Source organism: Hoeflea sp. EC-HK425, from assembly GCF_902498795.1.
In the GTDB taxonomy this organism is placed as follows: Bacteria; Pseudomonadota; Alphaproteobacteria; order Rhizobiales; family Rhizobiaceae; genus Hoeflea; species Hoeflea alexandrii.
In genome coordinates this window covers 1-57671 of record NZ_LR701556.1, presented here as the reverse complement: position 1 = coordinate 57671, position 57671 = coordinate 1, and the positions used below count along the sequence as shown (strand labels likewise).

At 62.1% G+C, this 57671-nt stretch carries 54 protein-coding genes (1 of these 54 running past the window's edge); 31 read left to right on the top strand and 23 right to left on the bottom strand.

Translation table 11 applies throughout. The features are described from left to right. On the bottom strand, positions 1–524 hold the 5' end (the start) of the coding sequence (istA, locus tag SPHINGO391_RS01640) for an IS21 family transposase (protein WP_152007245.1). It extends 997 nt beyond the left edge of the window; the window shows 524 of its 1521 coding nt (coding positions 1–524); it begins with the start codon at positions 522–524; the stop codon falls past the left edge of the window. 89 nt (positions 525–613) lie between these two features. Continuing rightward, complete coding sequence (locus SPHINGO391_RS01635) at positions 614–793, bottom strand: hypothetical protein (RefSeq protein ID WP_152007244.1); 180 nt, start codon at positions 791–793, stop codon at positions 614–616. A 577-nt stretch (positions 794–1370) separates the two neighbouring features. Here SPHINGO391_RS01635 and istA (SPHINGO391_RS01630) point away from each other — a divergent pair. The 4 genes from istA (SPHINGO391_RS01630) to SPHINGO391_RS01615 all read left to right on the top strand — a co-directional run bounded on the left by istA (SPHINGO391_RS01630) (position 1371) and on the right by SPHINGO391_RS01615 (position 6465). Beyond that, positions 1371–2900, top strand: coding sequence for an IS21 family transposase (gene istA, locus SPHINGO391_RS01630; RefSeq protein ID WP_130520943.1), 1530 nt, complete (start codon positions 1371–1373; stop codon positions 2898–2900). A gap of 12 nt (positions 2901–2912) precedes the next feature. Then, positions 2913–3650, top strand: a complete 738-nt coding sequence (istB, locus tag SPHINGO391_RS01625; protein ID WP_069456397.1) for an IS21-like element helper ATPase IstB — start codon at positions 2913–2915, stop codon at positions 3648–3650. Positions 3651–3848: 198 nt separating this feature from the next. Further along, the gene (locus tag SPHINGO391_RS01620; protein WP_152007241.1) at positions 3849–5003 is read left to right on the top strand and encodes a hypothetical protein; all 1155 of its coding nucleotides are present in this window, start codon (positions 3849–3851) and stop codon (positions 5001–5003) included. A gap of 352 nt (positions 5004–5355) precedes the next feature. Continuing rightward, positions 5356–6465 (top strand): type I restriction enzyme HsdR N-terminal domain-containing protein, encoded by a 1110-nt coding sequence (locus SPHINGO391_RS01615; protein WP_152007240.1) that lies wholly within the window; start codon positions 5356–5358, stop codon positions 6463–6465. A gap of 286 nt (positions 6466–6751) precedes the next feature. On the opposite strand, the gene SPHINGO391_RS01610 is transcribed toward SPHINGO391_RS01615, so the two are convergent. Then, positions 6752–7639 carry a PfkB family carbohydrate kinase gene (locus SPHINGO391_RS01610; protein ID WP_024270368.1) on the bottom strand — a complete coding sequence of 296 codons (888 nt, stop codon included), beginning with the start codon at positions 7637–7639 and terminating at the stop codon, positions 6752–6754. 237 nt (positions 7640–7876) lie between these two features. Then, positions 7877–8965, bottom strand: coding sequence for a LacI family DNA-binding transcriptional regulator (locus tag SPHINGO391_RS01605; RefSeq protein ID WP_024270369.1), 1089 nt, complete (start codon positions 8963–8965; stop codon positions 7877–7879). Between the two features lie 260 nt (positions 8966–9225). On the opposite strand from SPHINGO391_RS01605, the gene SPHINGO391_RS01600 reads away from it, so the two are divergent. The 3 genes from SPHINGO391_RS01600 (at position 9226) to SPHINGO391_RS01590 (ending at position 11868) form a co-directional block, all read left to right on the top strand. After that, positions 9226–10071 (top strand): ABC transporter substrate-binding protein, encoded by an 846-nt coding sequence (locus SPHINGO391_RS01600; RefSeq protein ID WP_003501639.1) that lies wholly within the window; start codon positions 9226–9228, stop codon positions 10069–10071. A 91-nt stretch (positions 10072–10162) separates the two neighbouring features. Further along, entirely contained in the window at positions 10163–11083 is a 921-nt protein-coding gene (locus SPHINGO391_RS01595; protein WP_023516380.1) for an amino acid ABC transporter permease, read from the top strand. After that, complete coding sequence (locus SPHINGO391_RS01590; RefSeq protein ID WP_023516379.1) at positions 11080–11868, top strand: amino acid ABC transporter ATP-binding protein; 789 nt, start codon at positions 11080–11082, stop codon at positions 11866–11868. Before SPHINGO391_RS01595 ends, SPHINGO391_RS01590 begins: the two co-directional genes overlap by 4 nt. A gap of 19 nt (positions 11869–11887) precedes the next feature. Here the strand turns inward: SPHINGO391_RS01590 and SPHINGO391_RS01585 are convergent, their stop codons facing one another. From SPHINGO391_RS01585 to SPHINGO391_RS01575, 3 genes are read right to left on the bottom strand one after another with little or no spacing between them, the layout of a single operon-like run. Continuing rightward, positions 11888–12826 carry an ornithine cyclodeaminase/mu-crystallin gene (locus SPHINGO391_RS01585; protein ID WP_023516378.1) on the bottom strand — a complete coding sequence of 313 codons (939 nt, stop codon included), beginning with the start codon at positions 12824–12826 and terminating at the stop codon, positions 11888–11890. A 10-nt stretch (positions 12827–12836) separates the two neighbouring features. Then, positions 12837–13547, bottom strand: coding sequence for a GntR family transcriptional regulator (locus tag SPHINGO391_RS01580; protein WP_023516377.1), 711 nt, complete (start codon positions 13545–13547; stop codon positions 12837–12839). An 18-nt stretch (positions 13548–13565) separates the two neighbouring features. After that, a complete protein-coding gene (locus SPHINGO391_RS01575; protein ID WP_023516376.1) occupies positions 13566–14567 on the bottom strand; it encodes an SIS domain-containing protein in 1002 nt (333 codons plus the stop codon). A gap of 146 nt (positions 14568–14713) precedes the next feature. Between SPHINGO391_RS01575 and SPHINGO391_RS01570 the strand changes: the two genes are divergently transcribed. The 3 genes from SPHINGO391_RS01570 (at position 14714) to SPHINGO391_RS01560 (ending at position 19199) form a co-directional block, all read left to right on the top strand. Continuing rightward, entirely contained in the window at positions 14714–16198 is a 1485-nt protein-coding gene (locus SPHINGO391_RS01570) for an FAD-dependent oxidoreductase (RefSeq protein WP_023516375.1), read from the top strand. A 98-nt stretch (positions 16199–16296) separates the two neighbouring features. Then, a complete protein-coding gene (locus SPHINGO391_RS01565) occupies positions 16297–17136 on the top strand; it encodes a TIM barrel protein (RefSeq protein WP_023516374.1) in 840 nt (279 codons plus the stop codon). Between the two features lie 11 nt (positions 17137–17147). Beyond that, the gene (locus SPHINGO391_RS01560; protein WP_023516373.1) at positions 17148–19199 is read left to right on the top strand and encodes an NADH:flavin oxidoreductase; all 2052 of its coding nucleotides are present in this window, start codon (positions 17148–17150) and stop codon (positions 19197–19199) included. A gap of 13 nt (positions 19200–19212) precedes the next feature. Here SPHINGO391_RS01560 and SPHINGO391_RS01555 read toward each other — a convergent pair whose 3' ends face one another. Continuing rightward, positions 19213–20283, bottom strand: a complete 1071-nt coding sequence (locus SPHINGO391_RS01555; RefSeq protein ID WP_023516372.1) for a LacI family DNA-binding transcriptional regulator — start codon at positions 20281–20283, stop codon at positions 19213–19215. A gap of 228 nt (positions 20284–20511) precedes the next feature. Between SPHINGO391_RS01555 and SPHINGO391_RS01550 the strand changes: the two genes are divergently transcribed. From SPHINGO391_RS01550 to ugpC, 18 genes are all read left to right on the top strand, one after another. Further along, on the top strand, positions 20512–21348 hold the full coding sequence (locus tag SPHINGO391_RS01550) for an ABC transporter substrate-binding protein (protein WP_023516371.1): 837 nt from the start codon (positions 20512–20514) through the stop codon (positions 21346–21348). Between the two features lie 60 nt (positions 21349–21408). Further along, the gene (locus SPHINGO391_RS25320; RefSeq protein ID WP_024270370.1) at positions 21409–22917 is read left to right on the top strand and encodes an amino acid ABC transporter permease/ATP-binding protein; all 1509 of its coding nucleotides are present in this window, start codon (positions 21409–21411) and stop codon (positions 22915–22917) included. An 18-nt stretch (positions 22918–22935) separates the two neighbouring features. Continuing rightward, positions 22936–23943 (top strand): Gfo/Idh/MocA family oxidoreductase, encoded by a 1008-nt coding sequence (locus tag SPHINGO391_RS01540; protein ID WP_023517465.1) that lies wholly within the window; start codon positions 22936–22938, stop codon positions 23941–23943. Between the two features lie 44 nt (positions 23944–23987). Continuing rightward, the gene (locus SPHINGO391_RS01535) at positions 23988–25118 is read left to right on the top strand and encodes an FAD-binding oxidoreductase (protein ID WP_024270371.1); all 1131 of its coding nucleotides are present in this window, start codon (positions 23988–23990) and stop codon (positions 25116–25118) included. 498 nt (positions 25119–25616) lie between these two features. After that, the gene (locus SPHINGO391_RS01530) at positions 25617–26444 is read left to right on the top strand and encodes a transporter substrate-binding domain-containing protein (protein WP_023515928.1); all 828 of its coding nucleotides are present in this window, start codon (positions 25617–25619) and stop codon (positions 26442–26444) included. Between the two features lie 57 nt (positions 26445–26501). Further along, a complete protein-coding gene (locus SPHINGO391_RS01525) occupies positions 26502–27782 on the top strand; it encodes an FAD-binding oxidoreductase (protein WP_023515929.1) in 1281 nt (426 codons plus the stop codon). A 29-nt stretch (positions 27783–27811) separates the two neighbouring features. Then, the gene (locus SPHINGO391_RS01520) at positions 27812–28783 is read left to right on the top strand and encodes an amino acid ABC transporter permease (RefSeq protein ID WP_023515930.1); all 972 of its coding nucleotides are present in this window, start codon (positions 27812–27814) and stop codon (positions 28781–28783) included. 7 nt (positions 28784–28790) lie between these two features. After that, a complete protein-coding gene (locus SPHINGO391_RS01515; protein ID WP_023515931.1) occupies positions 28791–29684 on the top strand; it encodes a DMT family transporter in 894 nt (297 codons plus the stop codon). Between the two features lie 166 nt (positions 29685–29850). Next, positions 29851–30582, top strand: a complete 732-nt coding sequence (locus tag SPHINGO391_RS01510; protein ID WP_023515932.1) for a GntR family transcriptional regulator — start codon at positions 29851–29853, stop codon at positions 30580–30582. Between the two features lie 140 nt (positions 30583–30722). Beyond that, positions 30723–31715 (top strand): LacI family DNA-binding transcriptional regulator, encoded by a 993-nt coding sequence (locus SPHINGO391_RS01505; protein ID WP_244615077.1) that lies wholly within the window; start codon positions 30723–30725, stop codon positions 31713–31715. Between the two features lie 165 nt (positions 31716–31880). Beyond that, positions 31881–32894, top strand: a complete 1014-nt coding sequence (locus tag SPHINGO391_RS01500; RefSeq protein WP_023515934.1) for an SIS domain-containing protein — start codon at positions 31881–31883, stop codon at positions 32892–32894. Positions 32895–32973: 79 nt separating this feature from the next. Then, positions 32974–34299: an extracellular solute-binding protein gene (locus SPHINGO391_RS01495; protein WP_023515935.1), complete on the top strand. Its 1326-nt coding sequence runs from the start codon at positions 32974–32976 to the stop codon at positions 34297–34299. A 13-nt stretch (positions 34300–34312) separates the two neighbouring features. Then, positions 34313–35278 carry a sugar ABC transporter permease gene (locus SPHINGO391_RS01490; protein WP_023515936.1) on the top strand — a complete coding sequence of 322 codons (966 nt, stop codon included), beginning with the start codon at positions 34313–34315 and terminating at the stop codon, positions 35276–35278. Then, on the top strand, positions 35275–36135 hold the full coding sequence (locus SPHINGO391_RS01485) for a carbohydrate ABC transporter permease (protein ID WP_023515937.1): 861 nt from the start codon (positions 35275–35277) through the stop codon (positions 36133–36135). The genes SPHINGO391_RS01490 and SPHINGO391_RS01485 overlap by 4 nt, the downstream gene beginning before the upstream one ends. Positions 36136–36145: 10 nt before the next feature. Next, complete coding sequence (locus SPHINGO391_RS01480) at positions 36146–36991, top strand: sugar phosphate isomerase/epimerase family protein (protein WP_023515938.1); 846 nt, start codon at positions 36146–36148, stop codon at positions 36989–36991. Continuing rightward, positions 36988–37857, top strand: coding sequence for a PfkB family carbohydrate kinase (locus SPHINGO391_RS01475; protein WP_023515939.1), 870 nt, complete (start codon positions 36988–36990; stop codon positions 37855–37857). Before SPHINGO391_RS01480 ends, SPHINGO391_RS01475 begins: the two co-directional genes overlap by 4 nt. Further along, entirely contained in the window at positions 37854–39257 is a 1404-nt protein-coding gene (locus SPHINGO391_RS01470; RefSeq protein WP_023515940.1) for an FAD-binding oxidoreductase, read from the top strand. Before SPHINGO391_RS01475 ends, SPHINGO391_RS01470 begins: the two co-directional genes overlap by 4 nt. A 38-nt stretch (positions 39258–39295) precedes the next feature. Continuing rightward, positions 39296–40402, top strand: a complete 1107-nt coding sequence (ugpC, locus tag SPHINGO391_RS01465) for a sn-glycerol-3-phosphate ABC transporter ATP-binding protein UgpC (RefSeq protein ID WP_023515941.1) — start codon at positions 39296–39298, stop codon at positions 40400–40402. Positions 40403–40473: 71 nt separating this feature from the next. Here ugpC and SPHINGO391_RS01460 read toward each other — a convergent pair whose 3' ends face one another. Beyond that, positions 40474–40992 (bottom strand): DUF6428 family protein, encoded by a 519-nt coding sequence (locus SPHINGO391_RS01460; RefSeq protein WP_023515942.1) that lies wholly within the window; start codon positions 40990–40992, stop codon positions 40474–40476. A gap of 43 nt (positions 40993–41035) precedes the next feature. On the opposite strand from SPHINGO391_RS01460, the gene SPHINGO391_RS01455 reads away from it, so the two are divergent. From SPHINGO391_RS01455 to SPHINGO391_RS01445, 3 genes are all read left to right on the top strand, one after another. Continuing rightward, complete coding sequence (locus tag SPHINGO391_RS01455) at positions 41036–41404, top strand: metalloregulator ArsR/SmtB family transcription factor (protein WP_023515943.1); 369 nt, start codon at positions 41036–41038, stop codon at positions 41402–41404. Then, positions 41352–42614 (top strand): arsenite efflux MFS transporter ArsK, encoded by a 1263-nt coding sequence (arsK, locus tag SPHINGO391_RS01450; protein WP_081870566.1) that lies wholly within the window; start codon positions 41352–41354, stop codon positions 42612–42614. Before SPHINGO391_RS01455 ends, arsK begins: the two co-directional genes overlap by 53 nt. A 75-nt stretch (positions 42615–42689) precedes the next feature. Next, positions 42690–43496 carry a sulfite exporter TauE/SafE family protein gene (locus SPHINGO391_RS01445; RefSeq protein ID WP_023515945.1) on the top strand — a complete coding sequence of 269 codons (807 nt, stop codon included), beginning with the start codon at positions 42690–42692 and terminating at the stop codon, positions 43494–43496. A gap of 1 nt (position 43497) precedes the next feature. Here the strand turns inward: SPHINGO391_RS01445 and arsH are convergent, their stop codons facing one another. From arsH to SPHINGO391_RS01375, 14 genes are all read right to left on the bottom strand, one after another. Then, complete coding sequence (gene arsH, locus SPHINGO391_RS01440; RefSeq protein ID WP_024270372.1) at positions 43498–44226, bottom strand: arsenical resistance protein ArsH; 729 nt, start codon at positions 44224–44226, stop codon at positions 43498–43500. Then, positions 44201–44623 carry an arsenate reductase (glutaredoxin) gene (gene arsC, locus SPHINGO391_RS01435; protein WP_023515947.1) on the bottom strand — a complete coding sequence of 141 codons (423 nt, stop codon included), beginning with the start codon at positions 44621–44623 and terminating at the stop codon, positions 44201–44203. The genes arsH and arsC overlap by 26 nt, the downstream gene beginning before the upstream one ends. A 2-nt stretch (positions 44624–44625) precedes the next feature. Further along, complete coding sequence (gene arsB / locus SPHINGO391_RS01430) at positions 44626–45684, bottom strand: ACR3 family arsenite efflux transporter (RefSeq protein ID WP_152007239.1); 1059 nt, start codon at positions 45682–45684, stop codon at positions 44626–44628. After that, positions 45684–46211 carry an arsenate reductase ArsC gene (locus SPHINGO391_RS01425; protein WP_023515949.1) on the bottom strand — a complete coding sequence of 176 codons (528 nt, stop codon included), beginning with the start codon at positions 46209–46211 and terminating at the stop codon, positions 45684–45686. Before SPHINGO391_RS01425 ends, arsB begins: the two co-directional genes overlap by 1 nt. 15 nt (positions 46212–46226) lie before the next feature. Continuing rightward, complete coding sequence (gene arsN2, locus SPHINGO391_RS01420) at positions 46227–46667, bottom strand: arsenic resistance N-acetyltransferase ArsN2 (RefSeq protein WP_023515950.1); 441 nt, start codon at positions 46665–46667, stop codon at positions 46227–46229. Beyond that, positions 46664–47017 (bottom strand): metalloregulator ArsR/SmtB family transcription factor, encoded by a 354-nt coding sequence (locus SPHINGO391_RS01415; RefSeq protein ID WP_023515951.1) that lies wholly within the window; start codon positions 47015–47017, stop codon positions 46664–46666. Before SPHINGO391_RS01415 ends, arsN2 begins: the two co-directional genes overlap by 4 nt. Before the next feature lie 92 nt (positions 47018–47109). Beyond that, positions 47110–48105: a tyrosine-type recombinase/integrase gene (locus SPHINGO391_RS01410; RefSeq protein WP_023515952.1), complete on the bottom strand. Its 996-nt coding sequence runs from the start codon at positions 48103–48105 to the stop codon at positions 47110–47112. After that, complete coding sequence (locus tag SPHINGO391_RS01405) at positions 48102–49022, bottom strand: tyrosine-type recombinase/integrase (RefSeq protein WP_023515953.1); 921 nt, start codon at positions 49020–49022, stop codon at positions 48102–48104. The genes SPHINGO391_RS01410 and SPHINGO391_RS01405 overlap by 4 nt, the downstream gene beginning before the upstream one ends. Then, positions 49019–49294: a tyrosine-type recombinase/integrase gene (locus tag SPHINGO391_RS25315; RefSeq protein WP_152007238.1), complete on the bottom strand. Its 276-nt coding sequence runs from the start codon at positions 49292–49294 to the stop codon at positions 49019–49021. Before SPHINGO391_RS25315 ends, SPHINGO391_RS01405 begins: the two co-directional genes overlap by 4 nt. 52 nt (positions 49295–49346) lie before the next feature. Continuing rightward, the gene (istB, locus tag SPHINGO391_RS01395; RefSeq protein WP_024270374.1) at positions 49347–50240 is read right to left on the bottom strand and encodes an IS21-like element helper ATPase IstB; all 894 of its coding nucleotides are present in this window, start codon (positions 50238–50240) and stop codon (positions 49347–49349) included. Then, on the bottom strand, positions 50237–51700 hold the full coding sequence (gene istA, locus SPHINGO391_RS01390) for an IS21 family transposase (protein WP_081870567.1): 1464 nt from the start codon (positions 51698–51700) through the stop codon (positions 50237–50239). Before istA (SPHINGO391_RS01390) ends, istB (SPHINGO391_RS01395) begins: the two co-directional genes overlap by 4 nt. Positions 51701–51899: 199 nt before the next feature. Beyond that, on the bottom strand, positions 51900–52883 hold the full coding sequence (locus tag SPHINGO391_RS01385) for a tyrosine-type recombinase/integrase (protein ID WP_152007237.1): 984 nt from the start codon (positions 52881–52883) through the stop codon (positions 51900–51902). A 63-nt stretch (positions 52884–52946) separates the two neighbouring features. Further along, complete coding sequence (locus SPHINGO391_RS01380) at positions 52947–56240, bottom strand: error-prone DNA polymerase (protein ID WP_152007236.1); 3294 nt, start codon at positions 56238–56240, stop codon at positions 52947–52949. Then, positions 56237–57671, bottom strand: a 1435-nt coding sequence (locus SPHINGO391_RS01375) for a DNA polymerase Y family protein (protein WP_244615075.1), incomplete at its 5' end; no start/stop codon positions are given. The genes SPHINGO391_RS01380 and SPHINGO391_RS01375, both read right to left, overlap by 4 nt.

The following is a 57671-nucleotide window of genomic DNA, read 5'->3' as shown; positions in this document are numbered from 1 at the left end:
GCGTCGAAGAGCATCTCGTGCGTTTGTAGCAGGTAGGCCCTGACCAGAAACGCCCGGCTGTGTGATAGTTTGATATGGGCGACCTGCAGCTTCGTGCGCTCGCCGCCTATCACGGCATAATCTTCGCTCCAATCGAATTGGAACGCTTCGCCTGGGCGGAAGGACAGAGGAATGAATATGCCGCGGCTCGCTGTCTGCTGCTCAGTCCGCCAGTCACGAGCGAACGCGGCGACCCTACCATAGGAGCCGGTAAAGCCGAGAGCCATCAGATCGGCATGAAGCTGCTTCAATGTTCGGCGCTGCTTGCGCGACCTCCCGGCCTCGGTCTTCAGCCAGCCAGAGAGTTTGTCTGCAAAAGGATCAAGCTTGCTCGGTCGTTCCGGAACCGTGAACGTCGGCTCGATCGTGCCGGCACTCAAATACTTTGCGATAGTGTTGCGTGACAGCCCCGTGCGCCGGCTGATCTCCCGGATCGACTGCTTCTCGCGCAGCGCCATCCGACGGATGATGTTTAAAAGTCCCATGTGGATCACTCCGTTGCCCCCGTCGCTCACCGCGTTGGGGGAAGGTTCACATGGCTCAATTCTCAATGGAAATTATGCGCCTAACCGGCTCAGTTCTGCGTGGAAACCAACAGCCCACCGCTGAACGCTGCGTCGGCAATCAGGAGCATGCTCGAATAAAGCGCCCGGAACGGCAAGCCCCAGATGGATAGCGCCGCCATTGCGGAATCGGCATCCGCCTCGAACGCTTTCAGCGCTTCATAGGCGGCTTTCTGAAGATTTTGGGGCATCTCGGGAATCTCGGACTATCTGGCAAGTATGTTGAACGCCACGATCTATGCCGCCGGCCGATCGACTTGGCAATCCGTCTCAACCGGTGGGAGTCGGGGCTGGAAGTACGCGATGCTGCTAGGATCGTGGTTGCCCCGAATGGAGCGCCCCTCTGAAAGGCATTAACGAGGGTGGTAAGGGTTTTTGATCTTAACCAGCCTCCTCAACTCACAGCGAGTGCCCCAAAGCGGTACCTAGCAGTTGGGACTGGCGACAAAACAGAATGGTCGGCGATTCATATCCGTTCACAGGTCTGTTTTTGTTGGCTGTGGACTGTGGACTGTGGCATTGCAGCAAAGCGCGGGCACCGATTGCTGCGCCCTTACTACGGTCGTACAAGATGACTGCAAATTCCGAGGCAATCCGCCCCCTGATTCCGAAATGATCTCGCCCCCCAGTTCCGAGAATTAGTCGCCCCCTTGTTCCGAGATGATGCCGCCCCTTCGGACGGGGTGTGGCGTGGGTGTTCTGCCGGTGTGAAGTTCCTTCCGTCGATGGTGATGGGGAAGGAACGGGATGCCTGCGGAGAGACTGGAGATGCGGCGTGTCCGCGAGATACTGAGATATCGGGCCGAGCAAGGACTGGGCCACAAATCGATCGCGGTCCGGGTCGGCGCCGCGCCGTCGACGGTGCGCGAGACGCTGCGGCGGGCGACGGCTGCAGGGCTTTCGTGGCCGTTGGACGACGACATGAGCGATGCCGTTTTGGAAGCGGCGCTCTACAAGGCGGCCGGGACGAAGACGGGTCATCGCCGGGCCCCCGAGCCGGACTGGGCTGAGGTGCATCGCGAGCTCAAGCGCAAGCATGTGACGCTGCAAATTCTCTGGGACGAATATATCGGCCGTTATCCGGATGGCTATCGCTACAGCCGGTATTGTGACCTTTACCGCGGCTGGGCGATGAAGCTGCCTGTGACGATGCGGCAGGAGCATGCGAGCGGCGACAAGCTGTTCGTCGATTATGCCGGCGACACGGTAACGGTCGTTGTCGACCGGCTGTCGGGCAAGACGCGGCAGGCACACCTGTTCGTAGCGGTCCTGGGAGCGTCCAGCCTTTCGTTCGCGCAGGCGCGCTGGACCGAGACGCTTTCGGACTGGATCGAATGCCATGTTCAGGCGCTGGAGTTCTTCGGCGGTTCACCGGCACTTCTTGTGCCCGACAATGCCAAGGTGGCGATCATCAAGGCGTGCCACTTCGATCCCCAGGTCAACAGGACCTATTGCGCCATGGCGGCGCACTATGGGAGCGCCGTTCTTCCGACACGGCCGCGGCGGCCGCGCGACAAGGCGAAAGTGGAGGCCGCGGTTCGTATCGTCGAGCGCTGGCTGTTGGGACGGCTGCGCCATCGCGTCTTTTACAGTCTCGCCGAGGTCAATGCGGCGATCATGGAATTGCTCCGTGACCTCAACGACATCAGGGTCTTGCGTCGGGTCAATTGCACGCGGCGTCAATTGTTCGAGGAACTCGATCGTCCGGTTCTGCGGCCCTTGCCTGTCGAGCGCTATGTCTTCGCCGAATGGCGTATCCGGCGTGCCGGGCTGGATTACCACGTCGAGATCGAACGGCATTATTACTCCGTTCCCTATCGCTTTGCCCGCGAGCAAGTAGAGGCGCGTATCACCGCCAATACGATCGAGATATTCCATAAGGGCGAGCGGATCGCCGCGCACCGCCGCTCGAGTGGCAACGGCAAGCACACGACCATCCCCGATCATATGCCCTCGGCGCATCGTCGTTTTGCCGACTGGACGATCGAACGCATTCGACGCGAAGCCTCCGCCATGGGGCCGGATGTCGACCTCTTGTGCGAGCGCATCCTTGCCGACCGGCCGCATCCCGAGCAGGGCTTTCGCGCCTGCCTCGGGATTGTCCGCCTCGGCAGGAGCTTTGGCCGCGACAGGGTCAATGCCGCTTGCGCCCGAGCGCTGGAGATCGGGGCCCGGACCTATGGTTCGGTGCGCTCCATCCTCGACAACCACCTCGACCGGACGGCGAGTTCGAATGGAGCCGCCTCGCACGAACCGATCCACCACGAGAACATCCGCGGACCTCGCTATTACCACTAAGGAGAACGAAGAATGCTTGCTCATCCAACACTTGATCGACTGAACGCCATGGGCCTGGCCGGCATGGCCAAAGCCTTCGGCGAACTCGTCGCCAACGGCGAGGCCGAACATCTCTCGCATGCCGAATGGCTCGGATTGCTGCTCGAGCGGGAATGGAGTTCCCGTTACGACCGCAAACTTGCGGCGCGTCTCAGGTTCGCCAAGCTTCGTCATCAGGCGACCCCGGAAGATGTCGATTATCGCGCCGAACGCGGCCTCGACCGTGCGCTCTTCATGAAGCTGCTCGGGGGCGACTGGATCGGTGCTCACGACAATCTGGCCATATGCGGCCCCTCAGGCGTCGGGAAGAGCTGGTTGGCATGTGCCCTTGGCCATAAGGCTTGCCGTGACGACCGTTCCGTTCTCTATCAGCGTGTCCCTCGGCTCTTTGCACAGCTCGCGCTCGCCCGCGGTGACGGCAGATACGCCAGGCTGCAACGCACCCTGGGCCATGTTCAGGTCCTGATTCTGGACGACTGGGGTCTCGAGCCGCTCAACGAACAGGCCCGTCACGATCTTTTGGAAATCCTTGAGGACCGCTACGGCCGCCGATCGACGATCATTACCAGCCAGCTCCCCGTATCCGCCTGGCACGGTGTCATCGGTGACCCCACCTATGCCGACGCCATCCTGGACCGTCTCGTCCACAATGCCCATCGCATCGAACTCAGCGGAGAAAGCCTACGACGAAATCTGCCGCGCAAAGCTTGACACATTACTCGAACGAACTGACAACAATTACTGCCTGCAGACCCCGATGAAACAGGGGGCGAGATCATCCCGGAATCCGGGGGCGCAATCATCTCGGAACAATGGGGCGGCTTCATCGGAATCGGCAGATGACTCTGTTTCATCCGAAAAGCGGGCATAGGGGTGACGTTTTGACGCCGATCGGGCATGGTGGCGAACATGACCCGTCCAAACCAACCCCCGCTAAAACCGCCCTTCGACGACCCTGGAAATCGCCCGCCAAGTCAGCGTTTCGAGGATGTGGTCGCTCGCCTCTTTTCTGCGTGTGGCTTTGCCGTCAAGCGCGAGGTGCCGTTTCCATCCGGGCAAGCACGATATCGAACGGATCTCGTGGTTCAGGTCAGGGGCGTCAGCAGCGCAATCGAGATCAAGGCCCCTCGCAGCAGGACCCCCAACCTCAAGGATCTCGAACGAGCCGCCATCATGGTGGCCAATGCCCGTGAGCAACTTAACGCCGACCACGCCGTCCTCATCATCAGCCTGCGCCGGGAGACCATCGAAGCGCATGAGGCGATCTTCAAAGACATTACACTGCTGTGCCTCGACGATCTCTTTTCCGCGGCGCTCGAGCATGACCTTGCGATCCTCAACGAACTCGTCGATATCACCCGTGAGCTCAACTCGGGCCTCGCCGATTTTGACCGGCGGACCGACATTTCGCCGGCGCCGCCGCCGCTGCGCATCGATGCCCTCCGCACCAAGCCCGCCCCACGACATGCATCGCCGCCGCCGCCGGAAACCCAGGGCCATCGACTTGCCGAGGAACTGCTCGAAATCACGCCCGGCCGCAGCACCAAACCACAAAAATTGAGCTCGGGGCGTGCTGCTGCGGTCAGCTGGCGCCTATATGAAATCATTGCTGAAGAGTGTTTTCAGTATCTGTTCGGGACGGACCTTACCAATTGGCAGCGCCAGGATCATGTAGGTGGCAAAGACAAGCGTTTCGACGCCTTGGCTAAGGTCAGCGGAGATGATGTCTTTTCCCGAAGTCTGATCGAGGATTTCCGCACGCGCTACGTGCTGTTCGAATTCAAAAACTATGGTGTAAAGCTAAAGCCCAACGTGCTGCACGTCACCGAAAAGTACCTTTTCCCGACCGCGATGCGCTCGACCGCCATAATCCTGTCGCCGCTGGGCTTTCATCCGGATAGCCGGGAGGCGGCAAGAGGGGCGATGCGGGACGCGGGCAAACTCATCCTCGATGTGACGAGCGATGACCTAGCCACCATGCTCAGGGCGAAGGACGAGGGCAATGCCGCCGGTGCGCGGTTCGAGCCTCTACTCGACGCTTTTCTGCTCGACCTCGGCCGATAGATGTTTTCGTCAGGTTAGGGCCCCTTCTTCCAGCAGTCCTCGCCAAAACGTGTTCGACTACATCAAAATGTTCCACAACCCTAACGCAAGCGCATGAGAAATGAAATGTTGTCGCTAGTTGAGTTACAGAGGCAACAGAGCTTCTACCCCGACAGTGTCCACCAAACTCAGGGCTATGCATAGGCGCAGGCGGCATCCTTCGCCCTCTCGAAGCAATTCCCGCTAATCCTCTGTTACAAATGCTAAGCAGCACAGAAAATCGGTGGAAACCTTTCCCAACCCCTCGAAAAAGAACTCCGCAAACTCAACCCAGCTGTATTGTCAGGAGCCAGCCGCATCGGGGAGCGCTATCATGATTGCCACAAAGGAAGTCCTCGGAGAGGTGTGCGGCTATAATGAAGCGGAAGTACGTTTTCACATTCTCGATCCTCTGCTTCGAAAGCTAGGCTATGTGGGGGGCGAGGATGTTTATCTGAAGCTCGAAGAGAAGCTCGAATATCCTTACTATTACATCGGCCGGAAAAATCCGAAAAAGGACCTTCCTATCGGATTTCCTGATTACCGGGCTGGTCTAAAGGGTGCCCGCGGCAGCTTCGTTGTGGAAGCAAAAGCGGCCAATATCGCCATATCCCCGCGCGACGTTGAGCAGGCTCACTCCTACGCGGCGCATGCTGAAATCGGCGCCAACTACTTCGTCTTGTCCAACGGGCTCGAAACACTTGTTTTCGAGACTTTGAGCGGCACGCGTCACGCACCGATCGTACACTTGAAAATCGACGAACTGGACCAGCGTTTTCACGAGCTGGAAAACGTCCTCTCTCCGGCAAACCTGGGACGACATTGCAAGGTGACTTATGATCTTAAACTGAAGCTGGGCGATGGGCTCGGTTCAGCGGTCGAGATCCGATCCGGCGAGTATCAAATGGCGGATTGGGATTTCAGGATCTACGTCAACGATGTGGATCTCACCGTGCAGCTCAAGCCGAATTTTGCTCAACTCGATCAACAGCTCGAAATGCTACAACAGAATTTCGAGTTGAGGGTCGGGGAGGGCACTGTCACTCGAGACGCAGACGGCCGTATCAAGGCATTTGTCAAATTCACGGGCGCGACTAAAAATAACGAAGAGTCGATGAGGCTGATCGGCATGGATCGTATGGGCTTTTCGACCAATGAAAAGTTCCTTTCCCGGGATCCCGACGCACCGAGTGTTTTCGAGTGTAGCAGCGAATACATGGTTGCGAAGGGTACAAAGCTTCCACCGATGTTCGGAGCCGCCGTGCCGATCGACTTGGATGTTGCGGTCGACGTTTACATTAAAACACGCATGTTTTTGGAAGGCGATCAGGTCAAGGGCGACTATCTTGCACTGGCGGACTATAGCATTGATCTTCCCGGCATGGGCCGTCTACGCCTTGAGCTCGATCTCGGCGGAACCGCGAACCTGAGGCTGATGGTCTAAAGCAGAGTGACGGGATCGTATGAGCAGCTCTCGGCGAGCGTGTTGCGTTTCCCGCACAACAATTGGCGGCTGCAGCCTTGCGTAAAGCCGGCGCTACACGATTTGTGGATCAGGTCCCTAAATTACCTTTATGCCGAACCAACAATTTGCTGCATCACATTGCGTAATTTCAAACGCTTAGCGAAACCCCAGGCACGGGTTTGCGGTTCCAATCCTTTCAAGAGCTTTGGAAAGGGTGCCCGATGATCCCGTTGCCTAACCAACTTGCGAAGGCCGGCACCTGCTCTCAGGCTTCCTGAGGCGCCTCCGCAGGGCGGGTGGTGCGATAGACCTCTTCCAGGCTCATCATGTTTGAAAGGTCGATGCTCATCGGGGCAGCGTGGCCGAAGGCGCCGCGCATCAGGCAGGTTTGCGCGGCGGCTTCTGCGGCTTTTGTCAGGATGAGTTCGGGCTGGAGGCCATCGAGCAGGCCGACGAGGACGTTGGCGATGTAGGTGTCGCCGGCTCCCAGCGTGTCGATGGGGTCGACCTGTTTAGCCGGGACTTCGACGATGCCACTGTCGCCGGCGAGAATAGCGCCTTCGATACCACGGGTGACGAGGCTCCAGCAGGCGCCCGCCATGCGCGCGCGTTCGGCCAGCGCGAACGAATCTTCACGGGACGCGTCGCTGGCGGAGAAGGCGATCAGGAAGCAGTGCGGAGCCACCCGTGCGATGCGGTCAGGATCGTGCACCGTGGCGAGATCGTACGAGATTTTCGTCCCCTCGGCAAAGCGCGGCAGCCAGGCGTCCACATGGCTCGACCGGCCGGTGTGAAGGGCATCGAAATCTGAAAGCCGCGTCAGATCTGTCCTTGTCGGCGCGATGATCGAGACGCCGAGATTGGCGCCCACGAAGACCCGGTCGCCGTCCCGCGTCTCGATCACGCAATAGGCTGTCTGCCCCGGCTCAACCCGCAGCGACGAGACATCCACGCCTTCCTCGGTCAGCGCCCGGCGGATCAGGCGGCCGGCATCGTCATCGCAGACCGCGCCGGCATAGGCGGTTTCGGCGCCGGCGCGGCGTGCTAAGACGGCATGATTGACGCAGTTCCCGCCGGGAAACATCAAGTTCTGGTCGCGGTAGCAGTCGACGACATTGTCGCCGAAGGCGAGAATTCTGGCGGGACGCGGCATCGGGTAAGCTCTCCTGAGAATCAAACTGAGAACGTTCTCAGTTAAAGGATCGAGCTGAAAAAGGCAACCGATTTCGTGCGCCGCGCGCGCCGGATATCAGGAGCGATGATGAAATATGGAGGAAACGGCCAGGCCTGGTGACGGTGGCCGTCGGCATTGCCGCGAGAACGGTATGGAAAAATAACAGGCAATAAGCCCTCGCGTTCGGCTTGCGGGGAGGAATGTTCCGCCCGGAAATCAGAGCTGCGCAACCGAGCCGCGTTCGATCAATTCCGCAGGCATCAGCACGGTGCGCGGCGGATAGTCCTCGCCGCGGATGCGCTCCAGCAGCATCCGCGCGGCGGCCTCGCCCATGGCAAGCCGTGGCTGTGCGACGGTGGTGATGCCGGGACGGTGGAAACTCATCCAGTCGAGATCGTCGAAGCAAATGATCGACAGATCCTGCGGGATGGAGAGCTTCAACTCGGCGAGCGCCCGCATGGTGCCTTCCGACATGGTGCCGTCCGTGGTGAACAGCGCCGTTGGCGGCTCTGGGCTTGTCATCAGGCGCGGTACGACGGCCTGTGCGGCCAAGGTGGAATAGCTACCGGCCCGCAAAGTAAGGCTAGGGTCCACGGGCAGGCCTTCGATCCGATGCGCGCGCACGTAGCCCAGGAGGCGCTGCCAGCTCGGATAGAGCGTCTCGCTTTCGATAGGGTCGCCGGCGACGGCGCGGGCGAGGAAGGTCTCCAGCCCGCCGCTCTCTTCGTCCGCGAGTTCCGCCACGATGCCGATCCGGCGATGGCCGGCGGCGATCAAATGGCGCACGGCCTGCTCTGATGCGGCTATGTTGTCAGTCGCGACGCGATCGACCATCAGGCCCGCAACGGCGCGGTCGATCAGCACGAGTGGAACGCCCATAGCCTTGAGACTATGCAAATGCCGCGCCTTGCGCGTATCGCTCGGCGTGACGATCAGTCCGTCCACCTGTTTTTGCGTCAGAAGCTCGACCGAGTGAACCTCCTTGGGCTGCGCCTCATCGCTGTTGGTAATCAACAGGCCGAAGCCGTTGGCTTCCGCGACGTTGGAAATGCCGCGCAAAACAGAGGCGTAGAACGGGTTCTGAATATCGCCGGCGACGACGCCGAGCGTGCGGGTCTTGCCGGTGATGAGGCTACGGGCCAGCGCATTGGGGCGATAGCCGAGGCTTTGGGCCGCCTTGAGAACCTGTTCCTTCTTGTCATCGCTGGTGTAGCCGTAGCCGCCGAGCACGCGTCCTGCAGTAGCCGTGGAAACACCCGCCGCCCGTGCAACCTCTGTGATCGTTGCCTTGCTTTTCGGAGCCACGTGGCCATTCCTCTCACAAACTGATCTGCCGAACTGAGAATCTTTTCATGTCTCGTCGGGAAAAATCGGCAACTCTTTATGGGTGTTAGCAGATCGACGGGGGTTTTCAAAGGCTTTGAGCGCGATGTCTTGATAATACGGCGCTTGACGGCAGGGCAATCTCCGTGTCTCATATGTGAGAACGTTCTCGTTAATTTTTCAAGGGGAACCAGAGAACGGAAGTCCGAGCCCGCCGGGTTCGCTACAACAAGGAGGTCGTCATGTTTAAATCCATTCTGGCCGGATGTGTGCTGAGCGCCGCGCTGGCGATGCCGGCGCTGGCCGATGTCATTCCCGCGCTGCACGATGCGCTGCCGCAGGAATACAAGGACAACGGCATCAAGGCCGCGGTCTTCAACGATTGGGCGCCGGACGAGTACCAGGATGCCGATGGCCAGCTCAAGGGCTGGAGCGTCGACATCGCCAAGGAGATGGAACAGCGCCTCGGCGTGACCTTCACCTTCGAGGGCACGAGCTTCGACGCCATCATTCCGGGCCTGCAGTCCAAGCGTTTCGATGCCGGCTTCTCGTCCTTCGGTACGACGGCGGAGCGCCTGAAGACGCTCGACTTCGTTTCCCAGCGCCGCATCGGCACCTCCTTTGCCTATCCGAAAGACAGCACGCTCGACATCAAGTCGGCAGAGGATGCCTGCGGGCTGACGATCGCCGTCCTGAACGGCTCCTGGGACATCGGCCTTCTTGAAAAACTGAACGCCAATGAGTGCAAGGACAAGCCGGTCGTCATGCAGACGCATGGCACGCAGGCGCAGGCGGAGCTTGCCGTGCGCTCCAACCGGGCGCAGGCGACGGTGGGCGGATCGGTGAAGCTTGCCTATATGGCTAAACAGACCGGCGACCTGAAGGTGTCCGATCTGGTCCTGTCGCCGGTCAATAGCTGCATTGGCGTGCGCAAGGGCGATCCGCTCGGCCAAGTGCTGACGGATGCGATCCAGTCGATGATCGACGACGGCACCTATGAGAAGATCATGGCCAAGTGGGGCCTCAACGACAGCGGCATGCTGAGCAAGGCGCTGCTGATCACGGAAGAGCATCCGGCCGATCTGTGAGGCACCGTTTTGCCGCATGCAAAACCATTCCGGCCCGAAGCCCGCTTCGGGCCGGATCGGACAGGCCCGAAGCGGGCAGCTAGGAATGACGATGTCTGAAGAACCACTTTCGCGCCCCTCCATCCATGATGTGAAGCCCATTGCGGTGCCAAAGGTCGGCCACTGGATCGGCGGCGTGGCGCTTGCGATCCTCGCCGTCGTCTTCCTTCAGGTGCTCGTCACCAACAAGAACATGCAGTGGAGCGTCGTCGCCGAGTATATGTTCAACCCGGCGATCCTTTCCGGTCTCGGCATGACGCTGCTCCTGACGGCGCTCGCCATGGTGCTGGGGCTGGCGATCGGCGTCGTGCTGGCCATCATGCGCCTGTCGGCCAGCAGCGTCTTCCAGTCGGTGAGCTGGGGCTGGATCTGGTTTTTCCGTGGCGTGCCGCCGCTGGTGCAGATGATCTTCTGGTACAATCTGGCACTTCTCCTGCCGGAGATCTCGATCGGTATTCCGTTCGGCGGGCCGAAGCTCATCTCCTGGAATACCAATGAACTCATCACGCCGTTCAGCGCCGCCATCATGGGCCTGGCCTTCACCGAAAGCGCCTATGCCGCCGAAATGATCCGCGCCGGCATTCAGGCGATCAATACCGGCCAGACGGAGGCCGCCGCGACGCTTGGGCTGACGCGCGGCCAGGCGCTTCGCCGTATCGTGCTGCCGCAGGCGCTGCGCATCGTCATTCCGCCGATCGGCAACGATACGATCTCGATGCTGAAATTCACCTCGCTCGTTTCCGTGCTGGCGCTGCCCGATCTGCTCTATTCCGCGCAGATGGTCTATGCGCGCACCTACCAGACCGTGCCGCTGCTTTTGGTCGCGACCATCTGGTATCTCGTGCTCACCACCATCCTGACGGCCGTGGAACATGCTGTCGAGCATCGATTGAAATCCGAACATCGCGCGGGTGAGAAGAAATCCGGCGGCATGTTCCGCCTGTTCGCGCGCCAACGGGAGGCCCAGGGATGAACGCCGAGATGATGATCGAACCGCTGCTGAAGGTCGAGCGCCTGCGCAAGAGTTTCGGCGCCCATGAAGTGTTGCGCGGCATCGATGTCGCGGTGATGCGCGGCGACGTGACCTGCATCGTCGGCCCTTCCGGTTCCGGCAAGAGCACGCTGCTTCGCTGCCTGAACTATCTCGAAAAGCCCACGGGCGGCGCCATCTTCCTCAATGGCGAGCCCGTCGGCGTGCGCTGGAAGGGCGACAAGCTCTATGAAATGAGCTTCAACGAACTGGCCCGCCAGCGCCAGCGCATGGGTATGGTGTTCCAGGGCTTCCATCTGTTTCCGCACAAGACCGTGCTCGAAAACGTCATCGAGGCCCCGGTTCTCGTCAAACGCGTTCCGCGGGCGACGGCAGTCCAGGAGGCGATGGTACTTCTGGAGCGCGTCGGCATGAAGGAGCGGGCGAGCTATTATCCCTCCCAGCTTTCCGGCGGGCAGCAGCAGCGCGCGGCAATCGCCCGTTCGCTGGCGATGAAGCCGGATGTAATGCTGTTCGACGAGCCGACCTCGGCGCTAGACCCGGAGCTTGTCGGTGAGGTCCTGGCCGTCATGCGCCAGCTCGCTGACGACGGCATGACCATGGTTGTCGTCACTCATGAAATGGGTTTTGCGCGCGATGTGGCCGACCATCTGATCTTCATGGATGGCGGGGTGATCGTGGAAGAAGGCCGGCCGGCGGACGTGCTGACGCGCCCGCAGCATGACCGCACGCGGGCGTTCCTGGCGCGCGTCCTGGCTGACGCGTAAAAGCGTCAGCCATAGGACCTCAACCGCGTGTCTGCGAAAGCGCGGATGCCGTGAAAAGGTCGAGATGGGCACCGCCGTTGTTCTTGAACACGGTGATCTGGCCGGCGCCGGTACGGCCTTCTCTTTTTCCCTGCGCGAGTTCGAAAAGATCGGCCTTCACGGCGTCCCAGGTGATGGCGCCCGATGCGACGGCCTGCGAAAGGTCGCCGCCGCCTTTCATGTTGTTGCGGCTGTCGACGAAGATCGTGCCGCGCACAAGGGCTGCATCATCCGCCTCCCGAAGCGTGGGCAGGTAAGCGCCGACAAGATCGAGATGGGTGCCGGGCCGCAGGAGCGCGCCCTTGACCAGTGCTGTATCCGACATTGTCACGCAGGACACGATATCGGCGCGGGCGACGGCGCCGTCGAGATCGTCGGTTACCGTCACGTCGATACCCGTTGCCCGAAGCTCGGCCGCCACGGCTTCGGCGCGGGCGGACGTGCGGTTCCAAATCGTGACCCTCCGCAACGACGGCCGGGCGGTCAGATGTGCTTCGGCAAAATGCGGCGCGAGAGCGCCGGCCCCGACGATCAGCAGGTCTTCCACATCCTCGCGGGCGAGAATGGCGGCGCCAAGGGCGGAGTCGGCGGCGGTCTTGCGCGCCGTCATGGCCGCGCCGTCGGCGACCAGCAGCGGTCCGCCGGTCTTGCCGTCAAACAGCGCTACCAGTCCCTGAACGGCGGGCTGCGGCGGCTCGAGATTCGCATTCTGCGGAAAGATGCCGACCATTTTCACGACGATCGGGCCGCCGAACGCCCAGCCGGGCAGGGTGACGAACTGTGCCTCGCCGCCGGCGGGATCGGATTGCACCACGACCTCGGAAGCAGGCATGCCGCCGAGATGCGCCTTGCGCAGGGCTGCGATCAGATGCGGCCAGGGAAGCGCCGCGTGAACGGCAGCGGCGTCGAAAACATGCATGTCGAACCTTTCAGATCTTGATCGTGTAGGTGACCAGATGGCTGGGGGTGACGAGCTGCGACAGCGCGAGCGGTCGGCCCTCGGCATCGGTGACGATCTTTTCGATGCGATAAACGGGCTGGGCGGCGCTGACGGCAAGGATGGAGCGCTCGCCGGCGGTGGCAAGGGCGACATCGATCTGCCGCTCGGCATGAGCCGGCTCGATGCCGGCTTTTTCGCGCAGCGCCGCGAAGAAGGAACCGCCGGCGGCGACCGGCTCGATCACGTCGGGAAAGCGCAGCGCATCGAACCAGAGCGTTTCAAGCGTCATCGGCCGGCCGTTATCCTCCAGCAGCCTGTCGAAGCGGATCAGTGCTTCGGCCTGCAGCCGGGCCCGGATGGCCGGGGCGTCCGGATTGTCGGAACGCGAGAGGATGCGGTGGCCGGCCCTCCGGCCGAACCCATCCATGGTCTCGGAAAAGCCTGACAGAGAGACCAGGGTCTGGCGTACCTTGGCCGGCATGACGATCGTGCCGCGGCCCTGCTGCCGCTGCAGGCGGCCATCGGCGCAAAGCTCTCCGATGGCGCGCCTGAGGGTGATCCGGCTGACCTCATAACGCGCCATCAACTCCGGTTCCGGAGGCAGGAAGCTGCCCTCGGCGAACTCGCCGGCATCGATGCCGGCGAGGATCGCGCGCCGGACCTGTTCATAGAGCGGCAAGAGATTCGCTTGGTCTTCCATCCGCTCTTCCAGGCTTTCTCAGTAGCTGATCTTTTTCATGTAGCGCCGCGCTTCCAGCATTTCGTGCTTGCGCAGGTCGGCGATCTTATAGGCGAAACGCCAGAGCGTGTCGAAGAAGATCAGCGGCACGACATTGCCCCGGAATTGCGGGTCGATGCCGGAGAGATCCAGCTTTTCGCCATCGAGAACCAGGATGTTCTCGGCCGAGCCGAAGCGGTGCAGGAATTCGTCGGCGCGCTGTTCGAGCGGCCGCGTGCTGTCGACGCCCTTCAGGAGGATGAAGGCGCGGTCCTTGTCCAGCACCTCGAAGGGGCCGTGGAAGAACTCGTTGGCGTGGATCGCCTGGCTGTTGATCCACTGCATTTCCATGAGCACGCAGATGGCGAAGGAATAGGCCGCGCCGTAGCTCGCGCCGCTGGCGACGGTATAGATCACGTCCTCCTTGGCAAAGCGTGGCGCGTAGTCCTCAAACATCGGCGCGAAGGTTGCATGCGCCCGATCGATCGCCGGCTGCAGGGCGGCAAGGCTGCCGATCAGCGTCCCGGTCAGGTCTTCGCCTCCGGTCAGCGCCACGAGGCCCATGACGATCTGGTAGATCCGCGAATAGTTGCTGTCCTTGGCATCGATCGGCACGCCGGTCGTGTAGGGCGCTTCGAAGCCGACGACATGGTCGACCGCCCTGGCGAGCGGCGAGGCGGGCTCGACCGTCAGGCCGATGGTCTTGGCCCCCTTCGAACGGGCGAACTCGGCCGCGGCGGCGGTTTCCTTAGTGGTGCCGGTCATCGAGCAGAGAATAACCAGCGATTTCTTGTCGAGCGCACGCGGCGCGCGGGAGACGAACTCGGCGGCGTTGTAGACATCCGAGGGCAGCGGTGAATGCTGGTCGAGCAGGAACTTTGCCGGATGCATGATCGACAGCGAGCCGCCGCAGGCGACGAAGAACACATGCTTCACCGATTTCGCGTCAAGCGCGGAGAGCGCGGCAACGACGCCGGCATCGAAGGCAGAAGGGAGGGACATGGGTGAGCCTTTCTATATGACGTTATAATACGTATTATAGCGCCGGCTTTGCCGTCAAGCGGTCTTGACACCATCGGCAAAATTTTGCGAACGTTCTCACGTTCGGTGTGAAAATCTGTCGCTGTGGCGATGGCGGGGAGGTGAGCGTGAGCGGTGTCTACGACACGCTCGTAGTCGGCGGCGGCATCATCGCCGCATCGGCAGGGCAGCACTTGGCGGCGGCCGGATATCGCACGTTGCTGGTAGAGCGCGATGACTATGGTGCGGGCACATCCAGCAGAACCTCGCGCCTGCAGCATTGCGGGCTCGGCTATCTCTCGGCCGCCAGCGGCTCGATCGCCACCTTTCTCGCCCATCCGCGCAGCGCCATCGAGTGCCTCAGCCTGATGCGCCGCGCGATGCAGGGGCGGGCGGAGTTTGTGCGCCTGGCGCCCGAGCGGGTAAAGCCCGTCACCTTCATCGTTCCGCTAACTCCGGAAAACGCCATTCCCCGTTGGAAGGCCCGGCTTGCCTTTCGCCTGATGACGGCCAGCGACGGCGGCCGGGTACCGCTCGACCTTCGCATTCTGTCTGCCGCGGAAGCGCGGGCGCATCCGGGGCTTCAGGGCATGGCGGGGTTGCAGGATATCGGCGGAGCGATGACTTTCACCGAATACCAGTATCATTGGCCGGAGCGCATCGTTGTCGATACGATCATGAAGGCCCGGGCGATCGGCATGGAGGCGCTGAACCATACGGCGGTGACGGGGCTGGCGCGGGAGGGCGACTTCTGGCGGATTACACTGGAGGCAGCCAAGGGCTCGCGCGACGTTCTCGCGCGCGCCGTCGTCAATTGCGCCGGCGTCTGGGTCGACGAGATCACCGCTCTGGCCGGGGCGCCGCATCTTCGCAAGAATACCGGCGAAAAGGGCACGAATATCGTCGTTCGGCTACCAGGAAGCCTGCGCGGCATCGGTTTCGAGACCGTGACTGCGGCCGGCGCGCCCTTCTATTTGATCCCTTGGGGCGAACTTCATTATGCCGGGCCCTGGGATTCTATCTCGGACGGCAGGCCGGAAGGTTTTCGCGTTACGGAGGCCGAGATTGCGGCCATCCTAGATCAGATCGGCCGCCTGTTCCCGGGCTTCGGGCTGACGCGCGAGGATGTGCTCTATGCATGGGCGGGCGTGCGGCCGCGGAGTCTTGCCAAGGACGGCAGGGGCTCCGCGCCCGCTGTTCGCGAGCATGACCTCACCGACGAAGGCCTGCCGAATGTCTTCACTTTCACCGGCGGGCTGCTGATGACCCATCGCGACGCCGGGCGGCGGCTGAGGCGCGCCGTTGCCCGCCGGCTGAAGCCGTCCGGCTCGCCACGCCCGCTGGACCTGCCTTTGCCGCCCCACCCGGATTTGCATTGTGTCACCGAAGCCTCGGTCGCCCATGCCGTCCTCAACGAGCAGGCATGCACGCTCTCGGACATCCTTCGCCGCCGCCTCTCCGTTGGCTGGGAGGCGGATCTCGGTCGACGCTATGCGGAAACGGCTGCCAAACTGGCGGCGCGACATCTCGGCTGGACGCCGGATGAGGCTGCGACGCAGGTCGCCGCCTTCATCCAGGAGACAATGACCGAATTCGGTCTCAGGACGCCTTAGCCTAGCAACAATACACGAATTTGTACGAAATCATGAGAGAACGTTCTCACAATACTTGAGAATTCTTTTATACAGGCAACCATTGGAGGAGTAGAGACATGGCACTGGATGAACGTAATATCAGCGTGATGAATTTCCACTATGTCCGGCATACGATGGATCGGTTTCTGGCCGATGTCTGCGAGGCCGGCGTCTCTCGCATCGAGCTTTGGGCCGCCGCGCCGCATTTCTATATCGGTGACAAGACGCTGGCCGATGCGCGGGCGCTGGGACGAAAAGTGCGGGGCATGGGCCTCGATATCGTCGCCCTCACGCCGGAGCAGTGCATCTATCCGATCAACATCTCAGCGAAGGAAGCGGAGCTGCGCGACCGTTCGGTGCGCTATTTCCTGGAATCCATGGAATTCGCCACCGAATGCGGTGCTCCGGCACTTCTCGTGACGGCAGGCGGCGGTTACCGCGACGAGCCTGCGGAACAGGCGCTGGAGCGCTGTGTCGATTCCATGGGCCTGCTCTGCGACCGCGCGCAAAAACTCGGCATCGATCTCTGGATGGAATCACTGCCGGATTCCTTTGCCAACATCATCCGCTCGGCCAGGGAAATCCGCAACCTGATGGACACGCTGAACAGCCCCGCGCTGTATGCGGTCTATGACGTGGCAGGCGCGGTGATGACCCATGAGACGCCTCAGGATTATTTTACCCATCTCGCCGGCCGCGTCGCGCATGTGCATTTCACAGATTCCGATGCCGGTGGCAGTCATCTCGCCTGGGGCGACGGTATCATCGACCTCGACGAACTTACCGCCTATCTGCGCAGCCAGAATTACGAGGGCTCGCTGACGATCGAACTGACCAACTGGAAATACAATGTCGATCCCACCCCGCCCCTGAAACAGTGCATCGAGGCCATGCGCAAGGCCCTCGGTCCGGCTTAGGCGGTGCGGGCATGGAGGAGGAAAATCCAGCCGTTGCGCCAGCAGGAAGGGCCGATCCGCTGCTGCGGCCGTTGCAGGTTGGCCGGCTCACCCTGCGCAACCGGATCATGAGCACCAGCCACGAGACCGCCCTCGACGAGGGCGGCCTTCCGCTCGACGCCTATCAGCGCTATCACGAGGAAAAGGCCAAGGGCGGGCTCGCGCTGACGATGTTCGGCGGCTCGGCGCGCATTTCCGCCGATACAAGCTGGGGTGGCACGCAGCTCGACGTGTCGAGCGATGCGGTCGTCCCGGTGTTCCGCGCCTTCTCCGAACGCGTCCATCGCCATGGCGCGGCGCTGATGTGCCAGATCTCCCATGTCGGCCGGCGTGCCAACGCCACTGTCGGCGCCTGGCTTCCCGCGCTCGGCCCCTCCCATTCGCGGGAGGACTATAACCGCAGCTTTGCCCATGAAATGGACCGCCACGACATCGCGCGCATCGTGCGCGACTTCGGCCAGTCAGCGCGGCGCGCGCGGGAGGGCGGGCTTGACGGCATCGAGACGATGACCGGCGGCCATTTGATTGGGCAATTCCTGTCGCCGATGGTCAATCGCCGCACGGATGAGTTCGGCGGCTCCTTGGAAAACCGCATGCGCTTCCTGCGCATGGTCCACGAGGAGATCCGCCGAGAGGTCGGAAGCGATTATCCGGTGGGCATCCGCTACACGATCGATGAGGACCACAAGGACGGCTTGAGCTTCGCCGAGGCAGTTACGGTTGCCAACAGGCTGGAGCGGGAAGGGCTGGTCGATTTCTTCAACTGTATTTTCGGCCGGTTCGACACGCGTCTCAACCTGCTCGTCTACAACATTCCCGACATGACGGCCGTCTCCGCGCCGTGGCTGCATCAGGTCGGATCGTTCAAGGCGCAGACGGATCTTCCGGTCTTCCACGCCGCGAAGATTGCCGATGTCGCGACGGCGCGTTACGCGGTCGAAGCAGCGCTGGTCGATATGGTCGGCATGACGCGGGCGCACATGGCCGACCCCCAGATCGTCAACAAGCTGCGAGCAGGCCGGGAACAGGAAATCCGCCCCTGCGTGGGCGCTTCGCACTGCCTCTATCGCCCGGTGCATTGCATCCACAATCCGGCGACAGGTCGTGACACCTGGCTGCCGCAGGTGATCGAGCGCTCGCCGCAGGCGGGACGAAAGGCAGTCGTCGTCGGGGGCGGACCGGCGGGGCTGGAGGCGGCGCGGGTGCTTGCTGCGCGGGGACACCGGGTTGTACTGCTGGAGGCGGCCGATCGGCTTGGCGGGCAGCTGGTGCTGGCCGCGAGAACCAGGCTTCGTCGCGCCCTGATCGGCATCGTCGACTGGCGCGCCGCCGAACTGGAGCGGCTCGGCGTCGACGTTCGGCTGAATGTGTACGCGGAGGCGGCCGAGGTTCTTGCCGAACAACCCGACTTGGTTTTCGTCGCCACCGGCGGCATTCCGGATTTTGGTCCGGTCGCAGGCAGCGACCTTTGCCTCAGTGTCTCCGATGCGCTCGGCAATCCAATGCAGATCGCTGACGAGGTGCTGATCTACGACGCGACCGGACGCCATCCCGCACCCTCGGCTGCCGCGGAAATTGCCTCCGCGGGAAAGAGGGTGACATTCGTTGCCCGCGACCCCTCCGTCGCGCCGGAAATGGAGCACCATTCGAGCATCACCTATCGCAAGGCGCTCGCCGAACGGGATGTTCGGGTGCTGCTAGAATACGAATTGGTGTCGGTGAGCGTGCGGGAGGGGCGACGCGAGGTGGTGTTGCGCCACCTGCTGACTGGCCGGGAAATGCTCGAGACCCACGCACAGGTCATTGTCGAGCATGGCACCGTGCCGGTGAACGACCTTTTCGCGGAACTGCGCCCGCTCTCGGCAAATGATGGCGCCACGTCGGTCGAAAGCCTGCTGGGCGCCGCGCCTTTGCGCGCGCGGCCGCCCGCCGGCTTCGAGTTGCATCGGCTCGGCGACGCCGTCAGCAGCCGGTCGGTGCATGCCGCCATGTTGGATGCCCTGCGGCTCGCGGTACAGTTCTGAGGATGTCTCGATGTTATACGGGAGCGTCGGCGATGGAGGCACGATCGACGACTTCGGTGCGCAGGACGATGCGGCTGGCCTCGCCGCCCTTCCCGTTTAGTCGTTCGACCAGCAGCTTGGCCGCCGTCTCGCCGAGGCCATAGACGGGCTGGCGCACGACGGTAACGGGCGGCGTCGTGACGGACGTCCAGTCCGCATCGTGAAACGAGACCAGCGACAGGTCGTCCGGAATGCTGAGCCCAAGGTCACGGCAAACCTTGAACACTTCAAGGCCTATGACGCTGTCCGACGCGATGATGGCCGTCGGGCGTTGTGCCGATTGCAGCATTGCGGTGACGATGCGATGCGTTTGTTCCGGCGTCGCGGCGCCGACATGCACCCAATCCTCCATGCCAATCAGGCCAGCTTCGCGACAGACGCCGAGAAACCCTTCGATGCGCCGGCGCACCGAGCCGGTATTGATGTCTCCCGCCGCATGGAAGCGGTGATCGGGCGTATCGCAGGCGGTGAGATAAGCGATGCGGTGATGACCAAGCGAGACGAGCCGGCGGGTAATGCCCTCAGCAGCGTGGCGGTCGTCGGCGATGACGGTATCGACGTCGAGTGCGTCGCTGCCGCGATCCAGCAACGCGAGCGGCAGGCCGGAGCGGGCGGCTTCGCGCAGATGCTCGACATCGCTCTCCTTGGCCGGCGAGACGATGAGGCCGTCGACGCGCTTTGCAAGCAAGGTTCTGATCGCCGCCTTTTCCGCGCCGACGTCTTCGCCCGAATTGATGAGGATGACGGTGAAGCCCGCTTGCCGGGCAACGTCGGTGATGCCGCGCACGGCGAGGCTGAAGAACGGGTTCTCGATATCGCCGACTACGACGCCGATCGTGCCAGAGCGGCCCGTCGTCATGCTGCGGGCGAGTTCGTTCGGTCGGTAATCGAGCGCGCGTGCAGCGGCGGTAACGGCCTCGCGTACCCGGTCGCTGACAGTTCCATAGCCGCCCAGAACGCGTGCGGCGGTCGCCTTCGAGACGCCGGCTTTATGCGCAACGTCGGCAACGGTGACGGAGGTGTTTCGCGGTGGGCTCTGATCCATGAACGGTAGCCTTACAAGAGATATTGACGACTGGCAAATGCGAAGATAACAATCGTCAAAAGCCAAAGAGACCGGTCTCTTTTATATTGAGACCGGTCTCAATGAATAAGAAGCACAAATTCCAGCATGCGAGGCGCATCGGCTGGACGCGTGGCCCCATGCCGCCGTCCGGATGAGATTTCCTGCGTCTTGGAGACATCGCAGACACCACCAGAGGAGACCAACGAAATGCGATTTATTGAAGCTCTCAAACGCCCATTCGTTCGAATGCGTGCCGGCGGCTTCGCCGTTGCCCTTGGCGCGCTGGCCGGCGCAACGACGCCGGCTTTCGCCGAGGACAATCCGCTTGGCCTTATCGATCCCGCCGTCATCAGCGTCGGTACGATGGGCGACGCCAAGCCCTATGCCTTCACCACCGCTGACGGCAGCTTTACAGGCTTTGATATCGAACTATTTCTCAACGTCGCCGAGCGACTCGGCTTCAAAAAAGAACAGGTGATCTTCACCGGTCAGGAGTTCTCCGCGCTGATGCCGTCGGTCGCCAACAGCCGCTTCGACGTCGCCGCCGCCGCGATCGGTACGACGGACAAGCGCAAGGAGACCGTCGATTTCTCCGACGGCTATCTCGCGGGCTTCCTGACCGTGATGACGCCGGATGCCGGCATCACCGATGCGGCCGGCCTCAAGGGCAAGCGCCTTGGCGTCGTGCAGGGCACCTTGCAGGAAATCTATGCCGAAAAGAATTTCACTGGGGCCGATCTGGTGAAATTCCCGGACAACAACTCTGCCGTTTCCGCGCTGAACAACGGCACGGTCGATGCGCATTTCCTCGACTACGAGGCGGCAAAGGATTACTCGGCGCGCTATCCCGAACTGAAGGTCGCCGTCAACATCCCGAGCTTCGACGCGCCGGCCGGCTTTGTCGTCCGCAAGGGCAATGACGCCCTGCGCGAGGCGCTGAACAAAGGTCTTCAGGCCGCCATGCAAGACGGCACCTGGAAGACCCTGCACGAAAAGTGGTTCCCCGGAACGCCGATGCCGGATTCCTATCTTCCCAAGCAGTGATGCCGCCTTGCCGGTCCGGCCTCTCCGGTCGGACCGGTCTTTTTTTCAAGGGACCTCCTGATGAACTGGCTTGAAAATCTGCGCCGCAGCTTCCTCGACTGGAACGCGATGGCCGAAGTGCTGCCGACCATGATCACAGTCGGCCTGAAGAACACGCTTATCCTTGCGGCGGCCTCGACTGTGCTGGGCGTCGTCATCGGCATGGTGCTCGCCATCATGGGCATTTCCAGGTCACCCTGGCTGCGCATCCCCGCACGCCTCTACACGGACGTCTTCCGCGGCCTGCCTGCCATCGTCACGATCCTGCTGATCGGGCAGGGGTTTGCCCGCATCGGCCGTGAACTTTTCGGCCCGTCGCCCTATCCGCTCGGCATCCTGGCGCTCAGCCTGATTGCCGGCGCCTATATCGGCGAGATCTTCCGCTCGGGCATCCAGAGCGTCGACCGCGGCCAGATGGAAGCTTGCCGGGCGCTGTCGATGAGCTACGGGCAGGGCATGCGGCTCATTGTCGTGCCGCAGGGGGTGCGCCGCGTGCTGCCGGCCCTCGTCAACCAGTTCATCGGCAACGTCAAGGATTCGAGCCTGGTCTATTTCCTTGGCCTGCTGGCCTCCGAGCGCGAGATCTTTCGCGTCGGGCAGGATCAGGCTGTCGTCACCGGCAACCTTTCGCCGCTGCTCTTGGCCGGGATCTTCTATCTCATCGTCACCGTGCCGCTCACTCATGTCGTCAACGCCATCGACAACCGCCTGCGGATCGGCAAGCAGCGACCGGCGGTTATCACCAGCGGGCTGGAAGAGGTCAGCGAACTCGATGGTGCCAACCGCACCTCCGGAGCGGCCTTCAAGGGCGGAAGCCTCGACGTGCGCAATCTCGGCATGGCCTATGGCGAGCTCGATGTGCTCAAGGGCGTCGACCTTTCGGTGAGACCGGGCAGTGTCACCTGCGTCATCGGCCCGTCCGGCTCCGGCAAATCGACACTGCTGCGCGGGCTCAACCGTCTCGTCGAGCCGAAGAGCGGCGACATTCTTATCGATGGCGAGAGCATCCTCGCCATGAAGCCGGAAACCCTGCGCCGCCGGGTCGGCATGGTGTTCCAGCACTTCAACCTCTTCCCCGACCACACAGCGCTGGAAAACGTCATGCTCTCGCTGACGAAGATCAAGGGCCTGCCCAAGGCCGAGGCCGAGCGCATCGCGCAGGCGCGCCTTGCCGATGTCGGCCTTGCGAGCCGGCAGCATCACCGGCCCGGCGGCCTCTCGGGCGGCCAGCAACAGCGTGTCGCCATTGCCCGCGCGCTCGCCATGGAACCGGAGGTCATTCTCTTCGACGAGGTTACGAGCGCGCTCGACCCGGAGCTGGTCAAGGGTGTGCTCAATCTGATGGCCGATCTCGGCAAGCGCGGCATGACCATGGTTGTCGTTACGCATGAGATGGGCTTTGCCCGCCGCGTCGCCGATCAGGTCGTCTTCATGGATGAGGGGCGTGTGGTGGAGGCCGGCACGCCCGAGGCGATCTTCGACAACCCGCAGAGCCCGCGTCTGCAGCGCTTCCTTGCGGAAGTGCTCTAAGCCGGGAAGGATGAGACCATGACACCACGGATACGATGGGGCGTGCTCGGCTGCGCGGGCATCGCGGCGAAAGCAGTCATCCCTGCCATCCAGTCCAGCCGCCTCGGCCGCGTGACGGCCATTGCCTCGCGCGATCTGGACAGGGCCACGGAGATGGCCGTACGCTTCGGCATTCCCAAGGCCCATGGCAGCTACGAGGATCTGCTGGCCGATCCCGAGATCGACGCGATCTACAACCCGCTGCCCAACCACCTGCATGTGCCTTTAACGATCAAGGCGCTGGAACACGGCAAGCCGGTACTCTGCGAAAAGCCGATCGCGCTTGACGCCGCGCAGGCGGTGGAGCTCGCGGCCGCGCAGAAGGCCGCTGGCCTGCCGGTTGCCGAAGCCTTCATGGTGCGCCACCACCCGCAGTGGAAGACGGCGCGCGCACTGGTGACCGAAGGGCGGCTCGGCGAGGTGAGGGCCATCCAGACGATTTTCTCCTACTATCTGGATGACCCGCGAAACGTACGCAACCAGGCGGATATCGGCGGAGGCGGCCTGTTCGACGTCGGCTGCTACGCCGTCAATACCGCCCGCTTCCTGTTCGGCGCCGAGCCGCTGCGGGCGATTGCGCTGATGGAGAGGGATCCCACCTTCGGCACGGACCGGCTGACGAGCGGGCTGCTGGCGTTTCCTGAGGGCCGGCAGCTTGCCTTCACCTGTTCCACGCAGCTTGCCCTCACGCAGAAGGTCACGGTGCTTGGAACGCGGGCGCGCCTGGAAATCCCCGTTCCCTTCAATGCGCCGGCCGATGCGCCGACCCGGGTCGTGCTGGACGACGGCCGCGATCTTGCCGGAGGCGGGCGAGAGGAGATCGCCATCGCGCCGGTCGACCAGTACCGCGAGCAGGCCGATGCCTTTGCCGATGCCGTTCTCACCGGCACGCCGCTCGAAGCCGGGCTGGACGATTCGCTCGCCAATATGAAGGCCATCGACGCGCTCTTCCGCTCCGCGGGGAGCGGCCGCTGGGAGCCGCTCTGAACAGCTTTTTTCACCTGCATGACCAAACGATTGAAAGACATCCAATGACCGACACCATCATCTCCTCGGCCGTCATCATCGGCGCCGGTATCTTCGGCGTCTCCACCGGCGTTCAGCTTGCCCGGCGCGGCATCCGCGTTACCATCCTTAATGACGGCCCGCCGGCCAATGGCGCCTCCGGCCGCTCGCTCTCCTGGCTGAATTCGGCGCGCATGCGCTCCGAGCCATATCACCGGCTGCGCATGGCCGGCATCGACCGCTACCGCACGCTTGCGGCGCGGTTTCCGGATGTCGACTGGCTTCGCTTCGACGGCGGCCTGACCTGGGACGCCGACGACATGCGCAACGAGATCGACGCGGCCTATCGCTACGAAGTCTCGCTTGCCTATGATGCACAATGGCTTCCGGCCGCTGCCGTCGCCGGCGTCACGCCCGGCATCGATGCCAGGGCGATCACGCCGCAGGGCGCGATCTTCAATCCCGGTGAAGGCTGGGTCGACCTGCCGGCTTTGATCGGCCTGCTTCTTGAAGAGTTTTCGGCCCTCGGCGGGGTGCTGGTGACGGATCAGGGCGCGGCGCGCGTCATTGTTGAGGGCAGTCGGGCAGTGGGGGCGGAAACCGTGACAGGCACCCGCTTCGCTGCGGATGCCGTCGTGCTCGCGACTGGGCCTGCGGTGCCGCGGATGGCGGCGGATAGCGGCCAGACGATCGGCGACGGAACGCCGCTCGCCCTGCTCGTGCAAACAAAGCCACTCGCCCATCCCCTGCGCGCTGTCCTCAACACGCCGCGCATCGCCGTCCGCCCCGCACCGGGCGGCACCTTCTCGCTGGATGCCGACTGGGCGGCGGACGAGGGCGTGACCGCGCGCGCGGATGGCGGCTACGACATCGACGAGGCCGTCGTGGATGCCTTGCTGGCCGAGGCAGCGAAGGTGATGGAGGGCAATCCGAAGCTTGAGGTCGCTTCCATCGGCGTCGGCGGCAAGCCTATCCCCGGCGACGGTGAACCGGTGGTCGGCGCACTCAAAGCGATCGCGGGCTACTATGTCGCCTTTAGCCACAGTGGCGCAACACTCGGCCTCATCGTCGGGGAACTGCTTGCCTATGAGGTGGCAAAGGGCGCTGAGCACCCAATGCTCGCCACCTTCCGGCCCGAGCGCTTTGGCGTGAGTTGAACGAATTTCACAAACCGGCTTCCGCGCCGATAGCGCGGGACACCGACCAAAATCCTCACGTAATTGAAATCAGACGTTATCGGATAGGAGACGTTCTAGCGCTGGATTGGGAGGATCGCAGGGCGCCGCTCGCCGTGTTGCTCAGCATGGCGGTGGGCGCGCTTTGCGGCATCGTCAACGGCTGCCGCTCGCGCGCTTCTTTGTAAAACTTGGAACGATCGCCCTCCTCCGCAGCCATGCCTATAGGATCCACGGATGGCCAGGCGATCGTCTCCACCAGCCTCAATTCCCGCGATCTTAGCAATGACTATCTCGGCCCGATCCCAGCTCACGTGCTATAGCCGGCACGTCTACGCAGTTTCATGTCGCTGCAGCATGAAGCGATCTCCTTCTTTCATGCGCGTCCCCTTGACAGTGGAGAACGAGAGTTGACACATTCGGTTGTCAGACATCTTACATAAACGGGGATCTGAGCTGACGGATCACAAGGAGGACCACATGAAAAAGCTCTTCATGCGACTGGCGGTAGGCGCCGCCTTCGTCGCTGCCGCCGTGTCTGCCCAGGCCGGCGAGACGCTCGACCGCGTCATGGAAAAGAAGGCGATGGTTGTCGCCACCAACAGCGGCTGGCCGCCCCAGAGCTATCTCGACGACAGCAATGAGATGGTCGGTTTCGACATCGACGTGTCGCGCGAGATCGCCAAGCGCCTCGGCGTCGAGGTGAGCTTCGAGACGCCGGACTGGCAGACGCTGACCGGTGGCCGCTGGCAGGGCCGCTACGATCTCGGCGTCGGCTCGGTCACGCCCACCAAGGCGCGCGCCCAGGTGATCGATTTCGTCGGCATCTACTACTACAGCCCCTATGTCTACGTCGTTCACCAGGACAGCGACGCCAAGTCCGTCACCGACCTCAATGGCAAGGTGATCGGCGTCGAGACGGCAACGACCTCGGAAGACTTCATCAACCGCAAGCTCGAAATCGATGCGCCGGGCCTGCCGCCGATCGAATACAAGCTGGAGCCGGGTGAAGTCCGCACCTTTGCCGACTCCATGCTGCCCTTCGACGACCTGCGCCTTGGCGCGGGCGTTCGCCTCGACGCGGTGATCGCGCCCGAGCAGACCGCGATGAACGCCATCAAGAATGGCTACCCGGTCAAGATTCTCGAGGGCGAATACGCTTTCCGTGAGCCGCTCGTCGTCATCGCCGAGAAGGTCGATCCGGAATGGACCGCCAAGGTTGGCGGCATCATCGAGGAGATGAAGAAGGACGGCACGCTAGGGACGCTCACCACCAAGTGGTACGGCAAGGATTACAGCGCCGACTGATGCAAGACCGGCGCGGGCGGATAAGCCCGCGCCATTTCATTTGAGGGGGAGCATGCGATGTCCTATCCGGACACCTATTACAAACGAACCATGGCGGACCAGACGACGCGCCCGGCGCTTTCGGGCACGGTCGAATGCGACGCGGTTATCGTCGGCGCCGGCCTTGCCGGCCTTACCACGGCGCTGCAGCTGGCCCGCGCCGGCAAGCGCGTCACGGTGCTGGAGGCCGAAAGCGTCGGCTTTGGTGCCTCCGGGCGCAATGGTGGTTTCGTCGGCCCCGGCTATGCGACGGGCGGAGACGACATTGCCCGCGTGACCGGCAAAGATGCGGCGCGCAAGCTGCACCATCTCTCCATCGAAGGCATGGATTTCATCCGCGAGAACATCAAGTCGCTCGGTATCGACGGCGCCCGGCCCGAACCGGGCATCATGAGCGTGCTGCGCTATGACGACGGCCCGAGCCTCAAGGCCTATGCGGACGAGACCCGCCGCGAATACGGTTACGACCTCGACTATATGGACCGCGACGCCGTACGCGCCGTGCTGAAGTCCGAGCGTTACTTCCAGGCGCTGCGCAATCCGAACGCCTTCCACATGCACCCGCTCAACTACCTGCGCGCCATCGCGGCCGAGATCGAGCGTCTCGGCGGACGCATCTGCGAGCAGTCGCCCGCAACATCGGTGGATTTCTCCCGCACTGAAAAACGGGTGAAAACGGCGGGCGGCGAGGTGAGAGCCCATGATGTCGTCTTCACGACAGGCGGCTACACCGACGGGCTGAACGGCAGGCTGAAGCGGTCCTTCCTGCCGATCGCCACCTATGTCATGGTTAGCGAAGAAGCGCCGGAACTGATCGCCACGGCGATTGCCACGAAAAACGCCATCGGCGACAATCGCAGGGCCGGCGATTACTACCGCCTCGTGGACGGCGGTCGCCGCATCCTGTGGGGTGGGCGCATCACCACCCATGCCGCCTCCACGGCCGGCCTGGTCAAGGAATTGCGCGCCGAGATGATCGGCACCTATCCGCAGCTCAGGGATCTCAGGACAGAGCTCGCCTGGTCGGGCCTGATGTCCTATGCCCGCCATCTGATGCCCCAGATCGGGCGCATGAGTCCGGGTGTCTGGTATTGCACCGCCTTCGGCGGGCACGGGCTCAACACCACGGCGATCGGCGGCAAGGTCATCGCGGAAGGCATTCTCGGCGAAACCGAGCGCTACAAGCTCTTCGAACCCTTCGGCCTCGTCTGGGCCGGTGGTCTCGCCGGGCTTGCCGTGGCGCAGCTCACCTATTGGAAACTCCAGGCGCAGGACTGGTGGCGCGAACGCGCAGCGTAAGCGGCTTCAACGAGAACAAGGGGCGGAACATGATTGGCCGATTGATACTCACCTATCCCGAAGCATCGCGCAGGGTCGGCGGCCTGCTTGTCCTCGTCGTCGTCGCGGCAGTGCTTTATTCCATCGGCGTCAGCTCCGCATGGATCGGCCGTATCCTGCCGTCCTCGGTCGATTGGCTGAAGGAGAACCAGGTCGTCGGCCGCATCGTCTCATCGGTGCTGATCGCGCTCATCTTCGCGGCGAACTGGAAGGCGCTGCGCCAGCTGCCGCGCCGCTGGCAGGTGGTTGGCGTCTGGGTCGAGCTCTTCGTGCTCCTGATGCTATTCTTCTATTCCTTCGATCTCTCCTTCGCCTTCATCGCCAAGAAGATCGGCTTCCTCATCACGCAGGGTGTGACGACGACGCTCTATATTTCCGCGATCTCCATCATTATCGCGACCATCATCGCCCTTGCCGGCGCCATCGCCAAACTCTCCAACAACGGCGTCATCTACGGCCTTGCGACCTTCTATACGTCGCTCTTTCGTGGCCTGCCGCTGCTCATGCAGATCTACATCATCTATCTCGGCCTGCCACAGGTCGGCTACGTGATCGGCGCCGTGCCGGCCGGAATCCTGGCGCTGTCGCTTTGTTATGGCGCCTATATGACGGAAATCTTCCGGGCCGGCATCCAGAGCATCAATCGCGGCCAGACGGAGGGTGCGACCGCCCTCGGCCTCAGCCCGGCGCAGACCATGGCGCTCGTCATCCTGCCGCAGGCCATGCGCGTCATCATCCCGCCGACCGGCAATCAGTTCATCGCCATGCTGAAGGATTCCTCGCTCGTCTCCGTGGTGGGCGTCTGGGAAATCATGTATCTTGCCCGCACCCAGGGCCAGACCGAATTCCGTCATATCGAAATGCTGATAACCGCTTCCATGATCTACTGGATTCTGTCGATCTGCCTCGAATATGCGCAGGCCCGCATCGAGGAAAGGTTCGGCCGTTTCAATGTCCGCTGAGGCATCCGTGATTGAAGAGGGCGGCGCGCCAGTCGTGCCGTCCAACGGCCGGGGCGCGGTGCTCGTTCTCCTTGCCTTTTTCGTGTTTTCGGCAACCGACGCCATCGTCAAGATCATGGCGGGCACGATACCGGCGCCGCAGGTGACGTTTTTCATCACCGTCGCGGCGCTTGTCCTGCTTCTGGGACATGCCATTGCCACGGGGCGTCTTCACCGTCTGGTGCCGCGCCAGCCGTCGCTCGCCTTCTGGCGGGCCCTTCTGCTCGCGGTCGATACGCTGCTGATCCACTACGCCTTCGCCACGCTGCCGATGGCCGAGGCCTATCTGATCGCCTTCCTGACGCCGATCCTTGTCGCCATGCTGAGCTTCGTCTTTCTGGGCGAGCGGCTGTCGCGCATCGGCTGGCTGGGTGTGCTGGTCGGTTTTGCCGGGGTTGCCGTGGCGCTGAAGCCCGGTGCCGCGCCGCTCAATCTCGGCCATCTTGCAGCATTCGCTTCTGCGGTGTTCTTCGCGCTGTCGCTGATCCTGCTGCGCCGGGCCAAGATGGCGGAAACGCACGCGGCGCTGGTGGCGAGCCTGCTCATCGTCATGACGCCCGTTGCGCTGGCCGTTGCAGCCGTTGCGACCGATATGGTGCCGCTCGAGCTCCCCGATTACGGACTCTCGCTGGCGGGCGGCGCACTCATGCTGGGCGGCCACGCGCTGCTGGTGCGCGCGTTCCGGGTCGGCGAAGCCTCGGTCGTGGCCCCGTTCCAGTACAGCCAGATCATCTGGGGCTGTCTCTATGGTGTTCTCCTCTTCGCAACGCCCGTTGAACCGCACACGGTGCTCGGTGCCGCGATCATCATCCTGTCGGGCTGGCTCGTCCTGAGGGGATCTTCCGAGCGGCTGGGCGCATGAGGTGACCGTGGGACACGGTTGTAAGATGACGATGTCCAATGTCCGTCCGCCCCCGCGGAGATTCCGGGGCGTTTCATGGGTGCGGAGCGGCGCTGCGCGCCGCACTTGACCCTGCCGGATTTGTCAGACAAGGAAGGCGCGATACCATGAATGAGGAGGCATCCCGGTGGAGGAACCCCTTCGCGATTCCCGCACCATCGCCGTTCAGTTGAGGGACAGGATCGCCGATCTCATACGCGACGAGGGGCTCAGGCCGGGCGACAGGCTGCCGACCGAAGCGCAATTGACGCAAAGGTTCAAGATTTCCCGGCCGGCATTGCGCGAAGCCCTGAAACTACTCGAGCAGGACGATGTGATCAATGTCGAGCACGGACGCGGCCGTTTCGTCTCTGCTTTGACTGCCGTGCAGGTCGACCGTCCGATCACCGTGTTCGAGAGCGTGACGGACATGGTTCGCCATTACGGCTACAGCACGGTCAACAAGGTGGTTTCCATTTCGGAGGAAACACCGGATACACGCGTTGCAGAGAGCCTGAGGCTTGCCCCGGGCGACCGGGTGATCCGCATCGAGCGCATCCGCCTGCACCAGGACGAGCCCATCCTCTACTGCATAGATTACATGCCCCGCAGCCTCATCGCAGGACGCCTCTATGATATCGACTGGAGCGGCTCCCTGATGCAGCTCATGGAGGAATACGGCAATCGCCCCCGGATGTCGGCGGCGAGCGTTTCCGCCGTCTTGCTGCCGGTCGAGGTGGTGGACCGGCATGGCCTGAAGGACTTCGGCCCGGCCTTGCTCATCACCGAAACCTGTTTCAACGCCGCCGGAGCGCCGGTCAACTATGCCCTCGACTATCATCGCGGCAGCCATTTCTCCTTCAGCATGGTCCGCAAATGACGCCGCCATCTAGGGCAGGGAGTGCCGCGCATTCGCATGGCTAGTCGAAGCGATCGCCCGACGCTACAAGGGGACCGTGACGCGTTCTGCTTGTGCGATTGAAGGGTGACATGGTTCGCAAACCGGCGACTTTGAAGGATGTGGCGGCGCTCGCCAATGTGTCGCGCGCGACGGCCGCCCGGGCTCTAAACAGTTACGGCTATGTTGGCGACGAGACCGCCCAGAAGGTTCAGGCGGCGGCGGAAAAGCTGGGATATCGTGGCAATCGCCTGGCGCAGGCGCTGCGCAACGGTCAATTGCCGATCGTCGGCTGTATCCTCGGGGATATCCAGAATCCGTTCTTCGCTCGGATCGCCCATGATATCGAGGCTCTTGCACGCGAATGCGGGCACAACCTCGTGATCGGCAGCAGCGAGGAGGAGTTGGACCAGGAGATTTCGCTTCTGTCGAGCCTGCGCTCACTGTCGATACGCGGCTTCATCGTGGCGCCGACCTCAGCGACGAACAACGCCCACCTTCAAAGCCTGAACCTCGAAAACGTGCCTCTCGTCCTGATCGACCGTGTCGCCGAGGACATCGAGTGCGACCATGTGGTCGTGGATAATGAGGGCGGCGCGCGCAAGGCGGCGGAATATCTCATCGCCATGGGCCATCGCCGCATCGGCCTCTTGCAGGACGACATGCGCATCTTCACCTCGCGCGAGCGCATGACCGGCTACCGGACCGCACTTGCTGCCGGCGGCATCGCACCGGACGACCGGCTGATCGCCGTTTCGCAATCCACGGTGGAGCACGCCGTCGACGCGACAATACGCCTCTTCAGTCAGAAGATGCCACCGACGGCACTCTTCACGGTCGACAGCCTGATGACACAAGGCGCTCTTCTTGCCTTCCGTTCGATGGGAATCTCCATTCCACACGACGTCTCGCTGATCGGTTTCGACGACTTCAATCTGGCGACATTTACCGATCCGCAGATCACCGTCGTCTCGCAGCCGGTCTCGGAAATCGGGCGTGCGGCGGCGCGGCTTTTGTTCGACCGGCTCTCCGGAAAAGACCATCCGCCGGAAAAAATCCTTTTTGAAACCAAGCTGATAGTCCGTGGCTCCGTCAGCCGGAGCATTGCTGGCTGAACGGCAAGTACAGTCCCACATAATTTTATGCCGCCCCACTTGCCAGCACGGAAGTCTTGTGCGCTAAATATGTGTGAGATCGATCTCACATTGTTTCAACGATCATTTGCGTGACGACGCTGGCGTACAGCGAAGCGATCGGAAACGCAAAACGGGAAGGTTCAAATGCTCAATTTCGACAGGGATCGCTTTGTAAAGATCCAAAGCGGCGCGGTTGCAATCGCCAAGGACGTGCGTGTCCTGATGCGTGAACTGCTGGACGGCGGTCTGGAACGTATCTTCTTCATGGGGACCGGTGGCGTGCAATTTCTGACCCAGCCGGCCATCGAGCTTGCACGCAACGCAACGCTCTTCCCGATTTCGGCCGCCTATTCCGCACAGGTCGTTCTGGAGCCGCCGGCAGGCCTCGACGACAAGGCGCTGGTCGTGCTGCCGTCGCTCTCCGGCACCACCAAGGAGAGCGTGCAGCTTCTCGCCTTCCTGAAGGAACGTGGCGTGAAGACGCTGTCGCTCACCGGCCACAAGGATACGCCGCTCGGCCGTGACGCCGATCACAACTTCACCAACTTCGCCGAGGACGATACCTCTTCGGAATCCTTCTATCTCCAGACCCTGCTCATCGTGCTCGCCCTGCTGGCCGAGCGCGGCGAATACGCCGATTTCGATGCGACGGTCGGCGAACTGGCGCTGCTGCCGGAACTGTTGGTTTCGGTGAAGGAAGGCTACGAGGCCGAGGCCGCCGCGCTCGCCCGGGAAATCAAGGACGAGACCTACCACATCTTTACCGGCGCAGGCTCGGTCTGGCCGGAAGCGCACTACTACGGCATGTGCATTCTGGAGGAGATGCAATGGATCCGCACCCGCCCCGTGCAGGCATCCGACTTCTTCCACGGAACGCTGGAGCTGGTGGAGCCGGGCGTCAGCCTCTTCGTCTTCAAGGGCGAGGATGCCTTCCGCCCACTGACGGACCGCGTGGAGAATTTCGCCAAGCGCTACACCGACAAGGTGCGCGTTCTCGACGCGGCCTCCGCCAAGCTTCCGGGCGTCTCGGCCAAGACGCGCAGCCTCATCTCGCCGATCGTCCTGGCGACCATGCTGGAGCGCCTGAGCGCCCATCTGGAAGTGCTGCGCGATCACCCGCTGACCACGCGCCGCTACTACAAGCGTGTCGAATACTGAGATCTTCCGGTCCGGCGGCGACGCCGGACCGGTTGCCTGACGCATGCTGACGTAACGAAAACAAGAGAGGAACTGCGAAATGAAAGCCAATACGTTCTTGAGCACGACCAGCCTTGCGGCCATCGCGACCGCCGCCTTCGTCATCGGCAGCGTCGGTGCTGCATCTGCGGCCGAGCCGGTCATCGCCGACCCCAATGCGACGGTCGACTATTCGGGCACGGTCAGCGTGCTGACCAAATTCGGTCTGCAACAGCTTTCTCCCTTCTTCGTCGATGCCGCCAGGGACTATGAAAAGCTTCATCCCGGCGTGAAGGTCGAGCTCATCCAGGAGAGCGACGACAGCGTGAAGGGCAAGACCAAGGCGCTCGTCGCCTCCAATTCGCTGCCGGACGTCTACTTCACCTGGACGGGAAGCTGGGGCGAGAATTTCGTGCGCGGAAACCGCGCCGTCGATCTGACCCCGGTCATCGGCCCCGACACCGAATGGGGCAAGACGCTTGCGACCGCTGCCGTCTCCGCCTTCCAGTACAATGGCAAGCTTTACGGCATTCCGCTTTATCTCGACGCCAAGTTCATGGGCTACAACAAGAGCCTGTTCGAAAAGGCGGGCGTCGCCGAGCCCAAGACCTTCGAGGACCTGCTCAGCGCCTGCGCCGCCCTGAAGAAATCCGGTGTCACGCCGGTCTCCTTCGGCAACAAGGAAGGCTGGCCGGGCGTGCATTATGCCGGGCAGCTGCTGGCCTACAACGTGCCTCAGGCGACGCTCGAAAAGGATTTCGTCCCGGCAACGGCCGAATTTGCCGATCCTGGCTATGTCGCCAGCCTGACGCAGTTCAAACAACTCGTCGATGAATGCTCTGATGGCTCCGGCACGAACGGCTCGTCCTATGCCTCGGCTTTGCAGCAGTTCAGCAACGGCAAGTCCGCAATGTACTACCAGGAGATTATCGAGTTCGATCAGGCGACCGCCGAAGGCGCGCTGAAGCGCGATGACTTCGGCTTCTTCAAGCTACCGGTACCGAAGGACGCCAAGGGCGATCCGAAGGCCATCGAAGGGGCGCCGGAAGGCTACATGATCAGTTCGGCCTCCAAGAATATTCCGCTTGCGATCGACTTCATGCGGTTCGTCACTTCAGCGGAAAACGGCAAGGTTCTCTCTGCGCCACCGTACGGCCAGCCGAGCGCGACGGTCGGCGGATATTCAGCGGAAGCCATGAACCCGGCCGTGGTCGATGGCCTCAAGGTTATCGCCGACGCCTCCTACCTTATGCCGTGGCTTGACACCGCCAATCCGCCGCGTGTGGCGGCCGCCTGGCTTTCTGGTCTTCAGGCGTTGATCGGTGGATCGATGACACCCGAAGAGGTCATGGAGCGGGTCAAGGAAGCCGCGGCTTCGTCCAAGTAGGGATCGGCCAAAGATGACAGTCATAAAGCACGAGCAGAAGGGTGAAGCCGTCAAAATCGGCTTCACCGGGCCGGACCGGGCAGAAAACAATCGGTCCGGCCCGCTGGCCGGGATCCCATCGTTTCGATGGGTTCTCGTTGCCTTCGTCCTGATCCTCTGGTTTGTCTATTATCCCATCATCGACAATTTCGTTGTCAGCACGAAGAACCAGGACATCTTCACCGGCGAGACAGCCTTTATCGGGCTGGGCAACTACCGTCGCCTGCAAGGCGATCCGGTGGTCTGGTCAGCGATCGTCAACAACGCGCTTTATGCTGTCATCTCCGTCATTTTCCAGGTTCTCGGTGCTTTCGTGCTGGCCGCGTTGATCGAAGGGCTTGCCGAGGAAAAATGGCGTCGCTTCTGGCGTGCCATCTACTTCATACCCTCGGCCATCTCAATCACCGTAACGGGCCTTCTCTTCTATTTCATTTACCAGCCCGATATCGGTCTCCTGGATTCGGCGCTGACTCAGATCGGCTTGGCGAATTGGTCGCGCGCCTGGCTCGGCGAAGAGGGAACCGCGATCTACGCCATCATCGCGATGAGCCAGTGGCAGGGCTTCGGTTATTCAACACTGCTTTTCGCCATAGCGATCCAAAAGATTCCACGCGAGCTCTACGATGCGGCGATCATGGACGGGGCGGGGACCTGGCGACGGCTTTGGAATATCACCTTCCCGCTGACCCGCGAAATGACCGGCCTCATGGTGATCGTCACCGTCACCGGTGCGTTCCAGGTGTTCAACGAGGTCATGGTGATGACCGGCGGCGGGCCGAACAACAGCAGCCAGGTGCTGGGCACGTGGCTCTATCAGCAGGGCTTCATCGAAAACGACTTCGGTTACGGCGCAGCGATCGCATCGGTGATCTTCGTCATCACGCTCCTGACCGGCTTCGCGCAGCTCTGGTACACGAAAAGACGGAGGGTCGAGCTGTGAGCCTCGCCTATGACACCCGGGAAACCGAGCGCACCGACTTCGTCGCCGTGCTGGCGAAAGTCTGCCTCGTGACCTTCCTCATCAGCCTCGGCATCCTCGTCCTGTATCCGCTGTTCTGGATGGCGCTGAACGGCTTCAAGACCAATGCCGAAATCTTCGGCAATCCCTTCGCGCTGCCGAGCGGTTTCGGCATTGCGAACTACATTTCGGCCTGGAGCCAGGGCATCCGCAACTACATCGCGACGAGCGTCATCGTCACGCTTGCATCGGCCATCTGCACGGTGCTGGTCAGCGCCTGGACGGCGTATGGCCTCACCCGCTCGAAACTGCCGGGAAAACCGTTCTTCGTCGGCATCGTGCTCGGCGGCCTCATGCTCAGCCCGACGGTCGCCGTGATCCCGCTGGTGCGCATGATGCAGGACCTCGGCCTCTACAATACCTACTGGGCGCTCATCATTCTCTACACCGCCTTCCGCATTCCCTTCACGACCTTCCTGATCCGCGCCTATATGCTGGGGCTACCGCGGGACCTCGATGAGGCCGCCGTCATGGACGGCGCCAGCGAAGGCCAGATCTTCTGGAAAGTGACGCTGCCGCTGTGCAAGCCGATCCTGGTCTCCTGCGTCATCCTGCATGTGCTCTTCGCCTGGAACGAATATCTCTTCGCGATGATCTTCACCAGCGGCGCGGATCTGCAGACGCTGCCCGTCGGCCTCACCTCGATCATGGCAAAACACGGCACCAACTACGCGGTCGTCTTCGCCGCCATGACACTCTCGGCACTCCCCATCGTCATCGCCTTCTTTGCCGCCCAGCGCTTCTTCATCCGCGGGCTGGCCGAAGGCATCGGAAAATAGGGCAGGCATTATGTTGAAACGACAACAGCTCATCGGTGCGAACTTCTCCTTCCAGCACCACCCCTTCCGCTGGACCGCCGAAAAACTCAGCGGCATGGGCTTCCAGCGGATGGAGTTCTGGGGTGTCGCCCCGCATCTCGATCTCTTCCACGACAATCGCTCGCGGCTTGCGGAGGTGAGGGCGATCCTTGGCGACAACGGCCTGACGGTCCACTGCTTCACGCCCGAGCAGGTCCTCTATCCGATCAACATCGCATCCGGCGACAGCGCCTATCGCGCGGCGAGCGTCGAGCGTTTCCTGCGCGCAGCGGATATTTGCGCGGAACTTGGTGCGAAGTATCTTTTCCTGACACCGGGCCGCGGCTTCGAATGCGAAAGCCGCGAAACCGCCTGGGGCAATTCGATCCAGTCGATCAACCGGATCGCGGCCCATGCACGCTCGCTTGGCGTCTGCTGCCTGCTGGAGCCCCTTCAGCGCCTCGAAAGCAACATCGTCACCGATGCCGACGCGCTTCAGAGCTTCTGGCGCGCGCTCGACGGCGACGATATCGACATCGTTCTCGATCTCGTCGCCATGGCGACGGCAAACGACAGCATCGACGGCTACTTCGAGCGCTTCGGCAAGCGCATCGCGCATGTGCATATCGTGGATGGAACGCCAGCCGGGCATCTCGCCTGGGGCGACGGCAACCTGCCGCTCGGCGACTATCTCGGACAACTCGGCAGGCAGGGTTTCGCCGGCACGCTGACCTTCGAACCTTTCGGCAACGGTTCCTATGCGCTCGATCCCCTTGCCGCCTGGCGGCGATGCCTCGACGCCATTGCCCCCCATCTCGATGAAGCGGACACAGAATGACGACGGCCAATCCCAACCTGATCGCTGTCGGTGACAATTGCCTCGATGCCTATCTCAGCAAAGGGTTCGTCACCGTCGGCGGCAATGCCCTCAATGTTGCCGTGCAATGGCGGCGGCACGGTTTGCATGCCCGCTATTTCGGCGCGCTGGGGCCGGATGCGGAAGCCGACATCATGCTCGCCGCCATCGAAGAGGTGGGGCTCGACCGCAATGACGTCGAGATCCGCCCCGGCGCATCGGCAGTCACGTTGCTCACGGACGACGCCGGCGAACGGCGCTTCCTTCTTGAATCGCTCGGCGTGGGGGAAAATTACGTTCCGGATGCAGACCGCTACAAGGCGCTACGGCAAGCCGACTGGGTGCATCTCGGCACGAATTCCAGCGAAACGCTCGTCCGCCGGCTCGTCGCCGATGGCGTTCACTTCAGCATCGACGTTTCCACCCGGCATTTCGACCTTTCGCTGCACGACGTGCCGCTGGTCTTCGCCTCCGGCCCGGACGATCCGGCAGAGCCGGTCGAACCGCTGATCGCGCAGTTCAGGGCCGCAGGTGCCCGGCAGGTCGTCGTCACCTGCGGCAAGCGCGGCTCCTTCCACGACGATGGAATCGTGACATCCAGGGCGGGTTCCGTGCCGGTCACCGTCGTCGACACTTGCGGCGCGGGCGACAGTTTCATCGCGACCTTCATCGCGTCGCGGTTCTTCACGGGCCTGCCCGTGCAGGCGGCGCTCGACCTCGCCGCCGAAAGGGCATCGGAAACCTGCACCCATCTCGGCGGCTTCCCGCAGCCCATCCGGGCCATCCCGGACTGGCTGATTGACAAATATGTCGATGTCATCGGCAGCACGGAGAGGGCGGGAACATGAACACCATCACACTGAGGCCGCCCGTCGCGGCGCCAAAGGGCGATCGCTCGTTTTGGCTGCAGAGCATCGCGGCGGATGCCGTCGCGCCACCTTTGCAGGGCAGCGCGGATTGCGACGTTGCCATCGTCGGCGGCGGCTATGCCGGCCTCTGGACCGCGCTCCGGATCAAGGAACAGGCGCCCGAAACCCGCATCACCGTGCTCGAAGCGGATTTCTGCGGTTCCGGTGCCTCGGGTCGCAATGGTGGCCAGGTCCATAGCTGGTTTGCCGAAATCGACATGCTGCACGCGCTTGTCGGCGAAGACGACGCGCTCATGCTGTGCCGGGCAACCGCCGACGCGATCGAGGAATTGAACGGCCTGCAGGCCTCCGGCACCATCGAGATGGACCTGAGGCTCGACGGCTGGCTGTGGACGGCCAGCTCGACCGCCCAGGAAGGCGCCTGGACGGCGGCGACCGAACTTTGCCGCGCGCTCGGCGAGGACCGCTTCCGTCCGCTTCGGCGCGAAGACATCCTGCGTCGCACCGGCTCGGCCGTCTCCTATGTCGGCATTCTGGAGGAAAGGGCAGGGACAGTGCAGCCCGCAAAGCTCGCCATTGGCCTGCGCAGTCTGGCGCTTTCGAGGGGCATCGTCCTTCACGAACGCAGCCCGGTGATAGAGATCGTGCCAGGCCCCCGGCCCGAATTGCGAACCGCGGAGGGAACACTGACCGCCGGCAAGGTGGTGCTCGCCGCAAATGCCTGGCTCTCCGCCATTCCGGAACTGCATCCCTATCTCTATGTGGTCAGCAGCCAGGTCATCGCAACGGCGCCCGCGCCCGATATCCTCGCGCGGATCGGTTGGACGGATGGGGCGTCGATCTGCGACGCACAGCAGCATGTCCTCTATTACCAGCGCACGCCCGAGGGTACGGTGATCTTCGGCCGGGGTACGGGGGGCATCGCCTATGGCGACTGTATCGACGCCCGTTTCAACCGGAGCGGCGACGGCGGCGCGGAGAATATCCGCGAAATGCACCGGGTCTATCCCGAATTGAAGGACGTTCCGGTGCTCCATGACTGGAGCGGCCCGATCGACTGCACGGCGCAGCATCTGCCGGTCTTCGGGCATCTGAAGGACCACGGAAACATCTTCTATGCGATGGGCTTCAACGGCACCGGCATCGCGCAGGCGCCCGTCGCCGGCCGTATCATGGCGAGCCTCGTCCTCGGGCGCGACGACATCTGGAGCCGATGCGGTCTGGTCGGCATCGGCAAGCGCACGAGGCTGCCGTCGGAGCCTCTGCGGTATCTGGGCGCCCGGGTCGTTCGCCGCGCCATCCGGCGCAAGAACGACCTCGAAATTCTCGACAGGAAACCGGGCCCCATCACGCGGTTCCTGGCCGGGCTCGCGCCCTGACGACATGTGCTTTTGAAATCGAACAACGGAATGGAACGATGGCCGATCTGTCGCTGAGAAATATCCGCAAGGCCTATAGTGGACTGGAAGTCCTGCACGGGATCGATCTGGAGATAAAGTCGGGCGAGTTCATCGTCTTTGTCGGTCCCTCGGGCTGCGGGAAATCCACCCTGTTGCGCTCGATCGCCGGCCTGGAAACGATTACGTCCGGTGATCTTGTCATTGACGGTGCGCGGATGAACGCCGTCGCGCCATCCAAGCGGGGCATCTCCATGGTGTTCCAGTCTTATGCACTCTACCCGCATATGACCGTCTACGAGAACATGGCTTTCGGGCTGCGCATCGCGGGAACGCAGAAAGCGGAGATCGATACGCGGGTGCGCAAAGCAGCCGAAATCCTTCAGCTCGACAAATACCTGCAACGGCTGCCAAAGGCACTTTCCGGCGGGCAGCGACAGCGTGTGGCAATCGGTCGTGCCATCGTCCGCAATCCACGGGTGTTCCTGTTCGATGAACCGCTTTCCAATCTGGATGCTGCGTTGCGCGTCGCCACCCGCATCGAGATCGCCAAGCTAAAGCAAAGCATGCCCGACGTGACGATGATCTACGTCACCCATGACCAGGTCGAGGCGATGACGCTGGCGGACCGCATCGTCGTCTTTAAGGATGGCCACATCGAACAGGTCGGCAGGCCGACCGACCTCTACCGCAAGCCGGCAAACCTTTTCGTCGCTCAGTTCATTGGCTCACCGGCAATGAACATCTTGAAGGGCACGGTGGTCGAGCGAACGGGGACATCGGCGCGCTGCCGGCTCGATTGCGGGCTCACGCTTGAACTGACTGTCGAGCCCGGTAGGCTGAATAAAGGGGAGGCCGTCAGGATTGGCATTCGCCCGGAAAACACGCGGGTCGTTGCCGGCGTCGCAAACGATCCGACCTTCACGGGAACCATCGATCTCATCGAACATCTCGGCGAGGTGCAAATCCTCTATCTGGACCTGCCCGGCACCAGCGACAAATTCCTGGTCAAGGTGGATGGAGAGAGCGCGTTCGCGCGCCTGCAGGACATTTCTTTTTCCGTACGCGGGCAGGACATCCGCGTCTTTGACGCGGCCGGCAAAGCCGTCTCGTGCGACATACAGTAGGTTTCGCAGAAGGTTAAAGTTCAGAAAACTCAATGGGGTTGCCCGTTCGATTCGGATCAAGAGCTTGCTTTTCAGGCGCAGCATTTAGAGCCGGTCGTTGCCGGGCCGCAGCAGGAATTTGTTGCTGCAGTCTTCTCTGCTAACCACCGATCACGGGGTTTGCAGCTTGCTGGCCTTGCGGCCAACGTCACCTCGATTTTGTCCTCGGTCATGCGCGGCGAAGATGCGCAGTAGAGGGCCATCGGTCGATTTCCGTCACTAACTTCAAAGGTCAGCTTGGCCGCCGGATCAAGCCGAACGTGATCGGAAACCTTGCGGATGATGGCGGAGAACTTGCCCGCCGGCATGTGGCTCCGGCCGTCCTCATCGATATCCCAGAGCTGGATGAACATTTCTGACCACGCTTCGGGATTGGCGCCACAGTCGAGTGCCGAGAAAGCGCCTGCCTTAACCTCGGTGACATGGTAGCCCGCCTTCACCGTATGCCCTTCATACAGAAACACCAGCGGCGCTTCGGGCGCGGCCGCCAGCCCATCGAGAAGCTGGCCAAGCGTGACATCGGAGGAAAGGGCCTTGTCGATTGCGGTCATGTGCGCTACTCCTATTATTCAATGATTCAAGGATTATTGAAATATGGACGAGCGTCAAGCCCTCACGTCATTCGCAGCCCTGTCACAGGAAACCCGCCTCGCCATTGTCCGAACGCTCGTCGTCGCCGGACCTGACGGACTTGCCGCTGGCCTGATCGCCGAACGCATGGGCGTCTCGCCCTCGAACGTGTCCTTCCATCTGAAGGAGCTTGAGCGATCGGGCCTGATTGCGCAGCGACGGGAATCCCGCTCGATCGTCTATAGCGCCAGCTACGATGCGCTGGCCGATCTCGTAAAGTTCCTCATGGAGGACTGCTGCGCCGGTCATCCGATGATCCGCGAGGGTGTGCAGCGGTCCGATGGCTGCTGCAAGACGGACGCTACTCGGAGCGAGGGCGACATCGTTGCGTAATCCAAACGTTCCTGTTGGCATCGTCGCCGCACTTGGCCTGACCCAGATCATTGGTTACGGCACGCTCTACTATAGCTTCAGCATATTGGCGCCCGGCATGGCGGCGGATCTCGGCATCACCATCGCACAGGTGTTTGCCATCTTCTCCGCGTCACTCTTCGTTGGTGGCCTCTCGGCACCCTATATCGGCCGGCAGATGGATGGCGTCGGCGCATCGACCGTCATGGCGGTTGGCTCGGTGCTGTCCACCCTGACCTTGATCCTCTGCGCGTGGTCGCCATCGGTGGCGATCTTTGCGCTGGCTATCGTCCTGTTGGAGATATCGTCCGGCATGGTCCAGTACCAAGCCGCTTTCGCGGCACTGGTCGAGGCTGATCCCCGGTCCGCATCACGCAGCATCACCTATCTCACCCTGATCGCGGGATTTGCCTCGACGATCTTCTGGCCGATTGCCACGGCGCTGCTCGGCTATCTCTCGTGGCGGGAAATCTACCTCGTCTATGCCGTGCTCAATCTTGCGGTCTGTATGCCCTTCCACGTCTGGATTATGCGGAAGGGAAAGGTGGCTGCGGCCGGCGGACTAAGGCCGATGCGGGAACCTGTCGTCGGGGCCATTCCGCGCGAGCGTCGGCGCGGCGCGGTGATCATCGTGTCGGCTGCATTCGCGCTGATCAGCTTCACCCTTGGCGCGATGCTGGCGCATATGGTGCCGATGCTCGGCACACTCGGCTTCGGAAGTGCCGCCGTCGTCATCGGCTCGCTGTTCGGTCCGGCACAGGTTCTCAGCCGCCTGATCAACATGATCTTCGGAACGCGGCTCGCACCGCCGGGCCTTGCGGTTCTCTCCGCGGCCTTCATGGTGCTGAGCGTCGTCATCCTTGCACTGTCCGGCAACTGGCTCCCCGGCGCGGTCGCCTTCTCGATTTGCCTCGGCCTCGGATCGGGCATCAACAGCATCGCGCAGGGCAGCTTGCCGCTCCACCTGTTCGGCTCGGATGGGTATGGTGCGCTCACTGGCAAGATGGCGGCGGCAAGACTGGCTGCTGGCGCTGCGGCCCCCTTCGCCTTTGCCGCGACGATGGAGCAGTTCGGCATAGGTGCATCACTCGCCTTGAGTGCAGCCCTCGGCTCCATCGGTATTGCGGCATTCGTTGCAGTAGCCTTGTCCGCACGAACGCTTTCTGTCGGAGTCGCGACGGAACGCGGATAGAAATCGTCCGATCTGAGCTTGCCTCTCATATAGGGGCAAGCACTGTGATATCACGGGGCATAACCGAGATACGCCATGACAGATACGACCAACGGACTTCCGGAAACAAAGCTTGTTTCCGCCTTCGCAGGGGGCGGCATCATTGGGGTGTTAGGCGGGTTGATCGGTCTTGGCGGTGCGGAGTTCCGACTTCCGCTGCTGATCGGATTGTTCAACTTCGCTGCTCTCGAAGCGGTAGTTCTCAACAAGGCCATGAGCCTCGTGGTCGTCGCGACCGCATTGCCCTTCCGCGCATCGACCGTTCCATTCGGTGTGATCGCTGATCGCTGGTATATCATCGCCAATCTTCTGGCCGGAAGTTTGGTGGGGGCTTGGGTCGGTGCTTCGTGGGCAACGCGCCTTCGGTCCGAAACCCTCTACAAGGTTATTGCGACCTTGCTCGTGGCAATCGCCGCAGTCTTGCTGCTTGGTCACGACGCCATGGTTGATCAACCGCTCCTTCAGGGATGGGCGCAAATCGCCGCAGGAGTCGGCGCTGGCTTCCTGATCGGGATCGTCGCGTCGCTGCTTGGTGTTGCAGGCGGCGAACTGCTTATTCCAACGCTGATTTTGCTGTTTGGCGCGGATATCAAGCTTGCAGGTAGCCTCTCGCTCGCGGTGAGTCTGCCCACGATGATCGTCGGCTTCTCCCGATATAGTTGGGACAAAAGTTTTGCGGTCATTGGCCGCAACAAGACCTTCCTATTCGTGATGGCCGTCGGCTCGGTGGTCGGAGCCTTTGTCGGCGGGCTGCTTCTCGGACTCGTCCCAAGCGCGGTTCTGTTGCCCGCGCTCGCCGCGATTCTCCTGATCTCCGCCGTCAAGGTGTGGCGGCACAGCTAGGTCAGATTGACCGTAGCGATACGCGCCTCTCAAGCTCGTCCGCCTGTTCTTTCCGCTCGCTGTAGCGGTCGGTGAGATAGGCGGAAGCATCGCGCGTAAGAATGGTGAACTTCACCAGCTCCTCGCACACATCCACCACCCGGTCGTAATAGGATGAGGGCTTCATCCGGCCATCGGCGTCGAACTCCTGATAGGCTTTGGCGACCGAGGATTGGTTCGGGATGGTGATCATCCGCATCCAGCGGCCGAGAATGCGCATCTGGTTCACGGCATTGAAGGACTGGCTACCGCCCGAGACCTCCATAACGGCAAGCGTTTTACCCTGCGTCGGTCGGACCGATCCGACCGAGAGTGGAATCCAGTCGATCTGGGACTTCATGATGCCGGTCATCGCGCCATGGCGTTCCGGGCTCACCCAGACCTGCCCTTCCGACCATTGCGAAAGATCGCGCAGTTCCTGCACCTTCGGATGGCTCACCGGCGCTTCGTCGGGCAGCGGCAGACCCCTTGGATCAAACATGCGAACCTCACATCCGAGCCGTTCGAGCAACCGGCGGGCCTCGAATGCGAGCAGGCGGCTATAGGACACCTCACGCAACGAACCGTAGAGGATCAGGATGCGCGGCTTGTGCGTGGAGAATGCCCGACGCAGGGCGCCGAGATCGGTTGGGTGCAGGTGATCGCCCTGCAATGCGGGAAATGTGTCAGGCAATGCGCTTTCCTTCCTCATCGAGAACCTGTTCACCGTCCTCCTTGAAGAACGGCCCCTTGAAGGTGTCGGGCAGGATGTCGAGCACCGCTTCGGACGGGCGGGCGAGCCGGGTGCCGAGCGGCGTCACGACGAAGGGGCGATTGATCAGGATCGGCGTTGCGATCATCGCGTCGAGCAACTGCTCGTTAGTCAGGTCTGGGTTGTCCAGACCGAGTTCGGCATAAGGCGTGCCTTTCTCGCGAATAGCTTCCCGAACGTTCAAGCCAGCGTCCGCGATCATCGTCGCAAGCTGCTCGCGCGTCGGCGGGTTCAGCAAATACTCAATGACAACAGGTTCGATGCCGGCAGCGCGGATCAGCGCCAGCGTGTTGCGGGACGTCCCGCAGGCGGGGTTGTGATAGATGATCGCATCCATGGTCAGTGCCTTTCGGTAACGGTGGTTCGGGAAACGGCGGGGGCAGCCTCGTACCAATCCTTCGAGCGGTTCACGATCCACACGACCGACAGCATCACCGGCACCTCGATGAGCACGCCGACGACGGTGGCAAGTGCTGCGCCGGACTGGAAGCCAAACAGGCTGATGGCGGCCGCGACCGCGAGTTCGAAGAAATTGCTGGCGCCGATCAGGGCCGAGGGGCCGGCAACGCAATGCCGTTCGCCGGTCATCCGGTTCAGGAGATAGGCGAGCCCGGAGTTGAAATAGACCTGGATCAGGATCGGGATGGCGAGCAAGCCGATGACGGCGGGTTGGGCGATGATCTGCTCGCCTTGGAAGGCGAAAAGCAGGATGAGGGTTGCAAGAAGTGCCACCAGCGAGACCGGCTGCAACTTCGCGAGCATGTGATCGAGCGCCCGCGTCGTTCCGTCAGCCGTTAGTCGGCGGCGGATGACCTGCGCGATGATGACGGGTACGACGATGTAGAGGGCAACCGACAGGACAAGCGTATCCCACGGCACGGTGATGGCGGAAAGGCCGAGAAGCAGGCCGACGATCGGCGCGAAGGCGACGACCATGATCGCGTCGTTCAGCGCGACCTGCGACAAGGTGAACAGCGGTTCGCCGCGTGTCAGGTTGCTCCAGACGAAGACCATGGCCGTGCAGGGGGCAGCGGCGAGGATGATCAGTCCGGCGATGTAGGAGTCGATCTGATCGGCAGGCAGATAGGGGCGGAACAGCCAGCCGATGAACAGCCAGCCGAGCAGCGCCATGGAAAACGGCTTGACCGCCCAGTTGATGATCAGGGTCACGCCGATACCGCGCCAGAAGGTTCCGACCTGCGCCAGAGACCGGAAATCGATCTTCAGTAGCATGGGGATGATCATCAGCCAGATCAGGATGGCGACGGGAATGTTCACCCTGGCGATCTCGGCCGCGCCGATGATCTGGAAGAGGCCGGGCATGAAATGACCAAGGGCCACGCCGACGATGATGCAAAGGAAGACCCAGATGGTCAGATAGCGTTCGAAGGTGGACATCAGGCCGACTTTCCTTCGGGCTTTGTCGATCCCTCCATCGCGCCGATCTGACGGAGCCTGGTCTCGAGCGCCATGCGATCGATGGATTCCAGCGGGAGATTGATGAAGGCCGTAATGCGGTTCTTGAGGAAGCGGGCGGCCTGGGCGAAGGCACGCTGGATCTCGACTTCCGATCCGATGACGGCTGCCGGGTCCTCGACGCCCCAATGGGCGGTCATCGGATGGCCGATCCAGACGGGGCACGCCTCGCCGGCGGCGCTATCGCACACGGTAAAGATGAAGTCCATCTGCGGCGCGTCCTGCTCCGCGAAGACATCCCAGCTCTTCGACGAGAAGCCCGTCGACGGATAGCCGAGCGCTTCCAATTCTGTCAGGGCGTGTGGATTGACTTCGCCCTTCGGCTGGCTGCCCGCGGAGAAGGCTCTGAACCGCCCGCCGCCCTCCTTGTTGAGGATGGATTCGGCGAGAATAGAACGAGCGGAATTGCCCGTGCAGAGGAACAGCACGTTGTAGGTCTTGTCGGTCATGGTAGGGGTCCGTGGTTAGGTCGGCGGCTTGGTGAGCCTCATAATGGTTGCCGATGATGGGCAGATGGAGGAAAGCTGGCGCGTCGCCAGCACTGCTGCGGGCACGCTGCTCCGCTGGACTTCAGAAAATCCGATGCGCGCGAAGAACGGTGCTGCGCTGGTCGTCGCGAGGAAGACGTCGCCTGCGCCGCCGAGGCCCGCCAATGTCTCGTTGGTCAAGGCGGAGCCCAGACTTTGGCCACGATGATCGGGAAGCACGACGAGCGAGCGGAGAAGGTAATCGTCACCGCAGCGCTCAACGCCGGAGAAACCGATAACCCGGCCATCCGCTGACAGCGCCTTGAAGAAGGTCCGGCCGCCGTCCTCGATGTCGTCGATGGGCAGATGGGCGTCGGTCAACGCCGCCTTGAGATCGGTGTCGTTGCCTTTGATCTGCTCCAGCTTGATCGTGCTCATGACATCGTCGCCTCCGGGCTGCAGCAGGGCGCCAACTCGGCGATCAGCGGGGCGCACAGCTCCGTTGATCCGCCGCAGCAATCCTTCAGCAGGAACAGCGTCAACTCGCGCAGGCCGTTAAGGTCGGCGCGGTAAATGATCGACCGGCTCTGCCGCTCGCTCGTGACCAGTCCCGCCCGCGACAGCGTCGCGAGATGCGCCGACATCGTGTTCTGCGGCACGTCGATGAGACGGGCCAGTTCGCCGGCCGGGATGCCATCGGGCTCGTGCCGAACGAGAAGCCGGAAAGTCTCAAGCCGCGTGGTCTGGGCCAAGGCGCCGAGCGCCGCTATCGCTGTATTATTATCCATATATCCAGAATATAGGATATGTTGCTGATGTCAATCCGGCTGGTGATGGATGATGCCGCGGCTCAAGCTACGACATCATTGGGACCAGATGGTCAGAGCTGGTCGAGGAACGACAGTAGCGCGTCACCCGCCTTAAATCGGCGGTAAGCTGTTCCCTCAAAAGGCTGAACTTTTGCGAGCGCCGCTTCCTTGATGGCCAGATGGGCATGAAGATATGGCTGGGTCGATCGCGTAGACTCGTGTCCAAGCCACAACGATATCACCGTCGTATCAACACCGGCCCCCAACAGTTCCATGGCAGCGCTATGTCGAAGAACGTGCGGAGAAATTCGCTTGGCTCGTAGCGAAGGGCACCGTTCGGCTGCTTTCGCCACATATTTTGCCAGCAGGTATTGTACAGCATCAGCACTCATCCGCGCGCCGTGGACCGTCGGGAAGAGCACATTGCTATTGCGTTTTTGTGGCTCCTCCATCCATCCTTTGAGCGTGCCGTTCAACAGCTTGGTGATCGGCGTGACGCGCTCCTTACGCCCCTTCCCGAAACATCGGATTTGGCTCGCGGTCCCCAACGTGACCGCATCACGATCCAGACCTACAAGCTCGGAAAGACGAAGCCCGGTCTGCACTGCGGTCAGCAGCAGGGCGTGATCGCGGCGGCCGACCCACGAATGTCGATCGGGGGCCGACAAGATGGCTTCGATCTCGCCACGGTCCAGGAACTGAACCTCTCGTTTAGTCCCGATCTTGCCCGGTATCGCGAGAACACGTTGAATTTGGTGACTGTAGGCAGGCTCCTCGAACGCCAGAAAACGGAAGAATGCCCTGATCGCGGTTAGCCTGAGATTATGCGTAGCAGGGCTTGCCTTGCGCTCGACGTCCAGATCATCGAGGAAGGCGATCACCAGCTCCGCGTCAAAGGCTTCAAGCTGGAGGGACGACGGGCGACAACCGGTCCGGCGATGGGTAAACTTCAGGAACAGCTTGAAGGTATCGCGATAGGACGCGATCGTGTGCGGGCTCACATTGCGCTGGCGCATGAGGCGCTGGGTGAAGAAGCGCTCGATCAAACGGGGAAGCACATTGGTCATTCCGGTGCCTCCCAACTTGCTTCGAGCCGCAGCTTCGCTTGGTCCAGCAGTTTCGGATGTGCCGATAGATACCAGTAGGTGTCTCGAATGTGGGTGTGACCAAGAAAGGTCGACAGCTCGGGGAGCCGTCGCTCGATATCCTCGCCTCGTTCGTACCAGCTGAGCAGAGTGCGAACAGCGAAGGTGTGACGCAAGTCATGGATTCTTGGTCCGCGCGAGACTCCAGGCTTCCGCAAGCCCGCCTGATACGTCCATACGATGAAGGAATAGTGCGGGTTTGCATGGTTCAAGCGGCAGCCATTCTCTCCTGTGAAAAAGAAGTCGCCGGCGCGCCTTGCCAAGCAGACATCTCGCTCCGCGGCGTAGCGAGCGAGTGCCTGGGTGGTGCTGTGATGGAGAGGAACGATGCGGCTCTTTCCGAACTTCGTTTGTCGGATTGTCAAAACCCCGGCCGTGAGATCAGCGTCGTCTCGTTGCAGCCCGGCAGCTTCCGAGAAACGAACGCCTGTGGAGGCAAGCAGGCCAAAGAAACACTGATAGGTTCGCCCGCGCAGACTGTTCGGATGCAAGGCGGGCATTGTCGCCAGGAGGTCGGATATCTGCTCGTCCGAATAGATGTGCGGTCGCCGCCGGCGCTGAGGCGGAAATATCCCGGATGGCGGAATCTCGGTTCGAGGCTCCACGACAGCGACATGCCGAGCGAAAGACCGAAGCGTCGATAGGCGTGATGACCAGGTCGGCGCCCCGCATTGGTGCCCTGCCCATTCAACCGCGAGCTTGGAAGTGATGTATCGCTCGCCGCGCGACCGGGCGTATTCCACGAAATTGCGAAGCCGACGTTCCTGGTTCTGGAGCTTATATCCGAGGGATCGACGTAACGTCAGATATTGATCGAGGGCGTCCTTCAGGTCGGTCATTGCGCTGCTCCTCCCCACGGCCGAGAAAGAGAACGGAGTGTCTCTATGTCGAGCTTGGCATAAATCCTCGTGGTGTCGGGCTCCCTGTGACGCAGAAGCTGGCCAATCTCTGCCAGCGTCGCGCCGGATCGGATCGCCGTGGTCGCAAGGCTGTGCCTGAACACATGAGCATGATGCGATCGCAGTCCGGATACGCCCGCGCGCTCCAAAGCCCTTCGTGCAATAAGGATAACAGGTGTGGATGATCGAAATGGCGTGCGTGGCGTCTCCACCCTATAGCGCGACGATCAGGATGAGACGCGGGCGACAATCTGGATGAGATTCTTATGTCGCGGTCGAGATCAAGCTATCATGCTGATTGTCGCTGGCAAGCTCTTCTGCGTTTTCTGATTGCCGCTCCGCGACAAACTGCGCCGAGTTCCTGATTGTCGCGAAGGACGCGGGTCGGCCCCGTTGGCGCTTTTCCTCAAGCGCGGTTCTGCGCCTGTAGCTTTCGACATTCATCTCGAAGATCGTGGCATGGTGTACGAGCCGGTCGACTGCTGCGAGCGTCATGGCAGGATCGGGGAAGACCCGGTTCCACTCTCCAAAAGGCTGGTTCGCGGTGATCAGGATCGATCTGTGCTCGTATCGTGCCGAGATCAGCTCGAAGAGCACGCTCGTTTCGGCTTGGTCCTTGGTGACGTAGGCGAGATCATCGAGGATGAGCAGGTCGAACTTGTCGAGTTTAGCGATAGCGGATTCGAGCTGCAGTTCCCGGCGGGCAACTTGTAGCTTCTGTACCAGATCAGTGGTTCGCGTGAACAGCACGCGCCATCCGTTCTCGATCAGTGCGAGGCCGATGGCAGCGGCGAGATGGCTCTTTCCGCCGCCGGGTGGACCGAACATGAGGATATTGGCTCCTTTGGCGAGCCAACTGTCGCCGGCGGTTATCGCCATGACCTGTGCCTTCGAGATCATGGGCACGGCGTCGAAAGCGAAGCTATCGAGCGTCTTTCCGGGCGGCAAATGCGCTTCGGCGAGATGCCTTTCAATCCTGCGATGGGCACGCTCGGCCAGTTCGTGCTCGGCAATCGCAGAGAGGAAGCGAGCTGCTGGCCATCCTTCCCGGTCTGCCTGTTCAGCAAATTGCGGCCACAGCGTCTTGATCGTCGGCAGCCGAAGCTCGTTGAGCATGATGCCGAGCCGTGCTTCATCGATGACATGGGCGGTCTTCATGCTGCTTCTCCCGTCCCGATCAAGGCCTCGTAGCCGTTGAGCGATGCGAGTTGCACATGAACTATCGGTAGCCTGGCTGGGTCCGGGCCGAAGAGCGCTCGCATGGAAGCCAGATCAGGTAGGTCGCCGGCATCGAGTATTCTGGCCAATTCTTCTGCAAGTTCGCGCTCGCAGCCGCGGTCATGCGCCAGCGCCAGAAGCTCGACGGTGATCTTGCAAGCCTGCTTGTCGGGAAGATGCTCGATGAGGGCCTCGAACGCTCTGCGGTATTCCTGGCGCGGGAAGAGCTTGTCGCGATAAACGAGACCACGGAGCGCCATCGGCTTTTTGCGCAGGGAATGGATGACGTGGTGATAGTTGACGACCTGGTCGTGCCTCCCATCGGCATGACCACGCCCCCTGCGCAGCGTCATCAGGTGCGTACCCCCGACAAAGACATCCAGCCGATCGTCGAACAAGCGCACCCGCAACCTGTGTCCGATGAGGCGGGACGGCACGGTGTAGAAGACCTTGCGCAAGGTAAAGCCGCCGGTGCGTGACACCGTCACGACGATCTCTTCGAAGTCCGTGGTGCGGCGCTCGGGTAGCGCTTGCAAATGGGACCGCTCGGCATCGATCCGCTTGCCATGGGCGGCATTGCGCCGGCTGACGATCTCGTCGATGAAGGCCCGGTAAGAGCCGAGATCATCGAAGTCCCTGGTGCCGCGCATCAGCAGGGCATCACGAACGGCATTCTTGAGATGGCCATGAGAACTTTCGATCGAGCCGTTCTCATGCGCGACACCCTTGTTATTGCGTGTGGGCGTCATGCGATAATGGGAGCAAAGCTCCTCGTAGCGGTGTGTGAGATCGACCTTGGCATCGGCATCGAGATTGCGGAAGGCGGCCGACAGGCTGTCGCTGCGGTGATAAAGCGGCGCGCCGCCCACAGACCACAGGGCATTCTGAAGACCTTCGGCCAGTGCAACGAAGCTCTCACCGCCGAGAATGACGTGGGCATGCTCGAACCCGGACCAGACCAGCCGGAAGTGGTAAAATAAATGATCAAGTGGCTGGCCGGCGATTGTGATGCCGAGGCTGCTCATGTCGGTAAAATCCGACAGACCCAGCCGACCTGGCTCGTGCGCCTGGCGGAAGATCACTTCCTGTGCTTCACCATGAACAGCACGCCATGATCGGATGCGTCGCTCGAGCGTGCGGCGGATGCCTTCAGGCAATTCCGGATGTCGTCGCAGTATCTCGTTGTAAACGGCGACGGCGCGGATACCAGGTGCTGCCTTGAGGAGCGGGACAACTTCCGTATCGAATATCGGTTCAAGCGGATCAGGGCGACGACGCCCACGTGGCGCTTTGCTCTGAGATGGAAGCCGCGTCTCTTTATCGAGACGGTAGGCCGTAGCCCGGCTGATCGACGCCTTTGCGGCAGCGACCTCTACGGAATGCGTTTGTCGGTACTTCATGAATAATCTCGTCTGATGATCGGTTACATGGCGACCCGGCACAAACTGGTTCTCCAATCCAGAAAACCGAAAACGTACCGGACCGACCGCGATCATGAGACGTCGAAAATCTGCGCCGCGCCGGGGTATGACTATGGTCGGGCTACACCCTCCCTCCGTCACACCCCGGCGCGAGTCTCATCCTGATTGACGCTGAATCTCACCTTGATTGTCGCTGCGCATCCACCCGATGGAAGATTGTCCGCGAACCCGATTGCGGACGGCCTTGTAAGATATAGTCCGCGATCGCCGCACCAACCTCTTGCGGGAGGGGCATGGTCGCGATCCTCCCGCCCTTGCCCTTCACGCGAACCAGCCCTGCCCGCCAGTCAATGTCATCGAGTGATAGGGTCGCTGCCTCGCAGGCGCGCAGGCCTAGCCGGGCAAGCAGGAGCAGGACCGCAAAGTCGCGCCTGCCAGCAATCGTCGACCGGTCGCAGGTCTGCAAAACATGCTCCAATTGCATCGGCGTCATAAATGACGGAAGCGATGCCTGCCTCAAATTCCTTACCGACGGCACTGCGAGAGCCAGATCTTCTGTCGTTGTGCCTGAAGACCGGAGAAACCGAAGAAAGCCTCGCAGGCGCGAGCACATCACCTTTCCACTGGCGGCGCTGAGTTCGGCAAGGCGGTCGGAAAGATAACTGCGGACATCGTCATGCGTTAGGCGGGTGACGCCGGTATGCTCCACCCATACCGCATCGAGAAACTGCTGCGTGAACCAAAGATGAGATCTGATCGTTTGCTCGGCGTAGCCCCTCCGGCGAAGATCGGCAGCATAGTTGGCTGCGGCCTCCCGCCGAGGATCGTCATTGGCATGAGGCCGGAATACAGCCCCGATATCTAGAAGTTTGGCTCGCAAGCGTAGGAGCGCACGTCGCTCACCATTGCGCAAGGCGCCAGCAGCGCCCCGGCTCCCGATAAAATAGTCAATGTCTGCATACTCGATCTGCCGTGGGCTTCGCTCGGACCGATCGATGCTCCATCGCAGGAATGAGCTTATTATCTGAACCGTCGCGCGTATCGTTCTCACAGCATAGCCCTCGCCCGTCATCTCCTCGATCAACGAGATGACGCAAGCGCGATGCGGCCATGCCTCGATCGGTTGCCAGAACGCGGAAGTCTCTAAAGGGATTCCTGTCATGCCTGTCTCCGCTAAGTTGGGGGTAGCGGAGACTGCATATTATGCCGAGCTTACGATCCCGACCTACCGGAAATCTCGGGCTTTGGGGAATGCGTTCGGCATAGTCTCGGGCTCGGGATAAATTCCGTTATGCGGAATTCGGCATAAGGGCGTGAACATATCGCGCGGGCGCACGCCTTGCGCTTGCCGGACGCGCGGGTCCGGTCCACCGCCATGTGTGAATTCATCGCCGCGGCCAGAAGGAAGCCGGAAAGCAGTATCTCGCTCGGACAGGCTCGACAAATCGGCGGAGAGATCAAACACCTGCTGAGCGATGAGATGCACAACCTCGCCTTCGCGCTGAATGCGACCATTGATCGCCATCATCGATGAGCCGAGCACCACGCGCCGGCGGCGTTCGAAGAGCTTCGGCCAGACGACGACGTTCGCAGGGCCCGTTTCGTCCTCGATGGTGATGAACATCACCCCTTTCGCGCTGCCCGGCATTTGCCGGACGAGAACGAGGCCCGCTGTCATCAGCCAACGACCGTCACGAGCGGACATCGCCTCCTGGCAGGTGACGATGCTCCGCTCCGCGAGATCCCGGCGGAGGAAGGAAACGGGATGCTCGCGCAGGGTTAACCCGGCGTGGCTATAATCCTCGACGACGTTGTGCCCTTCCGACATCTGCCGCAGTTCGACATCTGGTTCCTGTTGCTCAGCAATGGCGCGTGCCTCGCGGTTGGCCGCGGCGGCGAACAGCGGGAGAGGTTCATCGCGCAGCGCCTTGATTGCCCAGAGCGCGTCACGCCGCTCAAGCTGGAGGGACGGAAGAAAGGCATCGGCTTCGGCCAGTTCCACAAGAGACGCCGCCGGTACACCGGAGCGGCGCCACATATCGTCGACACTCTCGAACGGTTGATCAGCGCGGGCGGCGACGATCGTCGCTGCATCGGCAGTAGCCAATCCGCGCACCATGCGCATGCCAAGACGAACGGCATGGCGATCGCCATCGCCGACCGGTTCCAATGTGCAGTCCCAGCGCGAATGGTTGACGCAGACAGGCCTCACCTCCACGCCATGCCGGCGACAATCGCCAACGATCTGGGCGGGCGCATAAAATCCCATCGGCTGGGAATTTAACAACGCCGCGCAGAAGGCGTCCGGATAGTGGCATTTCACGAAGCTGCTGGCATAGGCGACGAGCGCGAACGACGCCGCGTGCGATTCCGGGAAGCCGTAGGAGCCGAAGCCCTCAAGCTGGCTGAAGGTCTTCTCGGCGAATTCCGCGGAATAGCCGTTGGCGACCATCCCGTTGACGAGCTTGTCCTTGAAGCGGCTGACCCCGCCGGTGAATTTGAAGGTGGCCATACTCTTCCTGAGTTGGTCCGCCTCACCCCCGGTAAAGCCGGCACAGACCATCGCAACCCGCATCGCCGACTCCTGAAAGAGCGGCACCCCGAGCGTTTTGCTCAACACCGCCTCCAGTTCCGGCGTCGGATATTCCGGCTGTTCTTTACCCTCGCGCCGGCGCAGGTAGGGATGGACCATGTCGCCCTGGATCGGCCCGGGCCGGACAATTGCCACCTGAATGACCAGGTCATAAAACGTCCGCGGCTTCATCCGTGGCAGCATGGACATCTGCGCGCGGCTCTCGATCTGGAAGGTGCCGAGGGTATCGGCCCGCCGGATCATCTCGTAGGTCTTCGGGTCCTCCGGCTCAATCTTCGCGAGATCGAGATCGCGGCCCTTGTGCTCACGGATCAGGTCGAAGGCCTTGGACATGCAGGTCAGCATGCCGAGCGCCAGCACATCGACCTTCATCATCTTCAACGCCTCGACGTCATCCTTATCCCATTCAATGATACGTCGGTCTTGCATGGCAGCGGGCTCGATCGGCACGAGGTCATCCAGTCGATCATGCGTCAACACAAAGCCGCCAGGGTGCTGACCGAGATGCCGCGGCGCACCCATCAGCTGCTGCGCGAGCTTCAGCGTCAGAACCAGGCGCCGATCTTGAGGATTGAGATTGAGTTCGCGAACGTTGCGATCGCTGACCTCCTCCGACCATGACCACATGCCAGACGAGAGCGCCTTGATCACGTCTTCCGGCAGGCCCAACGCCTTGCCCACGTCCCGGATCGCGCCCTTTGCGCGATACCGGGTCACGGTCGCGCAGAGCGCCGCCTTGTCATGCCCATAACTCTTGTAGATCCATTGGATGACCTCTTCGCGCCGGGCATGTTCAAAATCGACATCGATGTCTGGAGGCTCATCGCGCTCCCGAGAAACAAATCGCTCGAACAGCAGGTCATTGGTTTCCGGGTCGATCGAGGTGATGCCGAGAATATAGCAGACCGCGGAATTGGCGGCCGAGCCGCGCCCCTGGCAGAGAATGCCTTGCGAGCGGGCGTAGCGGACGATAGAAAACACCGTGAGAAAATAGGGCGCATATTGCATCGCCTTGATCAGGTCGAGTTCGTGCCGGACGATCTGCAGCGTCTTCGCCGGCAGTCCTTCCGGATACCGGTCCGGCACGCTTTCCCAGACATAATGCTCCAGCGACGCCTGCGCATCCTTGCCGGGAACAATTGCTTCCTCGGGATATTGGTAGGTCAGCTCCTCCAGCGAGAACCGACAACGCGCGACGATCTCCATCGTGCGCGCCAGCGCCTCACGATAGCGGGGAAAAAGTCGCTCCATTTCCTCCGGCGGTTTCAAATAGCGGTCCGCATGGCGCTCCCGCGAAAACCCGACGTCATCGATGGTGGAATGCGTCCTGATGCAGCTCACGACATCCTGCAGCTGGCGGCGGTCCGGATCGTGAAACAGCACGTCGTTCGTGACCACCGGGCGCACGTTGAAACGGGTGGCGAGGTTCGACAGATTGTGCAGCCGCAACTGGTCGCGCGGCCGGCGGCGCAGCGTGAGCGCCATATAGGCGCGGTCGCCAAAAATGTCCGCCATCTTGCGCAACTGCACGGCGCAAGTCTCGTCCGGCAGGTCCGGGACGAGCACGCCGATCAATCCCTCCGCATACTGGGCCACATCGGTGAGATGGAGGATGCAGGCCGCCTTGCCGCCCCGGCTTTTGCCGAGCGTGAGAAGGCGGGTCAGCCGCGAATAGGCGGCGCGGTCGGTCGGATAGACGAGGATCGACATCCCGCCCTGAAGATCGAGGCGACAGCCGACGACCAGGCGGAGTTTCGTTTCGCGCGCCGCCTCCAATGCCCGAACGATGCCGGCCAGTGAATTGCGGTCGACCACGCCCAGCGCCGAGATTCCGAGCGCCTTGGCCGTCGCAAACAGTTCGGCGGCCGACGAAGCACCGCGCAAAAACGAGAAATGCGTCGTGACCTGAAGCTCTGCGTAACTCATGCGAATATCCCGTGCATGAACCAGCGATGCGATCCGGTCGCCGGATCGACCCCGTCGCCGCTGCGATAGATCCAAAGACGCTCGCCGGCGTCATCCTCAACGACAAAATAGTCGCGCACCACCGCATACTCGGCATCGCGTGTCCACCATTCGCCGAAGATCCGCTCAGGCCCATCGGCACGCTTCACCCGCCGTCGCTTTCCCCGCCAGGTGATCGACACCGGAGGATGGTCCGGCATCAGCGCGATCACCTCGATCAGCTCCGGCCGGGCGAGGAGGCGAACCGGTCGCGGCCAGTGCTGTGTCCACGTCGCGCCGGCTGCGGCCGCCGCCGGATCGATCCGCCGCACGCTGCGTTCCGGAACATCGCTGGCGAACGGCGTCACGCGGTAGACCTTTTGGCCGCGATTCACAAAAACGTCGATCAGCGGCACGACGTCCGTCACCTGATCTTCGACCAGCGACGAGACTTTTTGAACCTCTTCCAGTGGCTCGCTCATGACCGCGACCAGCGTCAGCCGCTCGATGCCGAAGCCCGGCTCGATCTTCTCGGTGCGATCGCGGAACAGCTTGGTCAACCAGGCGACATCGCGCGATGGTTTGGCCGTGCCGGCGCGAATGGCTTGCCGCGTGCCATCGACCTTTTCAATAAGGAGGTCGGTGCGCCGGACGCCATGCCCACGACGCTGCAGCTCGCCGACGAGGTTCGTCACGAGACCGGCCACATACCGGTTGATCGTCTCGGCCGCACCGATCGGCTCGGCAAAAGCCTTGCTGACCTCGACGATTTCAGGCGTGCGGATCGGATCGATGGGCTCGGCCATGCGCTCATACATCTGATCGAGCCGGCGCCCGATCTCCGGACCGAAGCGAAGGGCGAGGGGGGCGCGGGCCGTCGCTGACAACTGGCCGATGGTCTGAAATCCAAGTGTCCTCAGATCGCCAACGACCTGGTCGGGGAGACGCAGCAGAGAAATGGGCAGACGATCGACAGCGCGCGCCGTTTCGCCCGCGGGCACGATGACGGTTTCGCGCGCAATCGCGCGGGCGCAGGCGTGCGCCGCGCCCCAGGTGTCGGCAATGGCGACGCGGGCGGTGAGAGATTTGGCGCGGAACCGGTTCGCGGTCGCGGTCAGCATGATCTGCTCGCCACCCTGTAGATGGTCGGCACCCTCCGTATCCATGACGATCCCGTCAGGAAGGTCCATGGCGACGATCGGAGAATATTGCGTCAGCGCCCAAAGCGTGATGCGTTCCAGTGCTGCGGCATCGGCCGCCGGATCGGCGTCGACGAGCATCAGGTCGCGGAAGAGCGCCTGGGCTTTTGCCGCCGGCATGCCGACCTTCACACCAACCTTCCGTGCCGCTGCATCTGCGGCCGCGACCCAGCGCCGGGAACCGCTCCGTGCGATGACGGCGATCGGCTGCTCA

Coding starts and splice junctions, on each gene's coding strand:
- SPHINGO391_RS01470 (WP_023515940.1), top strand. CDS start 37,854: ATGAACACCATCACACTGAGGCCGCCCGTCGCGGCGCCAAAGGGCGAT.
- SPHINGO391_RS01585 (WP_023516378.1), bottom strand. CDS start 12,826: ATGCATGTTTTCGACGCCGCTGCCGTTCACGCGGCGCTTCCCTGGCCG.
- SPHINGO391_RS01560 (WP_023516373.1), top strand. CDS start 17,148: ATGGAGGAGGAAAATCCAGCCGTTGCGCCAGCAGGAAGGGCCGATCCG.
- SPHINGO391_RS25320 (WP_024270370.1), top strand. CDS start 21,409: ATGAACTGGCTTGAAAATCTGCGCCGCAGCTTCCTCGACTGGAACGCG.
- SPHINGO391_RS01410 (WP_023515952.1), bottom strand. CDS start 48,105: ATGACCAATGTGCTTCCCCGTTTGATCGAGCGCTTCTTCACCCAGCGC.
- SPHINGO391_RS01385 (WP_152007237.1), bottom strand. CDS start 52,883: ATGACAGGAATCCCTTTAGAGACTTCCGCGTTCTGGCAACCGATCGAG.
- SPHINGO391_RS01525 (WP_023515929.1), top strand. CDS start 26,502: ATGTCCTATCCGGACACCTATTACAAACGAACCATGGCGGACCAGACG.
- SPHINGO391_RS01490 (WP_023515936.1), top strand. CDS start 34,313: ATGACAGTCATAAAGCACGAGCAGAAGGGTGAAGCCGTCAAAATCGGC.
- arsC (WP_023515947.1), bottom strand. CDS start 44,623: ATGGATGCGATCATCTATCACAACCCCGCCTGCGGGACGTCCCGCAAC.
- SPHINGO391_RS01460 (WP_023515942.1), bottom strand. CDS start 40,992: ATGACCGCAATCGACAAGGCCCTTTCCTCCGATGTCACGCTTGGCCAG.
- SPHINGO391_RS01495 (WP_023515935.1), top strand. CDS start 32,974: ATGAAAGCCAATACGTTCTTGAGCACGACCAGCCTTGCGGCCATCGCG.
- ugpC (WP_023515941.1), top strand. CDS start 39,296: ATGGCCGATCTGTCGCTGAGAAATATCCGCAAGGCCTATAGTGGACTG.
- SPHINGO391_RS01480 (WP_023515938.1), top strand. CDS start 36,146: ATGTTGAAACGACAACAGCTCATCGGTGCGAACTTCTCCTTCCAGCAC.
- SPHINGO391_RS01415 (WP_023515951.1), bottom strand. CDS start 47,017: ATGGATAATAATACAGCGATAGCGGCGCTCGGCGCCTTGGCCCAGACC.
- SPHINGO391_RS01500 (WP_023515934.1), top strand. CDS start 31,881: ATGCTCAATTTCGACAGGGATCGCTTTGTAAAGATCCAAAGCGGCGCG.
- SPHINGO391_RS01590 (WP_023516379.1), top strand. CDS start 11,080: ATGAACGCCGAGATGATGATCGAACCGCTGCTGAAGGTCGAGCGCCTG.
- SPHINGO391_RS01600 (WP_003501639.1), top strand. CDS start 9,226: ATGTTTAAATCCATTCTGGCCGGATGTGTGCTGAGCGCCGCGCTGGCG.
- SPHINGO391_RS01445 (WP_023515945.1), top strand. CDS start 42,690: ATGACAGATACGACCAACGGACTTCCGGAAACAAAGCTTGTTTCCGCC.
- istB (WP_024270374.1), bottom strand. CDS start 50,240: ATGAAGACCGCCCATGTCATCGATGAAGCACGGCTCGGCATCATGCTC.
- SPHINGO391_RS01555 (WP_023516372.1), bottom strand. CDS start 20,283: ATGGATCAGAGCCCACCGCGAAACACCTCCGTCACCGTTGCCGACGTT.
- SPHINGO391_RS01455 (WP_023515943.1), top strand. CDS start 41,036: ATGGACGAGCGTCAAGCCCTCACGTCATTCGCAGCCCTGTCACAGGAA.
- arsK (WP_081870566.1), top strand. CDS start 41,352: ATGGCTGCTGCAAGACGGACGCTACTCGGAGCGAGGGCGACATCGTTG.
- SPHINGO391_RS01595 (WP_023516380.1), top strand. CDS start 10,163: ATGTCTGAAGAACCACTTTCGCGCCCCTCCATCCATGATGTGAAGCCC.
- SPHINGO391_RS01565 (WP_023516374.1), top strand. CDS start 16,297: ATGGCACTGGATGAACGTAATATCAGCGTGATGAATTTCCACTATGTC.
- SPHINGO391_RS01580 (WP_023516377.1), bottom strand. CDS start 13,547: ATGGAAGACCAAGCGAATCTCTTGCCGCTCTATGAACAGGTCCGGCGC.
- SPHINGO391_RS01530 (WP_023515928.1), top strand. CDS start 25,617: ATGAAAAAGCTCTTCATGCGACTGGCGGTAGGCGCCGCCTTCGTCGCT.
- arsN2 (WP_023515950.1), bottom strand. CDS start 46,667: ATGAGCACGATCAAGCTGGAGCAGATCAAAGGCAACGACACCGATCTC.
- SPHINGO391_RS01620 (WP_152007241.1), top strand. CDS start 3,849: ATGACCCGTCCAAACCAACCCCCGCTAAAACCGCCCTTCGACGACCCT.
- arsH (WP_024270372.1), bottom strand. CDS start 44,226: ATGAGGAAGGAAAGCGCATTGCCTGACACATTTCCCGCATTGCAGGGC.
- SPHINGO391_RS01540 (WP_023517465.1), top strand. CDS start 22,936: ATGACACCACGGATACGATGGGGCGTGCTCGGCTGCGCGGGCATCGCG.
- istB (WP_069456397.1), top strand. CDS start 2,913: ATGCTTGCTCATCCAACACTTGATCGACTGAACGCCATGGGCCTGGCC.
- SPHINGO391_RS01615 (WP_152007240.1), top strand. CDS start 5,356: ATGATTGCCACAAAGGAAGTCCTCGGAGAGGTGTGCGGCTATAATGAA.
- SPHINGO391_RS01575 (WP_023516376.1), bottom strand. CDS start 14,567: ATGTCCCTCCCTTCTGCCTTCGATGCCGGCGTCGTTGCCGCGCTCTCC.
- SPHINGO391_RS01610 (WP_024270368.1), bottom strand. CDS start 7,639: ATGCCGCGTCCCGCCAGAATTCTCGCCTTCGGCGACAATGTCGTCGAC.
- istA (WP_130520943.1), top strand. CDS start 1,371: ATGCGGCGTGTCCGCGAGATACTGAGATATCGGGCCGAGCAAGGACTG.
- SPHINGO391_RS01520 (WP_023515930.1), top strand. CDS start 27,812: ATGATTGGCCGATTGATACTCACCTATCCCGAAGCATCGCGCAGGGTC.
- SPHINGO391_RS01405 (WP_023515953.1), bottom strand. CDS start 49,022: ATGACCGACCTGAAGGACGCCCTCGATCAATATCTGACGTTACGTCGA.
- SPHINGO391_RS01535 (WP_024270371.1), top strand. CDS start 23,988: ATGACCGACACCATCATCTCCTCGGCCGTCATCATCGGCGCCGGTATC.
- SPHINGO391_RS01550 (WP_023516371.1), top strand. CDS start 20,512: ATGCGATTTATTGAAGCTCTCAAACGCCCATTCGTTCGAATGCGTGCC.
- SPHINGO391_RS01635 (WP_152007244.1), bottom strand. CDS start 793: ATGCCCCAAAATCTTCAGAAAGCCGCCTATGAAGCGCTGAAAGCGTTC.
- SPHINGO391_RS01380 (WP_152007236.1), bottom strand. CDS start 56,240: ATGAGTTACGCAGAGCTTCAGGTCACGACGCATTTCTCGTTTTTGCGC.
- SPHINGO391_RS01425 (WP_023515949.1), bottom strand. CDS start 46,211: ATGACCGACAAGACCTACAACGTGCTGTTCCTCTGCACGGGCAATTCC.
- arsB (WP_152007239.1), bottom strand. CDS start 45,684: ATGTCCACCTTCGAACGCTATCTGACCATCTGGGTCTTCCTTTGCATC.
- istA (WP_081870567.1), bottom strand. CDS start 51,700: ATGAAGTACCGACAAACGCATTCCGTAGAGGTCGCTGCCGCAAAGGCG.
- SPHINGO391_RS01475 (WP_023515939.1), top strand. CDS start 36,988: ATGACGACGGCCAATCCCAACCTGATCGCTGTCGGTGACAATTGCCTC.